This window comes from Acetobacter orleanensis (assembly GCF_001581005.1).
In the GTDB taxonomy this organism is placed as follows: domain Bacteria; phylum Pseudomonadota; class Alphaproteobacteria; order Acetobacterales; family Acetobacteraceae; genus Acetobacter; species Acetobacter orleanensis.
In genome coordinates, this window is record NZ_LHZV01000066.1 from 115344 (window position 1) to 172519 (window position 57176).

General features: G+C 56.7%; 52 protein-coding genes and 3 tRNA genes (2 of these 55 cut by a window edge). 34 read left to right on the forward strand and 21 right to left on the reverse strand.

Annotated elements, in window-relative coordinates:
• Positions 1-312, reverse strand: the start of a protein-coding gene (mnmE, locus tag AD949_RS11470) for a tRNA uridine-5-carboxymethylaminomethyl(34) synthesis GTPase MnmE (RefSeq protein WP_048834801.1). Its footprint begins 1032 nt before the window's first position; only the first 312 of its 1344 coding nucleotides appear in the window; it begins with the start codon at positions 310-312; its stop codon lies off the left edge, out of view.
• 202 nt (positions 313-514) lie between these two features.
• Here mnmE and AD949_RS11475 point away from each other — a divergent pair, with 202 nt between their 5' ends.
• Positions 515-982 carry a methylated-DNA--[protein]-cysteine S-methyltransferase gene (locus AD949_RS11475; protein WP_048834802.1) on the forward strand — a complete coding sequence of 156 codons (468 nt, stop codon included), beginning with the start codon at positions 515-517 and terminating at the stop codon, positions 980-982.
• A gap of 63 nt (positions 983-1045) precedes the next feature.
• Here the strand turns inward: AD949_RS11475 and AD949_RS11480 are convergent, their stop codons facing one another.
• From AD949_RS11480 to AD949_RS11500, 5 genes are all read right to left on the reverse strand, one after another.
• A complete protein-coding gene (locus AD949_RS11480) occupies positions 1046-3046 on the reverse strand; it encodes a M1 family metallopeptidase (RefSeq protein ID WP_244463278.1) in 2001 nt (666 codons plus the stop codon).
• A gap of 215 nt (positions 3047-3261) precedes the next feature.
• On the reverse strand, positions 3262-3951 hold the full coding sequence (locus AD949_RS11485) for a hypothetical protein (protein ID WP_052944506.1): 690 nt from the start codon (positions 3949-3951) through the stop codon (positions 3262-3264).
• A gap of 333 nt (positions 3952-4284) precedes the next feature.
• A tRNA-Pro gene (locus AD949_RS11490) sits at positions 4285-4361 on the reverse strand.
• An 80-nt stretch (positions 4362-4441) separates the two neighbouring features.
• Positions 4442-5026, reverse strand: coding sequence for an LOG family protein (locus AD949_RS11495; protein ID WP_048834804.1), 585 nt, complete (start codon positions 5024-5026; stop codon positions 4442-4444).
• Between the two features lie 87 nt (positions 5027-5113).
• A complete protein-coding gene (locus AD949_RS11500) occupies positions 5114-6319 on the reverse strand; it encodes an MFS transporter (protein WP_048834805.1) in 1206 nt (401 codons plus the stop codon).
• A gap of 69 nt (positions 6320-6388) precedes the next feature.
• On the opposite strand from AD949_RS11500, the gene AD949_RS11505 reads away from it, so the two are divergent.
• Positions 6389-6964: an NUDIX domain-containing protein gene (locus AD949_RS11505; RefSeq protein ID WP_048834806.1), complete on the forward strand. Its 576-nt coding sequence runs from the start codon at positions 6389-6391 to the stop codon at positions 6962-6964.
• 224 nt (positions 6965-7188) lie between these two features.
• Here AD949_RS11505 and hemJ read toward each other — a convergent pair whose 3' ends face one another.
• From hemJ to hemE, 3 genes are read right to left on the reverse strand one after another with little or no spacing between them, the layout of a single operon-like run.
• Entirely contained in the window at positions 7189-7641 is a 453-nt protein-coding gene (gene hemJ, locus AD949_RS11510) for a protoporphyrinogen oxidase HemJ (RefSeq protein WP_048834807.1), read from the reverse strand.
• 2 nt (positions 7642-7643) lie between these two features.
• On the reverse strand, positions 7644-8339 hold the full coding sequence (locus tag AD949_RS11515) for an HAD family hydrolase (protein ID WP_048834808.1): 696 nt from the start codon (positions 8337-8339) through the stop codon (positions 7644-7646).
• Positions 8336-9418, reverse strand: a complete 1083-nt coding sequence (gene hemE, locus AD949_RS11520; RefSeq protein ID WP_048834809.1) for a uroporphyrinogen decarboxylase — start codon at positions 9416-9418, stop codon at positions 8336-8338. Before hemE ends, AD949_RS11515 begins: the two co-directional genes overlap by 4 nt.
• A gap of 368 nt (positions 9419-9786) precedes the next feature.
• On the opposite strand from hemE, the gene AD949_RS11525 reads away from it, so the two are divergent.
• The 5 genes from AD949_RS11525 (at position 9787) to AD949_RS11545 (ending at position 13662) form a co-directional block, all read left to right on the forward strand.
• Entirely contained in the window at positions 9787-10419 is a 633-nt protein-coding gene (locus tag AD949_RS11525; RefSeq protein WP_048834810.1) for a Maf family protein, read from the forward strand.
• Positions 10420-10501: 82 nt separating this feature from the next.
• Positions 10502-10577 (forward strand) — tRNA-Ala (locus AD949_RS11530).
• 148 nt (positions 10578-10725) lie between these two features.
• Positions 10726-10929 carry a hypothetical protein gene (locus tag AD949_RS11535; RefSeq protein ID WP_048834811.1) on the forward strand — a complete coding sequence of 68 codons (204 nt, stop codon included), beginning with the start codon at positions 10726-10728 and terminating at the stop codon, positions 10927-10929.
• 21 nt (positions 10930-10950) lie between these two features.
• Positions 10951-12192 (forward strand): multidrug effflux MFS transporter, encoded by a 1242-nt coding sequence (locus AD949_RS11540; RefSeq protein WP_048834812.1) that lies wholly within the window; start codon positions 10951-10953, stop codon positions 12190-12192.
• 27 nt (positions 12193-12219) lie between these two features.
• Positions 12220-13662, forward strand: coding sequence for an amidohydrolase family protein (locus AD949_RS11545; RefSeq protein WP_082064578.1), 1443 nt, complete (start codon positions 12220-12222; stop codon positions 13660-13662).
• Positions 13663-13669: 7 nt separating this feature from the next.
• On the opposite strand, the gene AD949_RS11550 is transcribed toward AD949_RS11545, so the two are convergent.
• The 4 genes from AD949_RS11550 to AD949_RS11565 all read right to left on the reverse strand — a co-directional run bounded on the left by AD949_RS11550 (position 13670) and on the right by AD949_RS11565 (position 15992).
• Positions 13670-14071, reverse strand: a complete 402-nt coding sequence (locus tag AD949_RS11550; protein ID WP_244463274.1) for a hypothetical protein — start codon at positions 14069-14071, stop codon at positions 13670-13672.
• 31 nt (positions 14072-14102) lie between these two features.
• On the reverse strand, positions 14103-14297 hold the full coding sequence (locus AD949_RS11555; protein ID WP_048834873.1) for a Trm112 family protein: 195 nt from the start codon (positions 14295-14297) through the stop codon (positions 14103-14105).
• A gap of 22 nt (positions 14298-14319) precedes the next feature.
• Positions 14320-14958: an LON peptidase substrate-binding domain-containing protein gene (locus tag AD949_RS11560; protein ID WP_096430381.1), complete on the reverse strand. Its 639-nt coding sequence runs from the start codon at positions 14956-14958 to the stop codon at positions 14320-14322.
• Positions 14959-15032: 74 nt separating this feature from the next.
• Positions 15033-15992 carry a thioredoxin family protein gene (locus tag AD949_RS11565; RefSeq protein ID WP_048834874.1) on the reverse strand — a complete coding sequence of 320 codons (960 nt, stop codon included), beginning with the start codon at positions 15990-15992 and terminating at the stop codon, positions 15033-15035.
• Between the two features lie 226 nt (positions 15993-16218).
• Here AD949_RS11565 and uvrA point away from each other — a divergent pair, with 226 nt between their 5' ends.
• The 3 genes from uvrA to AD949_RS11580 all read left to right on the forward strand — a co-directional run bounded on the left by uvrA (position 16219) and on the right by AD949_RS11580 (position 21398).
• Positions 16219-19110 (forward strand): excinuclease ABC subunit UvrA, encoded by a 2892-nt coding sequence (gene uvrA, locus AD949_RS11570; RefSeq protein WP_048834815.1) that lies wholly within the window; start codon positions 16219-16221, stop codon positions 19108-19110.
• Between the two features lie 3 nt (positions 19111-19113).
• Complete coding sequence (locus tag AD949_RS11575; protein ID WP_371277369.1) at positions 19114-19974, forward strand: creatininase family protein; 861 nt, start codon at positions 19114-19116, stop codon at positions 19972-19974.
• Positions 19975-20123: 149 nt separating this feature from the next.
• Positions 20124-21398: a YVTN family beta-propeller repeat protein gene (locus tag AD949_RS11580; protein WP_048834876.1), complete on the forward strand. Its 1275-nt coding sequence runs from the start codon at positions 20124-20126 to the stop codon at positions 21396-21398.
• 191 nt (positions 21399-21589) lie between these two features.
• On the opposite strand, the gene aldA is transcribed toward AD949_RS11580, so the two are convergent.
• On the reverse strand, positions 21590-23050 hold the full coding sequence (gene aldA, locus AD949_RS11585; RefSeq protein ID WP_048834816.1) for an aldehyde dehydrogenase: 1461 nt from the start codon (positions 23048-23050) through the stop codon (positions 21590-21592).
• Positions 23051-23221: 171 nt separating this feature from the next.
• On the opposite strand from aldA, the gene AD949_RS11590 reads away from it, so the two are divergent.
• From AD949_RS11590 to rimI, 7 genes are all read left to right on the forward strand, one after another.
• On the forward strand, positions 23222-24091 hold the full coding sequence (locus AD949_RS11590; RefSeq protein ID WP_048834817.1) for a LysR family transcriptional regulator: 870 nt from the start codon (positions 23222-23224) through the stop codon (positions 24089-24091).
• A 125-nt stretch (positions 24092-24216) separates the two neighbouring features.
• A complete protein-coding gene (locus tag AD949_RS11595) occupies positions 24217-26250 on the forward strand; it encodes a M61 family metallopeptidase (RefSeq protein WP_456303487.1) in 2034 nt (677 codons plus the stop codon).
• Entirely contained in the window at positions 26141-27565 is a 1425-nt protein-coding gene (locus tag AD949_RS11600) for a DUF2075 domain-containing protein (protein ID WP_082064579.1), read from the forward strand. Before AD949_RS11595 ends, AD949_RS11600 begins: the two co-directional genes overlap by 110 nt.
• 228 nt (positions 27566-27793) lie before the next feature.
• Positions 27794-28357: a NifU family protein gene (locus tag AD949_RS11605; RefSeq protein WP_048834819.1), complete on the forward strand. Its 564-nt coding sequence runs from the start codon at positions 27794-27796 to the stop codon at positions 28355-28357.
• A 161-nt stretch (positions 28358-28518) separates the two neighbouring features.
• On the forward strand, positions 28519-29100 hold the full coding sequence (locus AD949_RS11610; protein ID WP_048834820.1) for a malonic semialdehyde reductase: 582 nt from the start codon (positions 28519-28521) through the stop codon (positions 29098-29100).
• Positions 29101-29102: 2 nt separating this feature from the next.
• On the forward strand, positions 29103-29795 hold the full coding sequence (gene tsaB, locus AD949_RS11615; RefSeq protein WP_048834821.1) for a tRNA (adenosine(37)-N6)-threonylcarbamoyltransferase complex dimerization subunit type 1 TsaB: 693 nt from the start codon (positions 29103-29105) through the stop codon (positions 29793-29795).
• Entirely contained in the window at positions 29792-30259 is a 468-nt protein-coding gene (gene rimI, locus AD949_RS11620) for a ribosomal protein S18-alanine N-acetyltransferase (protein WP_244463275.1), read from the forward strand. The genes tsaB and rimI overlap by 4 nt, the downstream gene beginning before the upstream one ends.
• A gap of 110 nt (positions 30260-30369) precedes the next feature.
• Here rimI and purD read toward each other — a convergent pair whose 3' ends face one another.
• The gene (purD, locus tag AD949_RS11625; RefSeq protein WP_048834822.1) at positions 30370-31638 is read right to left on the reverse strand and encodes a phosphoribosylamine--glycine ligase; all 1269 of its coding nucleotides are present in this window, start codon (positions 31636-31638) and stop codon (positions 30370-30372) included.
• A 66-nt stretch (positions 31639-31704) separates the two neighbouring features.
• Between purD and xseA the strand changes: the two genes are divergently transcribed.
• From xseA to AD949_RS11655, 6 genes are all read left to right on the forward strand, one after another.
• A complete protein-coding gene (xseA, locus tag AD949_RS11630; protein WP_048834823.1) occupies positions 31705-33165 on the forward strand; it encodes an exodeoxyribonuclease VII large subunit in 1461 nt (486 codons plus the stop codon).
• A 144-nt stretch (positions 33166-33309) separates the two neighbouring features.
• Positions 33310-33669, forward strand: coding sequence for a hypothetical protein (locus tag AD949_RS11635; protein WP_048834824.1), 360 nt, complete (start codon positions 33310-33312; stop codon positions 33667-33669).
• 100 nt (positions 33670-33769) lie between these two features.
• Positions 33770-33854 (forward strand) — tRNA-Leu (locus AD949_RS11640).
• 34 nt (positions 33855-33888) lie between these two features.
• A complete protein-coding gene (locus AD949_RS11645; protein ID WP_048834825.1) occupies positions 33889-35076 on the forward strand; it encodes a phosphoserine transaminase in 1188 nt (395 codons plus the stop codon).
• Between the two features lie 183 nt (positions 35077-35259).
• Positions 35260-37182 carry a CocE/NonD family hydrolase gene (locus AD949_RS11650; protein ID WP_174766762.1) on the forward strand — a complete coding sequence of 641 codons (1923 nt, stop codon included), beginning with the start codon at positions 35260-35262 and terminating at the stop codon, positions 37180-37182.
• An 87-nt stretch (positions 37183-37269) separates the two neighbouring features.
• On the forward strand, positions 37270-38088 hold the full coding sequence (locus tag AD949_RS11655; protein WP_048834826.1) for a creatininase family protein: 819 nt from the start codon (positions 37270-37272) through the stop codon (positions 38086-38088).
• Positions 38089-38372: 284 nt separating this feature from the next.
• On the opposite strand, the gene AD949_RS11660 is transcribed toward AD949_RS11655, so the two are convergent.
• The 3 genes from AD949_RS11660 to zwf form a co-directional block, all read right to left on the reverse strand.
• A complete protein-coding gene (locus AD949_RS11660; protein ID WP_048834827.1) occupies positions 38373-39764 on the reverse strand; it encodes an NAD-dependent succinate-semialdehyde dehydrogenase in 1392 nt (463 codons plus the stop codon).
• A gap of 42 nt (positions 39765-39806) precedes the next feature.
• Positions 39807-40835 carry an alcohol dehydrogenase AdhP gene (gene adhP, locus AD949_RS11665; RefSeq protein WP_048834828.1) on the reverse strand — a complete coding sequence of 343 codons (1029 nt, stop codon included), beginning with the start codon at positions 40833-40835 and terminating at the stop codon, positions 39807-39809.
• A gap of 198 nt (positions 40836-41033) precedes the next feature.
• Complete coding sequence (gene zwf, locus AD949_RS11670) at positions 41034-42587, reverse strand: glucose-6-phosphate dehydrogenase (RefSeq protein WP_048834829.1); 1554 nt, start codon at positions 42585-42587, stop codon at positions 41034-41036.
• A 115-nt stretch (positions 42588-42702) separates the two neighbouring features.
• Here zwf and AD949_RS11675 point away from each other — a divergent pair, with 115 nt between their 5' ends.
• From AD949_RS11675 to AD949_RS11715, 9 genes are all read left to right on the forward strand, one after another.
• Positions 42703-43725, forward strand: a complete 1023-nt coding sequence (locus AD949_RS11675) for an aspartate-semialdehyde dehydrogenase (RefSeq protein WP_048834830.1) — start codon at positions 42703-42705, stop codon at positions 43723-43725.
• A gap of 140 nt (positions 43726-43865) precedes the next feature.
• Complete coding sequence (gene sdhC / locus AD949_RS11680) at positions 43866-44339, forward strand: succinate dehydrogenase, cytochrome b556 subunit (RefSeq protein WP_048834831.1); 474 nt, start codon at positions 43866-43868, stop codon at positions 44337-44339.
• Position 44340: 1 nt separating this feature from the next.
• Positions 44341-44754 carry a succinate dehydrogenase, hydrophobic membrane anchor protein gene (gene sdhD, locus AD949_RS11685; RefSeq protein WP_048834832.1) on the forward strand — a complete coding sequence of 138 codons (414 nt, stop codon included), beginning with the start codon at positions 44341-44343 and terminating at the stop codon, positions 44752-44754.
• A gap of 98 nt (positions 44755-44852) precedes the next feature.
• Complete coding sequence (gene sdhA, locus AD949_RS11690; protein WP_048834833.1) at positions 44853-46664, forward strand: succinate dehydrogenase flavoprotein subunit; 1812 nt, start codon at positions 44853-44855, stop codon at positions 46662-46664.
• A 36-nt stretch (positions 46665-46700) separates the two neighbouring features.
• A complete protein-coding gene (locus AD949_RS11695) occupies positions 46701-47483 on the forward strand; it encodes a succinate dehydrogenase iron-sulfur subunit (protein WP_048834834.1) in 783 nt (260 codons plus the stop codon).
• A 227-nt stretch (positions 47484-47710) separates the two neighbouring features.
• Positions 47711-49222, forward strand: coding sequence for a hypothetical protein (locus tag AD949_RS11700; RefSeq protein WP_048834835.1), 1512 nt, complete (start codon positions 47711-47713; stop codon positions 49220-49222).
• A 51-nt stretch (positions 49223-49273) separates the two neighbouring features.
• Positions 49274-49726, forward strand: a complete 453-nt coding sequence (locus tag AD949_RS11705; RefSeq protein ID WP_244463276.1) for a GNAT family N-acetyltransferase — start codon at positions 49274-49276, stop codon at positions 49724-49726.
• A 142-nt stretch (positions 49727-49868) separates the two neighbouring features.
• Positions 49869-50531 (forward strand): fused DSP-PTPase phosphatase/NAD kinase-like protein, encoded by a 663-nt coding sequence (locus AD949_RS11710; protein WP_048834880.1) that lies wholly within the window; start codon positions 49869-49871, stop codon positions 50529-50531.
• Between the two features lie 22 nt (positions 50532-50553).
• Positions 50554-51483 carry a DMT family transporter gene (locus AD949_RS11715; RefSeq protein ID WP_082064580.1) on the forward strand — a complete coding sequence of 310 codons (930 nt, stop codon included), beginning with the start codon at positions 50554-50556 and terminating at the stop codon, positions 51481-51483.
• 69 nt (positions 51484-51552) lie between these two features.
• Here AD949_RS11715 and AD949_RS11720 read toward each other — a convergent pair whose 3' ends face one another.
• From AD949_RS11720 to AD949_RS11730, 3 genes are read right to left on the reverse strand one after another with little or no spacing between them, the layout of a single operon-like run.
• Positions 51553-52776 (reverse strand): phosphoglycerate kinase, encoded by a 1224-nt coding sequence (locus AD949_RS11720; protein WP_048834836.1) that lies wholly within the window; start codon positions 52774-52776, stop codon positions 51553-51555.
• A complete protein-coding gene (gene gap, locus AD949_RS11725) occupies positions 52776-53798 on the reverse strand; it encodes a type I glyceraldehyde-3-phosphate dehydrogenase (RefSeq protein ID WP_048834837.1) in 1023 nt (340 codons plus the stop codon). The genes AD949_RS11720 and gap overlap by 1 nt, the downstream gene beginning before the upstream one ends.
• Before the next feature lie 29 nt (positions 53799-53827).
• Complete coding sequence (locus tag AD949_RS11730) at positions 53828-55855, reverse strand: transketolase-like TK C-terminal-containing protein (protein WP_048834838.1); 2028 nt, start codon at positions 55853-55855, stop codon at positions 53828-53830.
• 190 nt (positions 55856-56045) lie between these two features.
• Between AD949_RS11730 and AD949_RS11735 the strand changes: the two genes are divergently transcribed.
• Both AD949_RS11735 and hemA read left to right on the forward strand, forming a co-directional pair.
• Positions 56046-56522 (forward strand): hypothetical protein, encoded by a 477-nt coding sequence (locus tag AD949_RS11735; protein WP_048834839.1) that lies wholly within the window; start codon positions 56046-56048, stop codon positions 56520-56522.
• Positions 56523-56629: 107 nt separating this feature from the next.
• A protein-coding gene (hemA, locus tag AD949_RS11740) for a 5-aminolevulinate synthase (protein ID WP_048834840.1) crosses the window boundary here: on the forward strand, positions 56630-57176 show its 5' end (the start). It continues 716 nt past the right edge of the window; 547 of the gene's 1263 nt are visible here — the first part of the coding sequence; it begins with the start codon at positions 56630-56632; its stop codon lies off the right edge, out of view.

Genomic DNA, 57176 nt, shown 5'->3' on the forward strand with positions numbered 1-57176 from the left:
AGCCTTGATAACGGCTGGGCCAGCATGCAGATGCAGTTCAAACCCGTCCTCCCCCGTGTAGCTGCGGGGGCCGGGGAACCAGAGCACTAGAGCTTCATCCAGCAGAGTGTTCTGTGTTGCGGCCTCCTGCCACACACGCCGGAGTGCTGCATGGCGGGCCTTGGGAAGCTTACCGATCAGCTTTTTCAGCAGAGCTTCACTCCCCGCCCCACTCACTCGCAGAACCGCAATGGCTGCGCGGCCAAGGCCCGTGGATAAGGCAAAAATTGTTTCGTCACCCTGATACGCCACGGTGGTTGTCCCTTCCTGCATGATCCCTGAAAAAGTGGGGGCTGTTTTGAAGTCTGGCTTTATCCGGGCTTTCTAAAACAGAACGCCCTACAGACGTAAGCTAAAATCACATCAAGGTCTTACCGCCTGATGTGTCTCAGAGGCCTTTTCTTAACATGACAAGCCTCAGGCTGCCGCGCATACTGCGGCCTTATACAGACCAACATCATGATGGACAAAGACCATGCCCCAGCTTTCTCTCCATTCCCCCATCGGGCCGCTGACCCTGACAGAAGAAGACGGCAAGATCATCTCGCTGGACTGGGGTTGGGGGCGTGACCAGACAGAAACACCCATGCTCTGTGCCGCACGGGACTGGCTGGATACATGGTTTGATGACCCAAAAGCCGCAGGCGTCTTCCCGTTCCCACTGGAGCCGATGTTCGGCACAGACTACCAGAAGCGGGTCTGGACGGCTTTATGTGCCATCCCGGTTGGCACCGTAAAAACCTATCTGGCACTGGCGCAGGAAGTTGGGGGAAGTGCACGGTCTGTCGGGCAGGCCGTAGGCCGGAACCCCATCCCCATTCTGATCCCTTGCCATCGTGTCGTGGCACAAAGCGGGTTGGGGGGATATTCCGGCGATGGTGGTGTGGATGATAAACGTTGGCTGCTCACTCTGGAAGGAGCACCCATTCCGTCACGCGGCTGAAAAGCCGGGGCCGGATATGTGCGACCGGATGCCCCTGCTGTCCTACGTCTCTGTCTTGTTCTGTCAGGGTGCCGGGGCACCCTGCAAAGGGGAAGATACGGCGGCTGACGTTCCCTGTGTGTGCGCCCCGGCCAGCTTAACCGTAAAGCTGTTATCTGCCCGGTTCAGATCCGGGATCATATGATCTGGATCCAGCACCGCAGACCGGATGGCCTGTTTGCCCGGTATCTGGAGCGTGACTGTATTACGCTGATACCAAGTTTCTGTCGGAATAGTGAGACGGGCGGAACTCCCGTCCATCCACGTAATGGCCAGCACCACAGGCAAGGGCAGCCAGCCCCTGTTTTCTACCTGCACCCGCGCTCCCTGCACCGGGTTGCCATTCACGTAGGAAACGGATTTCAAGCTGTAGTCCGGCCCCCAATTGTTGAAATACCAGCCCCGCCAGAACCATGAGAGGTCCTCGCCCGATTCACTCTCCATGACACGGAAAAAGTCTGATGGTGTGGGGTGACGGAACGCCCAGAGCGCAATGTAGTGCTGGAAAGCCCGGTCAAACCGCGCTGCCCCCAGAATCTGCTCCCGCAGTAATTGCAGCCCGTAAGCGCCCTTAAAATACGTCACGCTATGCCGGTATTTTTCGGAGACCAGATCCGCCGGTGTCATCAGCACCGGAGCCGACTTATCTTTCAGAACAGGGACAATATCGTCCGCCGGATGCCCGGTCTGCGGCGCAAATTCCACATCATGCTTGGGCGCAAATTCCCCGTGGTTGAAGTGGTCAGAGGCATAGACATCAATGAAGGTGTTGAAGCCTTCATCCATAAAGGCGTTACGGCGTTCATTGGAGCCCACAATCATCGGGAACCAGCCATGGCCGAGTTCATGTGTTGTCACCCAGAACAGTTCTGCGCCCGCATCCTTTTTGCCATCAAACACAATGCCCGGATATTCCATGGCGGCACCATGCCCGCCGACATTTACGGCGTTCGGCCACGGGTAGGGAAACCATTTGCCCGAAAAATATTCAATCGCGTGCTTCACATACTCTGTTGAGCGATCCCATTTTGTCGCACCAACAGCCTCTGCCGGGTAGACCGACATGGCCAGACGCGGGGCCGGGTTTTTAGTATCACTCCCCTCAAGCGGTGGCAGATCCAGCCGTGCTGCATCCCACTGCAGCGTGGGTGAGGCTACAAACGCAACGTCACGCGTGTTGGCCATATGGAATTTCCAAGTCTGCGTCTCGGTCTGCGGCTGATGGATAATGGCCTGCACATCCTCCGCCGTGCGAATCTGAACGCGGGTTTCACTGCTCGCTGCCTGCGCTAGACGATCTCTTTCCTGTGTGCTCAGCACAGTATCAGGGTTTGTCAGCACACCGCTTCCAGCCACCAGAAACCCTTTTGGTACGGTGACGCTGTAATCAAAATCTCCGTAATCCAGATAAAATTCCTGCCCAAGATAGGGGGCGGTATCCCAACCGCGCTGGTCATCATACACCGCCATGCGGGGGTAAAACTGGGCGATTTCATACATCTCGCCATCCCGGTTCTGGCTGAACGCCGTGCGACCACCCCACTCACCGGGAACGGTATAATGCCATGAAATTTTGAGGGTAAGATGCCCGCCCTTCCCCGCCAGAACCTGCGGCAAGGCGAGTTGCATACGAGTGTCTGAAACAACCGGCGTTAGCGGAATGTCCTTACCGTCCACGTTCAGCGCGACAGCTTCGATAGTCACCCCGTCTGAATGATCCTGATGCCGCTGCGGCGCGGCATACGCCCCGCGTGAACCTTCCTGATAGATATTCTGGTCAAGCTGAAGCCAAAGTGTGGAAAGAGTATCCGGGCTGTTATTGGTGTAGGTCAGTGTTTCACTGCCGCTCAGGCTATGTGTGGCCGGGTCAATCTGCACATGGATGTCGTAATCCGCCCTATTTTTCCAAGCCATCGGGCCGGGTGCCCCATTGCCTGAATGATAGGCGTTAACAGGCTGCGGATAGCTCAGCGGGGCGAATATCTGGAATGGGTCCGGCTCAGCAGCCCATGCGGCTGAGACCATGCTCCCCGCCAGCAGAGCGGCCAGTAATCCCCCCCTGATAGGAGGAAGCAATTTTAAAACCCACGCTTTTTCTGAACGACCAGACACCATGACCCCACTTTTCTCACGAAGCATTTTCTACCTGAAAGACTAAATTAAAATGATACCGAAATAAAAGAAAGGCCGCACGGGATGAACAACATCCCACTGCGGCCTTTCTGGCAGATAAAAACGGATCAGCGCTTATCACAGCTTTCCGTCAAAGAATTGAAGAAGCGCCCTGCGCTGCAATGCACCACGTCGGAACGCTGCTGTGTGGCCGGAACTGGAGCCTGCGGAGCATTTTCATAATAGGTGGGTTGCGCGACGTCAGACGGATAGCCTCCCTGTGCCACAGGAGCTTCCGCAGGCTGCGCGTAGTAGGACGGAGGGGCATACATGGTTTGCGGAGCCATGGTTTCCGGCGGCATAGAGGGAGGAGGTGGTGCCACAATGATCGTCTGCTGAGGCTGATAACTCTCTTCCGCGGAAGACGCGACCACAGAGCCCAATGCCAGTCCGGCAACGGAGCCATAGGCAAACGGTGCGCCCCAACCCCAACCGCCGCCCCAGTAGGGATTACCCCAGCCGCCATACCCCCAGCCATAGCGGGGATATCCCCAGCCATAACCACGATAGCCGGGATACCCCCAACCAGCACGGTAATAGCCTCCGGGCCGCCACCCCCAGCGTGGTCCACCACCCCAGTAGGGACGGCCGCCCCAGCCGCCGCGCCCCCAACCCGCATGATAGTAGCCTCCCGGCCCACCCCAACCGAACCCGGCGTGGAATCCACCACCATGATGCGCCAACGCTGCGGGAGACAGAGCGCAGCCCAGCAGCAAGCACGCTGCCAACCGCCCATACTGACGTGACGTGCGTTTCATTTTCTGTCCCCTCGTTATGGCACGCGTGTCTGGCCTGTTTTGTGCAGACACGTCTTTCCATGATTAAAGAAGTGGGAAATCGTTTAACGAATGTCCAGATCAAGGAAGCCAGAGGGTCTCTGGACTTCTACTCTATTTGACACAGATAACAGCTTTCCCACCATCTAAAGCAGGATAATGGACGCCTGATACGGCAATCTGATGGCTGAATACGGCTGAGTGCGTCAGGCTGCCGTGCATAAAATGCAAAAAATGCCTCTGCATTTTTGCCATAATTTATCCGCCAGCAAGGCTGACGGGTCGTAGAATTTGGGGATTTTTACGGGAAAGATCTGGTCGGAGTGAGAGGATTCGAACCTCCGGCCCCTGCGTCCCGAACACAGTGCTCTACCAGGCTGAGCTACACTCCGATGACCGTGAGCGGGCTATACGCCTCTCCGGTCATCTTAGCAAGAGCCGAAACGCAGAGAAGTGCACTTCTCTGGCTGCTTTACAGTTGTTCAACAGGCACGCGGCCCGATTTTTCAGCATTCTGGGAATAAAGCAGAGCGGTTTCCACGTCAGGCACAGCCTGAATCATGGCGCGAGCAGTTGCCGCCGCAAAGCCCTGCTCCACGGCAACATCCAACGCGGCAAGAAGCGCGTCTGCCCAGTTTTCAACATTGATCAGGATAATCGGTTTATGGTGTCGCCCCAGTTGCTTCCATGTCAGAATTTCCATCATTTCATCAAAAGTGCCAAAACCGCCGGGAAGAATCCAGAATGCATCCGCCCGTGAAAACATGATCTGCTTCCGGGTATGCATGGAATCCGTCACAATCAGTTCCGCGACGCCTTCGTGCATTTTCTCCCGGCTTTCCAGAAAATCGGGAATAACACCTGTTACCACTCCGCCCGCACACAGTGTGGCATCCGCCACAACGCCCATCAGCCCATGCGCCCCACCGCCATACACCAGACGAATGCCAGCCTTTGCCAATGTCTGGCCCGTAAGCTGCGCAGCCTGCTTGTAAAGCGGGCTTGTGCCAAAGCGAGAGCCGCAGAAAACGGCAACGGCGTTCAGGGTTGAGGGCATGCGATCCTTTTCCTTCTTTTTGAGTAACTCAAAACCATACCGTGTTCTGGCGTCTTCTGCAGGCTGGAAAAACTTTACGAGCCCGTCTCAAAGCCCAAGGTGCGTTCGCCGTTTGAGAATAACGCATAGCCCAACCCCGACAAGACTGACACACGCGGCAGCCTGAAAAACCGCGCCGTAGCCCCAGAGAGGGATCATCAACCCCAGCAGAGGGCCGGAAATACCGATGGCAATATCCAGACAGACCGAGAAAGCCCCAATAGCGGCCCCTTTACTCTCTGGCCCTATCTGCGCCACAGCACCCACACCAAGGGCCGGAAACACCAAGGAGAACCCTGCCCCGGTCAAAGCGGCCCCGGCATCCGCCCACAACGCGCTATGCCCAAAAGCCAAGACAAGCAGGCCCAACGCCTCCACAAACAGCGAGACACCGGCGACAGCGTTTCCACCCCGCTTTGCTATCTGTCTGGTAAAGGCAAAGCGTGTCAGCACAAATGTCAGTCCGAACAACGCCAGCGCAAAGGCTGCTCCACTCCAGTTCTGGTCTGAGAAATACAGAGCCAGCATAGCGGAAATAGCCCCAAACCCAACGGACCCGGCGGCGAGAGCTAAGCCATAAGGCAGCACACGCCCCAAAACTGTGAAAAACGAAGGCTGTTTGCCTGCCTCCAGCGGCGGCACAGCAGGCTGACGCATGGCCAGCGGAATACCAATGCCCATCAGCACAGCAGAGAGCAGTCCAACCCCTGCAAATCCATGAAGAACAGGCGCTGAAACACTATGATAAATCAGGGTCGCTATAGGGGCGCCCAGCGCAATACCGCCATAGGAACACACGCCGTTCCATGAAATGACCTGAGCCGTCCGGCTGACGCCTGCCCGGCGGATATTCCAGACAATAACCGCCGTTGCCACCCAGCTTTCAGCAAAGCCCAACGCAATTCGGCCCGAGAGCACAAACAGCAGGGAAACAAGAGGCAAAGAGGTCAACACGCCAGCCGTGGCTAGGAGCAGGCCTGAGAGAACCCCAGTGCTCAGGCCCATCAGCACCACGCGTTTTGGGCCACCTGTATCAATGCGTTTGCCTGCGCCAATTCGTGACGCAAAAGTTGCCAGATACTGCACCGAGACCGCAAACCCGGCCATGGCTGAACTGAAACCCAACTTTTCTCGCACAAACAGCGGCACGACAGCCATCTGTAGGCCAATGTCTATGTAACAAAATAACGTAAAAACCACGACAGCCAGAATAACAAACGTCATCGAGGGTGTGCGGACAGCCTCTTCCGACATGAAACATTCCTCAGAAATTAGTGCTATAAGAGCGTTTAAGACCCCATTTTCAGACGAAAGACCCGTTCCATGACGAAGCCTCTTCCTGACGCTGGCGGATATGTCACGCTTTCTTCCCGTATTGCCTATGAAAACCCATGGACCCGCGTAAGGGAAGACATCATTCGCCGCCCCAACGGAAAAGACGGGCTCTATGGCGTTGTGGAGCGCGGTCAATTTGTTGTTATCCTGCCACTGGGAGAGACAGCAGACGGTCAACGCACCGTAACACTGGTCAACCAGTATCGCTATCCCATCGGCCAACGCCTGTGGGAATTGCCTATGGGAATGTGGGAAGATCGGCCTGATGCCAAACCGGATAGTCTGGCAGCCGGAGAACTACAGGAAGAAACCGGGCTGATTGCCAAAACCCTGCATCATGCTGGCATTGTGTATCAGGGAGCAGGCTTCACCACTCAAAAAGGGCACGTCTACCTCGCTACCGGCCTGACACAAGGGCCATGTGCGCGGGAAGAAACAGAGCAGGATATGACCTGCCATACGCTTTTACTGGACGATGTTGAAGAGATGATCCGTAAAAACGAGATCACCTGCATGGTCACTCTTTCTGCCTTCGGCCTGCTGCGGAGTCAGAGATTGATTTAAAAAACACATACCTGTGCAGGGTTTTGCAGGACTTTATTTATTCGCTTACATATTATTTTGAAAATTTCTTTTGTAGAATGGTTTTTTATAAAAATATAAAATATTCGGCGTCAGGACTGTAAGTTTCATCCTGCCTTTCTAAAAATCGCTACGGCCTGACTCTGCTTACGCATGCAGAAAAATTCTACCTTTTGAAAACAGAGACAGGCCGTATTTGCTATTATTCAAAATGGTCGAACAATGACCATAATAACAATAATCATCATCAAAACTGTCGGCACTTCATTCGCTATCCGATAAAACCGTTCCGAATGAGAATTGCGGTCTTCTGAAAACTCTCGCCGCCAACGGGCACAAAATCCATGAAATGCAAACATACCGACTAGCGCAGTCAATTTGCAGTGCCACCAGCCAGCATGCCAGTCTACACTGCCCGGTGTGAGCACCAGCAGCACCCCAAACAGCAGGCTGGCACACATCGCCGGATTGATAATAGCGCGCAACAACCGACGCTCCATGATTTTGAAGCGCTCACTCTCTTCTGACCCGATACGCACCTGACAGTGATAGACGAACAGGCGTGGCAGGTAGAAAAGCCCAGCCATCCACGCCATGACAGACATGACATGAAATGCCAGAATCCAGCGTACCCAAGGCAGAAGCGCGTCAATGGTCATGGTTATTTACCCTGATTATGCAAAGCTTTTTGCAGAAGTGGTACAAACTCTGAAAGATGATGAATACGAACAAGGTTCGGCCATTCCGGCACAGGCTCAGCCCCCGGACGGAGCAGCACACACATCATGCCTGCATCCACAGCAGCACGCGCGCCCGTATTGCTATCTTCCAGAACCACGCAGTTTGCAGGATCAACCCCTTCCTGTGCTGCGGCATGCAGATACACATCGGGACGCGGTTTGGGTATGCCCATATCCCGCGCCGAATGAATGCGATCTGTAAAATAATGCGTCATATCCGTTGCTATGAATTTTGCATCCATTTCTTCCGTAGAGGAATTAGACCCAACACGCACCGGCAAACCCAGTTTTTTAACGCCTTCCAGCATGGCATGTACGCCATCAATGGGTTCCACGCCTTGCTTCATGGCCTCAACAAAACGCTTCTGGACACGATCAGCCCAGTCAGACCCAAGAGATTTTCCGGTTTTCTTTTCAATATCTTTCTGAATTTCCGGCAACGCCATGCCGGAGAATTCTTCAACCGCTTTGTCAGGCGGAATAGTCAGGCCAGCAGCGCGGGCTTCTTCTGCGCTAATCCGGCAACAGGTCTGCTCACTATCAACCAGAACACCATCACAGTCGAAAATAACAAGTTTCAGTTGGCCTTCAGGAGACAGTGCTAAAGCCTGTGTCACAACTCGCTCTCCCGCACTGTTTTGACCAGATCCGCCACATGCTCAACCGGCGTTTGCGGCAGAACACCATGCCCAAGGTTGAAGACATGCGCGCGGCCACGGCCTGCGTTCCGCACCGCAAGGGCTTCACGCCGCATGGCCTCACCACCAGCCAAAACCGCAACAGGATCAAGATTTCCCTGAAGGGCAACATGCTCCGGCACCAACGTGCGCACTGTGGCAAGATCAGCCCCGGTATCAAGAGCCAGTACATCCACGCCAGTTTCACGGGCGTATTCTGCAACCATTACGCCACCAAGCCGAGGGAACCCGATAACACGCACGGAGGGGTGACGGGCTTTGATGGTCTGCACGATCTGGCGAGTGGGCGCGATAACATGCTTGCGGAATTCAGAAGGCGATAACAGGCCTGCCCAGGAATCAAACAGCATGACAGCCTCAGCACCGGCTTCAATCTGGGCGCAGAGATAGGTTGCTGTCTGTTCTGTCAGAAGCGCCATCAGGCGATCAAACAAAGCAGGTTCTGAAAACGCCATGGTCCGGGTCGTGGCAAATTCACGCGAGCCGCCGCCTTCCACCATGTAGCAGGCAACAGTGAAGGGAGAGCCGGTAAAGCCGAGGAGCGTTGTCGCTCCGCCTTTAGCCGCACCTATATCGTCTGGTCCATCAAGAATGCGTCTCAGGCGGGACAATGTTTCCAGAACAGGAGCCGTTACCTCTGCAATGCGTTCCGGGTCGAGTTTTGCCACATCAGCTTCACTGCGAATGGCACCCAGAACAGGGCCGGTGCCTTCTACAAACTCAAGAGACTGTCCCATTGCCCATGGCAGAATGAGAATGTCGGAAAACAGGATGGCGCCATCCATGCCAAAGCGACGGATAGGCTGCAAAGTCAGCTCTGTCGCAATATCTGGTGTCATGCAGCGTGTCAGAAAATCGGCTCTGGCGCGCATGGCCCGGAATTCGGGCAGGAAACGTCCTGCCTGCCGCATCAGCCACATTGGCGGTGGCCAGACAGCCTCACCGTTCAATGTTCTGAGCAGGCGTTTGGAGGGGGGGATATCTGTCTTGCTGGTCATGGCCTGAAGTCCTGCACGTCTTTGTCCAACCTGTCCACGGTCCTAAAATATAAAATAAAAGAATAGAAATGGATTTAGAGGTTAAAGGGTACTGTGGATGACGGGGTACCCACCATTCCAAAAATGTACCCCATCTTTCCCACACTGTGTACAGATTACAGACCGTTGGAAATGCTAAGGTTTTCAGAGTTATCCAGAGTGTACCCAAATGGGGCTGTGTACAACTCACCGGTTCATGACTCTTGTGAGTTGTGCACGGTACTCGGTACGGGCTTGTCACGATCACCGTACAATCCACATGTACCCCGGTACTCAGGAGAGTACTCACAGCCCCCTTATTGCTTAGTACCTGAAAGAGACTCGCTTCGGTGCCAGATTTAGTACTCAAACCGACTCCAATACAGGACTCGCGCCATAAACTGGTGCTGGCGAGTGGTTCTGCCATTCGGCGCACCTTGCTGGAAAATGCCGGTCTGGCATTTTCCGTCATGTCTTCCTCCGTGGATGAAGAGCCTCTCAAACAGGCCGGATGGGCAGAGGGGGCCACACCGCAGACCGTTGCCCTCCGTCTGGCGGAAGCCAAGGCGCTTTCCCTCACCTGTGAAGATGCTTTTATAATCGGCGCGGACCAGATGCTGTCCTGTAACGGGAACTGGTATGACAAACCGGCTGACCTGAAAGCTGCCCGCCAGCAACTCCTGTCTTTGAGAGGGCAGACCCATACCCTGCATACGGCTGTGGTGGTGTGCCGAAACGGGCAGGTTTTATGGCAGCATGTTTCCGAGCCTCACCTTACCATGCGTCTGTTTTCAGAGGCTTTTCTGGATGCCTATCTAGCGGCGGAAGGAGAAGAGTGTCTGCACTCTGTTGGCGCATACCGGATTGAAGGTCCGGGCCTGCATCTTTTCGCCCGTATGGAGGGGGATCAGACAGCCATCCTCGGCCTCCCCCTTTTACCGTTGCTGGAAGGGCTGAGAGAGATGGGGGTGCTGTTTTCGTAAAATAGGGACTTGTCAGCAGTAGTCTCGTCTTGTATCAGGCGTGCACAAGCAAGCCACTTACGTGGCCTGACTGGAACAGTGTGGGGCCATAGCTCAGTTGGGAGAGCGCCTGAATGGCATTCAGGAGGTCGTCGGTTCGATCCCGATTGGCTCCACCAGTTCCTCATCATCCCTAAAAATTTATATGTCTAGAATTTGCTTCAGTCCAGAATGTCTGAGCATTCTTGTTCCTGTGCGGTTTGCTCAATAAGCCGGGCTATGTCGTTAGCCAGACTTAATGCGGCACCGTAGCAGCAGGAGTAAAGCATGGCAGAAGAGAATTGGACTGAAGAAAGCCCAGAAGACGCGGAAGCAGATGCACGGGCAGACCAGATTTTTCAGCAAACCGGCATTGCTGAGCCTGCCGAGCCTAAAGGCAGTTTTCTGCTAACGGTTGTTCTGCCCGTTCTGATAGCAGGAGTGTTGCTGATTGCTGGCCTCTGGACGTTCTCTAGCTGGTTGGGAATTTAACTGGCTGGGATTTTACAGACGATGCCGCGTTTTTCACCTGCCCCATTCGTGCCGGGAACCGGCTTTACACTCTGGCTGATTGTGCTGCTTGGTCTGGTCACAGCTATCGGGCCGGTGGCGACGGATATGTATCTTCCGGCCTTCCCACAATTGGAGCAGGATCTCGGTGGCGGGAAGGGCTCTGCTCAGTTCACGCTCGCAGCTTGGTTTTTGGGGTTAGCGCTGGGGCAGTTTTCTCAGGGACCGCTGTCTGACAGGTTTGGTCGGCGTGTGCCGCTTATGCTCGGTCTGCTGGTGTTTGCCGTAGCTTCGGCTGGTTGTGCGGTGGTGCAGGATTATTCCTTGTTCTGTGTCTGCCGGTTTGTTGCTGCCGTTGGCGGGTCTGCCAGCGCCGTAATTCCGCGCGCGATTGTGCGCGATGTGGCCACAGGCAAAAAAGGGGCCAAACTGATGGCGCAGTTGACGCTGGTTTTTGGCGTCATGCCGGTTTTGGCCCCCAGTCTGGGCAGTCTGGTCCTGCAATTTGGCAACTGGCGGTGGATCTTCTGGATTGGCGCGTTCTATGCGCTGGCCGCTATTGTTGGCCTGTTTCTTTCCCTGCCCGATACGTTGCAACCGGGACGCCGAGTTGCGTTTTCACCCATCAGGATTTTTGCCCGTTACATCATGATCAGTCAGGAGCCGGTTTTTATCTCCAATGCTCTGATTGCCACGTTTTCAACCTTTGTGATGTTTGCCTATCTGGGCAGCGCCCCGGTGCTGTTTGAGCAGGTGCTACATTTCACTCCCGGTCAGTTTGGTGCCTTTTTCGGGGTGAATGCCGCAGCTTTCATTCTCGGCACACAGATCAATGGTCGGCTGGTGCATCGGGTGGCCATGCCGGTCCTGCTGGAAGTGGGGGTGCTGTGGGCACTGATAGCCGGAGGGTTGTTTACGGTGCTGGCTTTAACAGGCGTTGCCGGAGAACATCACGCTCTTCTAACCTGTGTGTTGATTTCCAGCATTACCGGAGCACTGGGTTTTATCGGCCCGAATGCGACTGTGATGTCTTTCCATCATCATGGCCAGCATGCGGGCAGTGCATCGGCTTTATTGGGAACCATGCAGTTCGGCATTGGTTCATTGAGTAGTGTTCTGGTGGGTCTGCTGCCCGGTGGCAGCGCCATACCAACAGCCATTGGTATGATGGTTGGTATTCTTGGAATGGCCGGTGCGGACCTCATGCGGCGGTGTGCTCCCGAAATCAGCGCCGAAGAGGACTAAGCACCGTCTGACATAAAAGGACGGGTTATGACGTGTCATTCAGAAAAGAAACGGGCAGTGCGGGGCGTATCCCGCCTGCTGCTGGCTGGTGTTGCCGGTGGTGTGATTAATGGTGTGGTCGGTCTGGGGAGTATCGGAGGGCAGGCGTATGCGCAGGCTCCTTCTCCCATTCTGCTGGAGCATGTGCGTCTCTTTGACGGCACCAGTAAGGTTGAGCAGGAAGATATGGCCGTTCTGGTGCAGGGCACACGGATTGTTTCCGTGGGGCAGACGGGGCACCTGACCGCGCCAAAAGATGTGAAGCGGATTAACCTGTCCGGCAAAACGCTTATCCCCGGCCTGATTACCGACCACAGCCATGTGGGTCTGGTGTCCGGCACCTCCGTCGGGGCTGAGAATTTTACAGTGCCCGTCATAAAAACGGCCTTGGACCAGTATGAACGCTATGGGGTGACGACGGTTACGGCCTTGGGCCTGACAAAATCCCCCCTGTTTGATGACCTCCGGCGCGCCCAGCATGCGGCCGGGGCAACGGGGGCTGACCTGTTCGGGGTGGATCAGGGTATTGGCGTGCCCGGTGGTATGCCGCCAGAGGGCATGGTCAAGGTTGGGAAAGATCAGATCTTCCGCCCGGCAACAGTGGATGAGGCACAGCAGGCCGTACGCACCATGGCCAGCGAACATACGGACCTTGTGAAGATCTGGGTGGATGATTTCCGCAATGGTGTGTCCAGCCAGAAACCTCTGCCTGTTATGCAGTCCGAAATCTGGCAGGCGGTTATCAAGGAAGCGCATAATCAGCATCTGCGGGTGGCCGCGCATATTCATGATCTGGATTACGGCAAACGGCTTGTCGGGGCTGGGGCGGATATTATCGCCCATGGTGTGCGGGATGAGCCGGTTGATGCGGCCTTTATCACCGCCATGAAAGACCGGGGCGTGTGGTATATCCCCACGATCAGTCTGGACGAGGCAACTTATCTGTTTGCCGAACAGCCGGAGATTCTGAATGATCCGGTTCTGAAAGCCGGACTGAATGCGGACTTGCAGAAACAGTTTTCCGACCCCGCATGGCGGCAGAAAATAGCCAGTTCACCTCTGGCGCGGGCGTCTCACGCCGCTGTGGCGATGAACCAGAAAAATCTGCTCACCCTGTATCGGGCTGGCGTGAAAATTGGGTTTGGCACGGATTCCGGTGCGGCACCGGTGCGTATTCCCGGTTTTGCGGAACATAGGGAGTTACATCTGCTGGTGGAGGCCGGGCTGACCCCCCTTCAGGCGCTGACACTGGCCACCAGTCAGGCAGCGGCGTTGCTCAACCTGCCTGATCGCGGCGTGATTGCACCGGGCAAGCGGGCTGATTTTGTGGTGTTGGAGGCTGACCCTGCGGAGAATATTGCTGCTGTGGACCAGATTGCTGCCGTCTGGCGCGGGGGTGCGCGGGTTGCCGGTCCTCTGGTGCCACGTTGAGTGGTGTTTAGTGCGGCTGCGGGGCTGACTGCTGCGGTTGTTCCCGCTTGCCGTAAATGGCCTGTGTTTCCGGAATGACGCTGTGGCCGTCCCCTGCTTCCAGCGGGCCGGTTGCGGCGTCGGACGGGGCCAGAGGTTCGTACCGGTCTTTCGGCTGGTTTTTATCCGGATTCTGGCCGTTATTGCGAGCCATGTCCTCACGCCGTTCCTGTTCCTGAGCCGCCCGGGCTTCCGCCGGAGCGGCTTCCGGCAGGAAGCGGCCCGGTCGTTCTGGCGGAACGTCGATATTATCGCCCTCAATCTCCACATGGCACCCGGCCAGTAAAGGAGCGGCCAGCACCAACGCTCCCAACTCCAGCATCAGGCGTGGAGCAGGTCTGCTTCGGAACGGAGGGGAGCGGCGTTTCACGGAAGGGCGTTACCCGGGCCTTGCTGAGCGATCAGCCTTCGAGGGAACGGGCTTCTTCCGGCAGCATGACAGGAATGCCATCGCGGATGGGGAAGGCCAGTCTGGCCTGTGCGCTGATCAGTTCATTGGTCGTGGCATCGTAGGTCAGCGGGCCTTTGGTCACCGGGCAGACAAGAACGGAGAGGAGCCGCGGGTCGAGCGGAGGAGAAATTTCAGCACCAGACATGAGCATCACCCATAAAAAATATTCAGGAAGGCGGACCTTCCTCTTCAGGACCAGACAGGTCTAGCAGCATTTGCAACACACGCACACGGTCTGTCAGGCTGCCAGCATCAAGCAATGCCTGTTTTTCCGCCGGAGGAAAAGGACAGATCATGGGGAGTGTGACCAGCAGCGTATCATCCTCCATATGTTCAATAATCGACCAGCGGGCTGACAGGCCCTTCTGGCGGAAATAACGGCGGAGTGACTCCAGCAGTTTTTCCCGGTCGAATGGTTCTGACGGAATTTCACTCAGGTCCCCCACAAAAGAGGACACATCAATCCGGGCCTGCCGGTAGCCTCTGTGCAGACCCGTCTCCCGCAGGATCCGGAATCTGGCGACACCGCTCAGGGTGATGGCAAATGTGCCATCCGCCCGTTCCGTAAAGGAGGTTATCCGGCCCAGACACCCAATGCTGTAGAGAGGCGGGGCTTTCTCCACCTCTTCTTCATCTTCCTCCCCCCACAAAGGCTGGATCATGCCGATGAGCCTTTGGGACGCCAGAGCATCTTCCACGAGGGCCACGTAGCGGGGCTCAAACACGTTCAGCGGCAGTTTGCCACGTGGGAGCAGCAACACACCGCTGAGCGGGAACAGGCCAATTTCCGCAGGGATATCGGCCATTGTGAGGTCTGAAACTCTGGGAACGAGACGCAGAGCTTCATCGTCAGGCAGGAAGGATGCCAAGAGAAACCGTTTCAGGAAAACAGGAGAGAAGATAGCCGGCGGCGGGCGGCGAGTGTCGCCGGGTCATCTTGTCCCCATGCTTCAAAAAAGCGGAAAAGCTGGTGTTTGGCCGCACCCTCGTTCCAGTTCTGGTCCGCCCGGATAATGGATAGAAGTTCGTCTGCCGCTTCTTCTCGCTTCCCGGCCACGTTCAGGCCAGTCGCCAGTTCGCACCGGGCGGCGTAGTCATCCGGGTTGGCGGCAAGGCGGGCGCGGACCTCTTCCATTTCCTGCGCGGCTTTGCGGCCTTCCTTCTTGAGTTCCAGCGCAGCCCGTGCGCCCGCCACTTCCGGAGCGTCCTTGATTTTTTCAGGTACGTCCGCAAGGGCGGCGTCTGCTGCTTCTTCGTCATCCAGAGCCAGCATCGCACGGATCAGGCCGCCCCATGCTTTCGGGTTTTCAGGCTCTTCGCCCAGAACGGCGGAGAACAGTTCCGCTGCGTGGGCGGGCTGGTTGGTTTCCATGGCGACCGTTGCTTCCTGCAACAGTTCCGTTGCGGGCATCGTGCCGCCACCCGCAGCCTTCAGCACGCCTTCCACAAATTTTTTGATCTCGCTTTCCGGCAGCGCGCCCTGAAACAGGTCCAGAATCTGGCCTTTCCAGAAAACAGCCACCATCGGAATGGATTGCAGCGGCAGGCCAATCTGCGTGAGCTGGGCCGCAAGAGCGCGGTTGGCTTCAATATCGACTTTAACAAGGCGGACCTTGCCCTTTGCCGCCGTCACAACCTTTTCCAGCACCGGCGTCAGTTGTTTACACGGGCCACACCAGTCCGCCCAGAAATCCACCAGAATGGGAATGGACCGGCTGGCTTCAATCACATCCTGCATGAAGGTGGCTTGTGTGCCATCCGTAATCAGAGGCGTTTCAGCCTGCGGGCCGTTTGCCTGTCCCGGGGTAAGGGGGCTGGGCTGGCCAATAATATGGTCCATACTGGTGTCATCCTTGCTCAAAACGGAGGGGGACGGCGTGGGGTCCACCCGGCGGCACAAACCGCATTATCTTTCTAAATGGTCAATCCCCTGCCCCGGTGCAATGGGAATTGGCGCAAGAGGCACCATATCTGCATGGAATGAGGTGTCGGGCGGCCATTCCCTGATTGCATGAAGGGCGGCAAAGGCGGCATACAGGACAAAACAGGAACGGCAGCGGTATTTTATGGACAATCCATCTTTTCCCAGTGCTCAGAAACTCAGTGTGCGTGGGGCACGGGCGCATAACCTCAAAAATGTTGATATCGACATTCCACGGGATTGTCTGACGGTGGTGACCGGGCTTTCCGGGTCCGGCAAGTCCTCTCTGGCGTTTGATACGATCTATGCTGAAGGCCAGCGCCGCTACGTGGAAAGCCTGTCCGCCTACGCCCGCCAGTTTCTGGAACTGATGGGCAAGCCGGATGTGGATTCCATAGAAGGGCTTTCCCCCGCCATTTCCATCGAGCAGAAAACAACGTCCAAAAACCCGCGCTCCACCGTGGGTACCGTGACGGAAATTTATGACTATATGCGTCTGCTCTGGGCGCGGGCGGGTGTGCCCTATTCTCCCGCCACGGGCCTGCCGATTGAAGCCCAGACCGTCAGCCAGATGGTGGACCGTGTCATGGCGCTGCCGGAAGGCACCCGCCTGCTGCTGCTCTCCCCCGTTATCCGTGACCGCAAGGGGGAATACCGCAAGGAACTGGCGGAGTTGCAGCGCAAGGGCTTTACCCGCGTAAAGGTGGATGGCGAGCTTTACGAAATTGCGGACGTCCCTGCCCTGAACCGCAAGCTGCGCCATACGGTGGAAGTGGTGGTGGACCGTGTGGTGGTGAAAGAAGGGATTGAAACCCGTCTGGCGGATAGTTTTGAAACCGCTTTGAGCCTGTCCGACGGCATTGCCTACACGGAGGAGGTAATCAAGGACAAAAATGCCGAACCCGAACGGCTGGTCTTTTCTTCCCGCTTCTCCTGCCCTGTCAGCGGTTTTACGCTGGAAGAAATTGAACCACGCCTCTTTTCCTTCAACGCCCCGCAGGGGGCCTGTCCGTCCTGTGACGGGTTGGGGTCTGAAACCTTTTTCAATCCTGCCCTTGTTGTGCCGGATGTCTCAAAATCCTTGCAAAAAGGGGCGATTGCGCCCTGGAAAGATGCAAAATCTCCTCTGCTGGAACAGACATTGACCAGCTTAGCGGCGCATTTTGGCATCAGCATGGACACCCCATGGAAAGACCTGCCTGAATCGGCTCAGGACGGTATTCTGAACGGTGTTGATGAAAACATCGATTTTACCTATCAGGATGGCCGCAAGAGCTATACGGTCAGCAAACCGTTTGAAGGGGTTCTGGCCAGCCTCGCCCGGCGTCTGGCCAGCACGGACAGTATGTGGGTGCGGGAGGAACTGTCCCGCTATCAGTCTGAAAAACCGTGCCATGTCTGCCATGGTGCGCGCCTGAGGCCGGAGGCTCTGTCCGTCCATGTTGCCAATAAAACCATCGCTCAGGCCTGTGACCTGCCAATTGGTAAGGCGCTGGCGTGGTTTGAGACAGTCATGCCAACCCTAACCCCGCAAAAAGCTGAAATTGCCCGACGTATTCTGCGTGAAATTCAGGAACGCCTGACCTTTCTGGATGATGTCGGGCTGGACTATCTGACCCTCTCCCGTAGTTCCGCCACCCTGTCCGGTGGGGAAAGCCAGCGGATCCGGCTGGCCAGCCAGATAGGCTCGGGCCTGACCGGCGTGCTGTATGTGCTGGATGAACCCTCCATCGGCCTGCATCAGCGTGATAATGAACGCCTGCTTGGAACGCTTGAGCGTTTGAAAAAGCTTGGAAATACGCTGATTGTTGTCGAACATGATGAAGACGCCATCAGAAGTGCGGACTGGCTTGTGGATATGGGGCCGGGCGCTGGCGTCAATGGCGGTACAGTCATTGCGGCGGGCACGCCGGAGCAGGTTGCCAAAGTGCCGGAGAGTCTGACAGGCGCGTATCTGTCCGGCCGTAAAAGCATCCCGGTGCCGGAACATAGGCGTCCGTATGACAAGAAAAAAGTCCTGACGGTGGAAGGCGCTACCGGACATAACCTGAAAAATGTCACGGCGCATTTCCCTCTGGGAACATTTACCTGTGTGACAGGGGTTTCCGGCAGTGGAAAATCCACGCTGGTCATTGATACGCTCTATAAAGCTCTGTCCCGCCAGTTGATGGGGTCTTCCCAGTCTCCAGAGGCTTATAAGGAGATTAAAGGGATAGAGCTGCTCGATAAGATTATTGATATTGATCAGTCTCCTATTGGTCGCACACCCCGTTCCAACCCGGCAACCTATACCGACCTGTTTACGCCTATCCGGGACTGGTTTGCAGAACTGCCGGAAAGTAAGGCGCGCGGGTACAAGCCGGGTCGGTTCTCCTTTAACGTGAAGGGTGGGCGGTGCGAGGCGTGTCAGGGTGATGGCGTTCTCAAGATCGAGATGCATTTCCTGCCAGATGTGTTCGTGACCTGTGATACCTGCAAAGGTACGCGCTATAACCGTGAGACGCTGGACATCAAATTCCGTGGCAAATCCATTGCGGATGTGTTGGCCATGAGCGTGGATGAAGCCCTGCCCTATTTCTCGGCGCAGACCCGTATCCGGGACAGGCTGGCCATTTTGCAAAAAGTCGGTCTTGGCTATGTCGCCCTTGGCCAGCAGGCGACCACGCTTTCCGGTGGGGAAGCGCAGCGCGTGAAGCTGTCCAAGGAACTGGCGCGTCGGGCCACAGGCCGCACCGTATATATTCTGGATGAACCAACAACTGGCCTCCATACAGAAGACGTCAGAAAGCTTCTGGAAGTTCTGCATGTGCTGGTGGATCAGGGCAATACGGTTATTGTCATTGAGCATAATCTGGAAGTAATCAAAACGGCGGACTGGATTGTGGATGTCGGGCCGGAAGGCGGGGATGGTGGTGGCCGTATTGTTATAGAAGGCACACCGGAAGATGTTGCGGCCTGCCCGGAAAGCTATACGGGCCAGTTTCTTGCGCCACTGCTTAAATCCACCCCTGCAAAAACCAGAAAAAAGAAGAAATAAGCTGTGTTGTTCAAAAAGAAGAAAAATAGGATTGTTGGGTCCGTTTTGTCCTGCCTTGTGCTGGGAGCCTCTGTGCTGTCTTCGTCCGCTTTTGCACAGAGCGTGGCGGGAGGACAATCTGGCAGCGCTGTCAGTTCCGTTCTGTTTGCAAAGCACACATGGACAGAAATTCAGTCCGGTGTGGCGGCGGGGGTGACGACCATCATCATCCCTGTTGGGGGTACGGAACAGAGTGGCCCCTACATTGCTGTGGGCAAACATAATGAACGCGCTGCTTATCTTGCGGAAAAGATTGCGGAAAAAACCGGAAAAACACTGGTAGCACCCGTTATTGCCTATGTGCCGGAGGGCAGCACGTCTCCACGGTCTTCCCATATGCGGTTTCCCGGCACGATTACGGTGCCACCAGATGTTTTTGAAAAACTTCTTGTGTCCGCCGGGGAGAGTTTTCAGGTGCAGGGCTTCCGGCTGATCGTTTTTATCGGGGATCATGGCGGGTATCAGAAATATCTTGAAAAAGCCGCGGCATTACTCAACCAGACATGGCACGGGACAGGCGCGCGGGCCCTGTATGTCAGTGGTTTTTATACCGTGATCGCCCATCAATACGCAGACTGGCTGAAACAGCAGGGCTACGGGAAAGATGTAGGGCAGCATGCGGACATCAGCGACACCTCGCTGATGTTGGCGGTTGACCCCTCTATGGTCCGGCAGGATGCGCTCCACCATGCGGGAGCGCCTTCTCCGCAGGAAGGGATTTATGGTGGAGATCCACGCCGAGCTTCGGCCCCCCTCGGGCAGGCTGGCCTTACCATGCAGATTAACGCTGCCGTGCAGGCTATTCAGGCTGCACGGGGATTCTGAGAGCGGAGTAGTTAAAGAACTTCTGTAAGAATAAATCTCAAGAACAAAGCTCCGTTGTGAGAATTCTGAAAATAGACGCTTAATCACGCATATGCTAAAGCGTTGTCGCGTGATGATGACAGCACAAGAAAGGGATGGGCTGTAATATTATGGTAGTAAAAAGACATCTGGCAGCCGCTACGGCTGTGTTTGTCGCTTTAGGCGCGGGGGCCAGTTTGGCCGTTGCGCAGGAAGCCAGTCAGTCCCCTGTGCAGACAACAGGGCCGTCTGCTACCCCGCAGCCTGCACCGGCGCCTGCCTTGCAGGGTTCCCCGACCCAGCCAGCGGTTCCTGCTGTTGCGCCCACAATCCAGACCATTCCGGGCATGCCGCCGGTCATCAATCCGGCCAACCTGTATAGTGAGACCACGCCCGAGCATATCGCGCCGGAGGTGGCAAAGGATCTGGCCCGTGTTTACGTGCCAAACCTGCGCTCTAATGATGTGTCGGTTATTGATCCTGCAACGTCAAAAGTGGTGGACCGTTTCCCCGTTGGGAAAAGCCCGCAGCATGTGGTGCCGTCTTGGGACCTGCGGACTCTGTGGGTCACTAACAATGCCGAAGGCACCACCAACGGCAGCCTGACTCCCATTGACCCCCGCACAGGCAAACCCGGTCAGGCCATTGCGGTGGATGACCCCTACAATATGTATTTCACGCCGGATGGCAAATCCGCCATTGTGGTGGCAGAAGCCCGCAAGCGGCTGGATTTCCGTGACCCGCATACCATGGCGCTCCAGCAGTCCGTGGAAACGCCGGACTGCAAGGGCGTGAACCATGCGGATTTCTCCATCGATGGCCGCTACGCCATTTTCACCTGTGAGTTTGGTGGGCATCTGGTCAAGGTTGATACCGTCAACAAGACCGTGCTGGGCTACCTGAAGCTGTCCAGTGGTGGCATGCCGCAGGATATTCTGGTCTCCCCGAATGGGAAGACGTTCTACGTGGCCGACATGATGGCGGATGGCGTGTTCCTTGTGGATGGTGATAGCTTCAAGGAAATCGGTTTTATCCCGACAGGGATAGGCACACATGGTCTGTATCCCAGCCGGGATGGCACGAAAATGTATGTCGCCAACCGTGGGTCTCACAAAATCCATGGGAAGCCGCACAGCAAGGCGGGTGGTGTTACGGTGATTGATTTTGCCACTAACAAGATTGTGGCAAACTGGCCTATTCCTGAAGGCGGCAGCCCGGACATGGGCAACGTGAGCGCGGACGGCAAAACCCTTTGGCTCTCTGGCCGTTTTGATGATGTTGTTTATCAGATCAACACGGAAAATGGTTCCATGCAGAAAATCCCGGTCGGGGCTGAGCCACACGGCCTGACAGTCTGGCCGCAGCCGGGCCGCTATTCTATCGGTCATACAGGTATTTTGCGCTAACACGGCGCAACGCGCGCATACGTGTGAAAACCAGAAAAAACCCCTTCCTTTTTGTTAAGGAAGGGGTTTTTTCTGGGGCTATTTTTCAGGGCACAAGGTCTGAAAAACAGACTGCCTGCAAAGGGTAAAGAAACATTGAGCAGAGACGCCTGATTTTTTCAGGTCTGTCTCCACTCTGTTCCGTTAAGGCCTCAGGCGTTCAGGTAAATTGTCTTGGTCTGCACGTAGGCTTCAAGACCGTATTTTCCATCTTCACCGCCAAGGCCACTGTCTTTGTAACCGTGATGGAAACCCTGCGGGGCTTCACCACCTTCACGATTGACATAGACTTCCCCGAAATTCAGGTCGGAGCTGATGCGCATGATCTTTTTGAGATCCTGCGTAAAGACATAGGCAGACAGACCATACCGGCAGTCATTCGCCTGACGCAGAGCATCCTCAAAGTCCTTCACTTTGGTCAGCAGCATGACGGGGCCGAAAACCTCGTTCTGCACAATATCCATGCCTTCCTTCACATTGGTCAGCAAAGTTGGTGCGTAGAAGTAGCCTTTATCATAAATACCACCTTTCAGACGCTCCCCACCCGTTTGCAGTTTGGCTCCCTGAGAGACGGCTTTTTCCACCATGGCATGAACTTTTTCCAGTTCTTGCTTACTCACTTTCGGCCCCATATCCGTTTCGGCATCAAGGGGGTTACCAACTTTGAGTTGGGCAATTTTCTTTGTCACCAGATCAGCAAATTTGTCATAAACCGCTTCATGAATATAGGTGCGCTCATTGCTGGTGCATACCTGTCCACCATTGGTGAAGCGGGCCAGAACGGCGGCTGTGGCGGCTTTTTCCAGATCTGCATCCTCCATCACGATAAACGGTGCTTTACCGCCTAACTCCAGCCGGACTTCCTTGAGCGTATCCGCAGCGGCCGCCATGATTTTCTTGCCGGTGGCGGTGCTGCCCGTCATGGTGATCAGCCGAACATCGGGGTGTTCCACCAACGGGGTGCCAACGCCTTTGCCGTCACCCGGTACCACATTCAGGACACCTACCGGGAAAATACCGGCTTCTTCCGCCAAACGCGTGGCTTCCAGAGCGGCCAGAGGTGCGAGTTCATGCGGTTTGATAACAATGGTGTTGCCTGCCGCCAGTGCGGGTCCAACTTTACGGGCGAACAGGGCCAGCGGGAAGTTCCAAGCAGAAATGCCGCCAATCACACCGTGCGGAATTTTTTCAATCAGGATTTTTTCTCCCGGACGGCTACCCGGAATAATATCCCCTTCCAGCCGACGGGTATTTTCCGCTGCAAAGCGAAGCAGTCCTGCCGCAAAGGCGACTTCCGTTTTGGCTTCTTTAAGTGGTTTGCCCATCTCGCTGGTAATCAGGTGAGCAAGGCGGTCAGCATTTTTATCAATCAGAGTCTTAAAGGCGTAGAGCGCATCGGCCCGTTCTTCCGCTGTTTTGCGGCTCCACGCCGGAAACGCTTTTGATGCCGCCGCGACGGCAGTTTTAACATCCTGTTCCGCGCCATTGGCGACGACGGCTATGAGTTCTCCCGTTGCCGGATTGTGAATGTCCAGCGTTTGGCCCCCGCTGGGTTTTGTCCAAGCGCCATTGATAAACAGATTATAGTGCGGTGTTGTCTGCGAAGAAGACATTGAAAATCACCTTTTTAAAGCAGGAGGAAACAGCGGATAATCAGACAATCTCGTTTCCGGAGTTACTGATCAAAACGTCTGTGCTGTTGATAGTTCCCACCTTCTCATAAGTCTTCATGCAATGAAAAGTGATTATAAAAGAGTAAAATGCTCATTTAAAGTGATCATAATATGTACACGCCAAAACTCTCTCACCTCCGGTTTTTCTGCGCCATTGTGGAAGCAGGCTCTCTTGCTGCTGCGGCGCGGCGTATGCATTGTGTGGCGTCCAACCTCACGATGCGGCTGAAGGAACTGGAGGCTGACCTCGGGCAGGACCTGTTTGTGCGGGAGCGCAAAAAGCTTCTCATTACCCCCGCAGGACGACTGTTTTATAAGGAAGCGAAAGATATTGTCAGCCGTGCGGACCGCCTGCCGCAATTATGGGCCCAAACCCTGCCGCGCGGCATTTTGAATATCGGGGCGCTAGATGTCGCGTTTTTGAGGCTGCTCCCCCAGTGTGTGCCCCGGTTTATCCGTGATTACCCCGGTATCCAGCTAAATATTCTGCAAAAACCCAGTTTTAGTCTTGAACGGATGCTGGTGAGTGATGAGATTGATCTGGCGCTGACAGACGGGCCGGTTGAAAATACGCTGCTGGAAGGTACTTTTGCGTTTTCCGAGACCCTGCATCTTGTTGTGCCCGAGCATGTCCGAAAAATCACGCCGGATGTGATAGAACATTCCGATATCTACCTCTTTGACAAAGACTGCTTTTACAGGCGCTGTGCTGAAAACTGGCTGGAAAGTAAAAATTATCATCCTCGTTCCATTGTTACACTGGAATCTTATGCCCTGATTATGGCGTGTCTGAAAACAGGGGCAGGTCTGTCTTTCATGCCAGAAAGTGTCCTCAGGCAGTTCCGGAAAGAAGGGGAAAACCTTAGAACATTCAGGCTGGATGGGCTTGGGCCGACGGATGTGTATTTTGTGTGGAGAAAACACGCGAAAAGCCAGATTATCGAAACATTTATTGAAATGGCGCGGGCGATTGAACAATAGGCTCTCAATGCCTTTTAGACCTCGACAGAGTTCTGCCAGAGTGCTTCATAATCGTAACGAAATAATGCGCGCCGCCCGCTGCCGTCTGGCTCTTGGGTGTGCTGCATCTGGTGGGAGATTTGGGTATGTCATTACGGAACCGTTTTTTATCCAGCGTCGGGCTGACAGTCCCGCGTCTTGCCGTGATGGGGCTGGCACTGGTGAGCCTGTCTCAGCAAGGGCAGGCCGCGCAGCCTGAGGTTTCTGTCCAGCCCCAGCCGCAGCCTCTGCCGCTCCCTCCTGCTGTGCCCACGCCGCAGGATGTGCCTTTTGGTAGCACGCTCTCTCTGGCTGTTGATGGTACGGACCTCGCGCGCCATATTCTCAGCATGAAGGAGACAATCCCTCTTCCTGCGCGTATCGCGCAGAAGGGTGGGGATTTTGTGCTCCTCTATCCCATGTGGCTACCCGGAAACCACTCTCCCAGCGGCACGATTGATCAGTTGGGCGGACTGATCGTGAAGGCGGATGGCAAGATCATCCCGTGGCTGCGTGATACGGTAACAGTCAGTGCCTTCCATGTTGACGTGCCCAAGGGCACCAAAGAGCTGGACGTGTCGTACCAGTTGCTCACGCCGGTTTCTTCAAAAGAGGGCCGTGTTGTCATGACGGATACTATGGAGAACGTGCAGTGGGCTGACGTTTCTCTCTATCCGGCCGGATATTTCACACGGCAGATTATGGTGCATCCAAGCGTGACCTTTCCGGCAGGCTGGTCCTACGGAACTGCTCTGCGGTCTGACGGCACAGGGGCAGCCAGCAAGGTCTCCTTCCAGCCGGTTTCTTTTAACACGTTGGTTGATTCGCCAATTTTCGCGGGAAAATATTTCCGCAAATTTGATCTGACACAGGATGACAAGGTCTCCGTCACGTTGAATGTCATGGCGGATCATCCGGAAGATCTGGCCGCGACGGATGCACAGATACAGGCGCACAAAAATCTTGTGAAACAGGCAAACCTGCTGTTTGGATCACATCATTACGCGCATTATGACTTCCTTCTTGCGCTAACAAACAAGCTGGGCGGTATTGGGCTGGAACATCATCAGTCCAGTGAAAACAGTGGCCCCAGAGGCTATTTTACGCATTGGGATAAAACCTTCGGGATGCGCGATTTGCTGGCCCATGAATTTACACATTCATGGAATGGCAAATACCGCCGGCCAGATGGGCTGTGGGCGCCGGATTTCAACACACCGCAGCGCGGTACGGGCCTGTGGGTGTATGAAGGCCAGACACAATACTGGGGTTATATTCTGGCGGCTCGTGCCGGGCTGATGACCGTGCCGCAGGTAAAGGATGCGCTGGCTCAGGTAGCTGCAACCTATGACAACCGGCAGGGCCGACAGTGGCGCCCGCTGATTGACACAACCAATGATCCGATTATCGCCCAGCGTGCTCCACAGTCATGGAGAAGTTGGCAGCGGAGTGAGGATTACTATTCAGAAGGCCAACTGATCTGGCTGGATGCGGATACGCTTATCCGCAAATTTTCCGGCAACACAAAAAGCCTGAACGATTTTGCGAAAGCGTTTTTCGGCACAAATAACGGCAGTATCGTGACCAGCACCTATAGTTTTGATGATGTGGTGAAAACACTGAACGCCGTGCAGCCGTATGACTGGGCAAAATTCCTGCGTGAGCGGCTCTATAACACCAGCACACATGCGCCGCTGGACGGGTTTACGCGTGGGGGCACCAATGTTGTTTATACTGAAAAGCCGTCAGACTACGTAAAATCCTATTCTGATTTACGGCATGTTTCTGACTTCCTGTTCTCTCTGGGTCTGGCGGTAAGCAAGAAAGGCTCAGTAAGTGAGGTACTGTGGGGGAGCCCCGCTTGGCAGGCCGGGATCACGCGTGATCAGGATCTTCTGGCTGTAAATGGAGAATCCTATGAGCCTGATATGCTTCAGGACGTGATTACCAGTGCCAAAAATAAGGATGCTGCTCCCATAGAACTGCTGTTGCGGGATGGTGAGCACTATCATACGGTGTCTGTCACCTATCATGGCGGCTTGCGGTATCCGCATCTTGAAGGGAATACGCAGCTTCTGGATACCATGCTGGCACCGCTTGGTGACCAGAAGGATACCGCCAGATCCGGCGCAGGAAAATAAGAGACTATTTGATAGTCTGGAGAGTTTTTTACAAATTTCTTCAGGCTATCAGCAAGGAGGGCGCGTGAAAGAGACTGGTTTATCCGATCATTATGAAAATGATGCCGCGGAGAAATTATCCCCTGAAAAGCGCCTTTCACCAGAACAGCAGAACCTGAAAAACGCTATCAAGGCGTTTTGTATTACGCATCAGCAGGATACTCATGCGGTTTTTGTAATTGAAGGGGATGCTGGAACCGGGAAAAGCATCGTTATCAATTCTATTTTTAACGAAATACAGGCGCTTTCTCGTGGAGCTGATAAAAACAGTCCTTTCTGGAAGACAGACAACTCTCTTGTCGTGAACCATCCAGAAATGATGAAATTGTATAAAAACATTTCTGAATCTTATCCGGCTTTGAAAAAGAAGGATTTTGAGCGCCCCACTACGTTTATAAATAGAATGCATAAAGTCGGGAAAACGGCAGATATTCTCTTTGTAGATGAAGCACATCTTCTTTTGATAAAAAGCGACAAATACAACAGATTTGAGCAAAACAATCATCTAGAAGAACTCATAAAGCTCTCTAGAATTACAGTTCTGGTTTTTGATGAAAAGCAGGTTTTGAAATTCAAGAGTTGCTGGAGCAAGAGTCTTTTAAACTCTTTGTTGAAAGACATTCCGTGTCAGACGTATCACCTCAGAACGCAGTTCCGGATGCAGGCGGGGCAGGATGTGCTCGACTGGATTGAGGGGTTTTGTCATAAAACAATTCTCCCCATGCCGCATAAACAGGCGTTTGATTTCCGGTTTTTTGCAGATGCGCAGGATCTTTATGACGCAATCCAAAAGGAAAATAGCCGCCACGGCCTTTCCCGCATGGTCGCGACCTATGATTATCCTTATCGGCTGGATGGGCAGGACCATTTTATCCATGAAGGGCGTTTTACCCTCCGGTGGGATCGGTCCAAGCCGGATGAAAAGCTGCCATGGGCTGAGCGGCCTGATACGATCGATGAAGTTGGGTCTGTCTATACCGTGCAGGGATTTGACCTGAATTATGTCGGGCTGATTTTAGGCCCCTCCGTGCTGTATGACCCGGTGACAGATGGCATCCGTATCGACACAAATCTGTATGAAGACGGCGCTGCCTTTGCCGGGCGAGACGGGATTCAGGACCCGGATGGCACCAAAGAACGCATTATGCTGAATGCGATCAATGTGCTGATGACACGTGCGGTGCACGGCTTGTTTATTTACGCGAGCGATCCGGCTTTGCGGGAAAGACTCATGCAAGCGCAGACCAGCAGCACTCAGGCGCGTGAAAGCGTCTGATCAGAACGATTTTCCGGGTATGCATGGCTGCCCGGCTCGCCGGGAGCAAGGCTGCTCTGCAAGGGCTTCTTTAAAGAATATTGGCCTGTTTTCCTGCAGGGCACAGAAAAAACCGCGGGCGTTCGACCAAAACAGAGTGTTTTCTTGCAATACAGGACTTGTCCTGTCCGCATTGTGGTGCCACCTGTTTCACACAGACACGTAGCAGACGATCAGGATCAGGTTGCCATGTTTATTGAAACTGAAGACACCCCTAACCCCGCCACGCTGAAGTTCCTTCCCGGCCGCACCGTGATGGGCGACGCCGGAACGGCTGATTTTATTGATGCGGATGCCGTGCAGGGCCGCTCCCCGCTGGCAGAAGCGCTGTTTGCTCTGCCCGGCGTCTCCCGCGTGTTTATGGGGTATGACTTTGTCTCCGTGACCAAGTCCGATCAGGAAGATTGGGCCGAGTTGCGTCCGCTGGTGCTGACAGCCCTGATGGACCATTTCGTATCCGGCGCGCCGGTTGTGGCGGAAGGCGTTGGGATTACGGAAGAAGCCATTGCGCCGGAAGATATGGAGATCGTCACCCAGATCAAGGAACTGCTGGACACGCGCGTTCGCCCCGCAGTGGCGGGGGATGGCGGGGACATTGTCTTCCGTGGCTACAAGGATGGCATTGTGCGCCTGACCATGCAGGGGGCTTGTTCTGGTTGCCCCTCTTCCCGCGCAACGCTGAAGCATGGTGTTGAAAACATGCTGCGGCATTACGTGCCGGAAGTTGTCTCCGTGGAGCAGGTTGAAGGGTAAGGTCGTCCTTCAGTCTCTTCCCGTCTCAGAACCTGTGACCTAAAAGAGGTATAAACAGCCTGCTCCCGCGCAGACACGGGGGAGCGGATGTTCTGACATGGACAACATGAAGGCCCGTAGCGGAAACCCCGCATACGCGGGGGAGCAGAGGCGGAACTAATATGCTGGATAATAGCGGGCTGGATCTTCTTTTCCAAAAGGCGCGCACGCCTCGGCGTTGGATGGCCCGGCCGGTGGAGCCCGCGTTGTTGCGCCGCCTGTATAGTCTGGTGAGCCTCGGCCCCACTTCCGGCAATTGTAGCCCCGCCCGGTTTGTTTTTATTACGGCTTCGGAAGGCCGGGAGCGCCTGCGCCCGGCGCTTTCCGCAGGCAATGTGAACCGCGTGATGGGCGCGCCGGTTATTGCCATTGTGGCGTATGATCCCCTGTTTTTTGATGAACTGCCGCGTCTTGCCCCCAATGAGGAACTTCGCTCGTGGTTTGCGGCGGATGTCGGGCTGGCGGAAGAAACCGCTTTCCGGAATGGTACGCTGGAAGGGGCCTATATGATTACGGCCGCCCGTGCTCTCGGGTTGGATGCGCTGCCTATTTCCGGGTTTGACCAGAGCATGGTGGAAGATAGTTTTCTGGCCGAAGAGGGCTGGCGCGCAAATTTCCTGCTCTGCCTTGGCTATGGGGATATCGAACACCTTCCCCCCCGCGCGCCGCGACTGGGGTTTGATGAAGCGTGCCGCCTGCTGTGAGGATGCCTGAACGGATTCTGGTGCTGGACGGCAGCCCGGCTGGAGACGCCGCCTGTGGTCTGGCGGCCTGCCTGACTCCTGCTTCTGATGGTGGGTTGACCCTTCTCGCGCACGCAAGTGCTGCGGGAAAGCAGGCGGCGGAAAATATCAGCCTTCTGGCGGCAGAAGCCCTGCAACAGGCTGGTTGGGGGGCAGGTTATTCTGTGCAGCCCGATTTGGTAGCCGTCGTGACGGGCCCCGGCTCCTTTACCGGCCTGCGCGCCTCCTGCGCCATGGCGGCAGGGTATGCCATTGGGGCGGGTTGCCCGCTGGTGGGGGTTACTCGTGGGGAAGCACTGCGTTCGGACCTTGAGGCAGAATGTGCTCGGCATGGGGAACTGGCAGGCTGGCTTCTGGTAACCGCAGCGCGGCGCGGCCGTGTGTTTGTGGAACGGGCCGACGGCGTGCAGGCGGTCGCACTGGCAGACTGGTCTCCTCTGCCCGGTCGGTGGTTGGTGGCGGGAGATGCTGCGGCTACCCTCCCGGTGGAGGGCGCTGTTATTTCTGGCCTGACACAGCCAACTGCCATCCAGATTGCGGCGGCAGCCGTTGCAAGGCTGACAGGCAAGCTCGCGCCGCGGGATGCCCTGCCGTTATATGTTGACCCACCAGAAGCCAAGCTTCCGGCGGCTGGTTTACGGTCTGCGCCGGTTTGAGCCAGACAGTTTTCGAGCCTGTGGAGATTGTTGAAGCGACTTTGGCCCACGGCGCAGTGCTGGCAGCCCTGCACGCACACAGTTTTTCAGCGGAGGATGTGTGGGACGAAGAAGCCTTGAAGCAGCTTCTTCCCATGCCGGGCGTCGTGACGGCCCTTGCGCTGCGGGATGACCAGCCCGCAGGTTTTCTCATGATCCGCTGCGTGGCGGACGAAGCTGAAATCCTGACCCTCTGTGTTGCCACAGCATACCGCCAGCAAGGCATTGCGCGGCAGCTTTTGACATGGGGTGTGATGGAAGCGCAGGACAGGGGCGCGGACCATATGTTTCTGGAAGTCTCTGTAAAAAACACTGCTGCGCAGGCGCTTTATGCAGGCACTGGATTTGTGCAGGCTGGAAAGAGGCGCGCTTATTACCCGGATGGATCAGATGCGCTGGTGCTGATGCATAGTTGGGGCGGGTAAGCCGGAACGCATCTGTTCTGGTGGAAGTTCAGACTCTGTTTGCGTGTGTGGGCCTGAAAAAAATCGTGTGACGCTCATAAAAACTGGAGCGTCACACATATCGAAAAGCCTTAAAGTGCGCGAGCCCCAATGTCGGTGCGCCATGCTGCGCCATCCCACGAGATAGCTTTCACGCCTGCATAGGCACGGTCCCGCGCCTGCTGCACATTGTCTCCAAGAGCGCAGACAGACAGAACGCGGCCCCCGGTCACAACCAGCTCTCCGGCAGTGTTTTCTTTAGTGCCAGCCTGAAACACGCGCACACCTTCGAGTGCTTCAGCATCAGCGATGCCGGAAATAACAGCGCCGGTTTCAGGCTGTGCGGGATAGCCGCGTGCGGCCATGACGACGCTGATGGCGGCCTGATCGGAGAAGGTGACGGGGGTTGTGTCCAGCCTGTCTTCCGCAAGGGCCGCCAGTGCGGGCAGCAGGTCGGAGGTCAGGCGGAGCAGAAGCGCCTGTGCTTCCGGGTCCCCAAAGCGGACATTATATTCAATGAGTTGCGGGCCGGTTTCCGTCAGCATCAGGCCAGCGAAAATCACGCCCCGGAAAGGGGTGCCCCGGCGGACCATTTCTTTCAGCATGGGGCGCACAAGCAGATCCAGCGCGGCTTCCTGCGCGGCACGGTCAAACCCGCGCGGCGGAGAGACCGCGCCCATGCCGCCGGTGTTGGGGCCGGTATCGCCATCGCCAATGCGCTTATGGTCGTGTGCGGCACCAATCAGCATGGCTGTCTCGCCCGAGCAGAAGGCGAAGAGAGAGACTTCCTCCCCCACCAGACAGTCTTCAATCACCACGCTACGGCCAGCCTCGCCCATGCTGCCCTGCGTCATCATCTCTCGCACGGCGTCCTGCGCTTCCGCAACGGTTTGCGCCACAACCACGCCTTTGCCCGCAGCCAGCCCATCGGCTTTCACCACAATCGGCGCGCCGCGTTCCGCGATATAGGTAATGGCGGCCTCTGCACTGGTAAAGCGTTCACCCCGGGCGGTGGGTACGCCCGCAGCATAGCAGACTTCCTTGCTGAAACTCTTACTGCCTTCCAGACGGGCCGCAGCCTGCGTGGGGCCTGCGCAGGCCAGACCGGCTACGGCACAGGCATCCGCCAGACCGGCGACCAGCGGGGCTTCCGGGCCGGGAACAATCAGGTCAATCTGCTGTTCTTTGGCAAAAGCGACCAGAGCGGGTACGTCGCTCGCGCCAATGGCCACATTGGTGCCAAGCTCCGCCGTGCCGGGGTTGCCGGGGGCAATGAACAAAGCCGTCAGTTTGGGGGACCGCGCCAGTGTTGCAGCCAGTGCATGTTCTCGGCCGCCGGACCCAACCAGAAGTACCCGCATATTTTTCTCTCTCACTCTGTCAGCTCTGCTCTTTCAGGGTGAGCGTCTGTAGCATAGGTTGGGCGAATGATCGAAGGGCTTGCACCAGAGGCATCTTCCGGCGGGAATGTGCCGGAATATAGTGTCTCCGAAATTTCCGGGGCTATCAGGCGTACGCTTGAGGGCACGTTTGGCCGTGTGCGGGTGCGCGGAGAAATTACCGAATTTAAACGCTACCCCTCCGGGCACCTCTATTTTTCGCTGAAAGATGAGCGTGGCAAGATTTCCGGCGTGGTCTGGCGCGGGTCAGTCTCCCGCCTTGGGCTGGCGCCGGAAAACGGGCTGGAAATTATCGCTACGGGCAAAATTTCCGCTTACGGCGAACGCTCCAGCTACCAGCTTGTGGTGGAGCGGATGGAGTATGCGGGAGAAGGCGCGCTGCTGGCCCGCATTGAACGCCTGCGCCTGAAGCTGGCGGAAGAGGGGGTGTTTGACGCAGAGCGCAAACGCCCCCTTCCCTTGCTGCCGCGTGTGATCGGGGTGGTGACATCCGCACAGGGGGCTGTGCTGCATGATATCTGCACGACCCTCAGCCGCCGCTTTCCCCGCCCGGTGCTGGTGTGGCCGGTGGCGGTGCAGGGTGAAGGCTCAGCCGCCCAGATTACGGCTGCTATTAACGGGTTTTCCGCGCTGGATGGTCATGGCGGGGTGCCGCGCCCGGATGTGCTGATTGTGGCGCGGGGTGGCGGGTCTCTGGAAGACCTGATGGCGTTTAATGATGAAGCCGTGGTGCGGGCCGCTGCGGCCTGTAGCATCCCGCTGATTTCCGCCGTGGGGCATGAGACAGATACCACGCTGATCGATTTTGCATCAGACCGCCGCGCCCCAACGCCCACGGCGGCAGCGGAACTGGCCGTGCCCGTGCGCACGGACCTGCTGGCGGAACTGGGGCATCGGGGCGCGCGGGCGCTGGGGGCGTTGTCCCGCATGATGCAGACAGCCCGCCTGCGGCTGGACCGGGCTGCGGCGGCTTTGCCCGATCTGCCCGGCCTGCTGGGCACGGCGCGTATGATGCTGGATGACCGGGGCCGTAGACTGGATGTGGCCCTGCCCGGCTTTGTGCAGGGGCGGCGGGCCGCACTGGTAGGGGTGGAGCGGCATATGCCCGCAGTGGCAACGCTGCTGTCTGCCCGTAATACCCGGCTGGCTCTGCTTGGCAGCGCCTTGCAGACAGGTCTGCGGCAGGCGTTCCAGAGGCAGGAAGCCCGTCTGGTGCGGTTGCGGATTTCCCCTGCCCCGCTGGCGGCGCTGGTGCGGGAGCGACGTGCCGCGCTGGCAGGCGTGGGAGGGCAGCTGGAAGCTGTTTCTCCGCAGGCGGTGCTGGCGCGGGGCTACGCTCTGGTTACTGCCGGAGGGCAACCCGTGACATCCGCCCGTGGGCTGAAAGTGGGGGAGGATGTTGTGCTGACATTTGGTGATGGCCAGCGTGATGCCGTGATCACCCGGAAAAAGCCTGCCAAAACGGAACAGACAACTCTGGAACTTTAGGAAAGAAGACAGAGGAACTGTAAGAGAAGACAGGCGGCCCAGTTGAGCTTGAATTCCGATCCTGTCTATGGTGTCAGACAGTGCAGAACGCACAGTAAAGAAACGGGGGCTGTGAGGCCCAACCTGCTTTTGGGGAATGTCCACATGTCCATACGTTTTCTTCCCGCAGTCGGATGCTGTCTTGCTCTAGGGCTGCTGGCCGGGTGTGCAGCACAGCCCGCAGTGCAGCCCTCAGCACAACAGAAAATCCCACTTCAGACCTTTCCGCAAAATATGGCTATCCAGCAGGGAAACCCTGCCGATGAAAGCAAACTGACGAATGACCCCTCCGCTCCGGCCAACACGCCCTTGTGCGGCGTGGCGGCGCGGGAAAGTCAGGCCATGGCGGCGCAGAATTATCCCGAACCGCTGACAAGCGGGAACAGTTGCGTGCAGAATGCCTGCTTCAATACCCAGAGCGGCACGTATATTGCCGCGGATGGCACGCAGCGCGTCTGCCGGTAAGGTCCGGTCAGCCCATGTCCCGCTGCGTGGGGCATAGGGGGCTTGATCAGAGGATGTGGCCTTTCCTGCCAGCCATTTTGCTGATAGGGAGAGCCCTGCCGCGAGAGTGACGGAATCGGTAGACGTAGTCGGCTCAAAATCGACCGCCGCAAGGCATAGGGGTTCGAGTCCCCTCTCTCGCACCATATTTGTCTCACTTCCTTTAAACCGGACAGGGTGATGACCTCCACACAATCCGCAAATTTCTCCCGTCCGGCTTCTCGCCCCGTGAACCCGTGTTTTTCCTCCGGCCCCTGCGCCAAACGGCCGGGATGGACCGTGTCCGCGCTGGATAATGCGTTTACAGGCCGTTCTCACCGCTCTGCGGAGGGGCGGGCGAGACTGGCGGAAGTGATTGACCGCTCCGCAGCCCTTCTAGGTGTTCCAGAAGGCTGGCGCGTGGGCATTGTTCCGGCTTCCGACACGGGCGCTGTGGAAATGGCGCTGTGGTCCCTGTTGGGCGCACGCCCGGTGGATGTGCTGGCGTTTGAAAGTTTTTCCTCCTTATGGGCGCAGGACATTGTCTCCCAGCTTCAGCTTGAAAATGCCCGTGTTCTGAAAGCCGAGTATGGGCAGTTGCCTGACCTCACGCAGGTGGACTGGACGCACGACGTGGTTCTGGCATGGAATGGCACCACGTCCGGCGTGTGCTTGCCCTCTGCCGATTTTATTCCGGCCCAGCATGACGGATTGGTGATCTGTGATGCGACCTCCGCCGCCTTTGCGATGGACCTGCCATGGGACCGGCTGGATGTGGTGACATGGTCTTGGCAGAAAGCTCTGGGCGGTGAGGCCGCGCACGGAATGCTCGCCCTGTCCCCCCGCGCGGTGGCACGGCTGGAGAGTTTTGAAGCTCCGCGTCCGCTACCGAAAATTTTCCGTCTGACGAGCAAAGGCAAGTTGATTGAAGGAATATTCCGTGGGGATACCATCAACACGCCGTCCATGCTGTGCGTGGAAGATGCGCTGGACAGCCTGAAATGGGCTGAGTCGATTGGCGGGTTGCCCGGCCTTAAAGCGCGCAGTCAGGCAAATCTGGCGGAAGTGACGGCGTGGGAAGCCAGAACGGACTGGGTGGAGTTTCTTGCCCGGAATGATGCCGAGCGGTCATCCACCGCCATCTGTCTGCGCATCGTAGCCCCGTGGTTTTTAGCACTGGAACGGTCCGAGCAGATGAAGGCTGTCAAACAGATGGTCGCGCTGCTGGATGAGGAAGGCGTTGCGTTTGACATCGCTAGCTATCGGGATGCGCCACCGGGATTGCGGATCTGGGGTGGGGCGACGGTTGAGGCCTCGGACATCCGCGCCCTTCTGCCTTGGCTGGACTGGGCGTTTGCGCAGATTACACCGCTAACCTGTTTCGCCTGAGTCACGTTTTCTCTCAAAACAGGGTGGACGAACCGCCAGAACCAACGCATCGTCTCGGTCTCGGCTTACACAGCAAAGACCAGACAGAAGTGCAGGATGATGGTGCGATATCAGACTAGTTCAGAACAGAAAACCGGCTGGAAAAAAAGAAGTCTTTGGGCCGGTGTCGCCCTGTCCGGGGTGATGCTGGCGGCAGGTCTTCCGTCAGCACGGGCCGCGGCACCAGCGGCTGAGGCAGCCGCCCCGGCGCATGATCCGCTGAGTGTGCAAACAGGGAGCGATATTCCTGCAAGTGTTCACGCGCCTATTGACCAGCAGCGCGACTATATCAAGCGGGAAGTCATGGTCCCCATGCGGGACGGTGTGAAGCTTTATACCGTTATTGTTATTCCAAAAAATGCTCGCAATGCTCCCATCCTTTTAACGCGAACACCTTATAATGCAGGCCGCCGTACCGACCGTGTGTCCAACGCCCTGACCATGCGGGAAGCACTGCCGCAAGGGGATGACGTTTTTGTGGAGGGCGGGTATATCCGCGTATTTCAGGATATTCGCGGGAAATACGGTTCTCAGGGTGATTATGTGATGACGCGCCCCCCGCGCGGCCCACTGAACCCCACCAAAACGGATGAAACGACTGATGCGTGGGATACGGTAGACTGGCTGGTGCATAACGTGCCGGAGTCCAACGGGCGCGTTGGCATGACCGGCTCTTCCTATGAGGGCTTTACGGTTGTCATGGCGCTTCTGGACCCTCACCCGGCACTGAAGGTAGCCGCGCCGGAAAGCCCGATGGTGGATGGCTGGATGGGGGATGACTGGTTCCATTACGGCGCTTTTCGTCAGGGGTCGTTCGACTACTTTACCGGCCAGATGACGGCGCGCCGGTCAGGCGACAGTATCCCACGCAAAAATGCTGATGATTACACGAATTTCCTGAAAGCAGGCTCCGCCGGAAGCTTTGCTACACAGGCGGGGCTGGACCAGTACCCCTTCTGGCAGCGGGTGCATGCGCATCCTTCTTATGATGCATTCTGGCAGGCGCAGGCGCTGGATAAACTGCTGGTGCAACGCAAGCCAACTGTCCCGATGTTGTGGGAACAGGGCTTGTGGGATCAGGAGGATATGTGGGGCGCCATTCACGCATGGCAGGCGCTGAAAGACGCAGACGTTAAAGCCCCGAACACGTTGGTCATGGGGCCGTGGCGGCATAGTGGTGTAAACTATAATGGGTCCACCCTTGGTCCGCTGGAGTTTGAAGGGGATACCGCGCACCAGTATCGGCGGGATGTGTTCAGACCGTTCTTTGATGAATATCTGAAACCCGGCAGCCCGACCGTACGCCTACCGGACGCGATTATTTACAATACTGGTAACCAGAAGTGGGATTATTACCGCTCATGGCCATCGGTGTGTGAAAGCAACTGCACCGGCGGTCTGACCCCGCTTTATCTGGCAGACGGGCATGGGCTGAGCTTTACCCACCCGGCAACGGAGGGTGCGGATAATTATGTGTCTGACCCTGCGCATCCTATCCCGTTCCTCGCCCGGCCGTTTGCGTTTGAGCAGGGCGACCGCTGGAAACCGTGGCTGGTGCAGGACCAGCGGGAAGCAGAATCTCGCCCGGATGTGCTGACGTATGAAACGGAGGTTCTGGATGAACCCGTGCATGTAAGCGGTGTGCCAGTCGCAGACCTTTTTGCCGCTACTACAGGGACGGACTCGGACTGGGTGGTGAAGCTGATTGACGTTCAGCCCGCCATGACGCCGGATGATCCTAAAATGGGGGGATATGAACTCCCCATTTCCATGGATATTTTCCGCGGCCGCTACCGGAAAGATTTTGCAAAACCGGAAGCACTCCAGCCGAATACGACGTTGCATTATCACTTTACTCTGCCTGCCGTGAACCATGTGTTTGCAAAAGGGCATCGGATTATGGTGCAGATCCAGTCCTCATGGTTCCCGCTCTATGACAGAAACCCGCAGAAGTTTGTGCCGAATATTTTTGACGCCAAACCTGCGGATTATACGCAGGCAACCCAAAGCATCCATCACGGTGGCGCAGACGCAACATCTATCCTGCTGCCTGTTGTAAAGCAGTAAAAACACAGCCCTCTTTAAAGAGCTGTTCAGGCAGAAGAATTTTTTGACAGAAAATTCTTCTTCCTTATTTTTTGAAAGAACGCAGATATGGCTCAAACCAAATTTCACATGGCGCACCTGACCGCATCTGAAATGCGGGAGGCTGTGGCCCGATCTCCTGTTATTCTTTTACCGCTCGGCAGTTTTGAAGATCAGGGGCCCCATATGCCCATGGGGGATTATCTGCTGGCGGATGCCATGGCCGAGAAAATTGCCAGACAAGCTGCCGCTGCGGGGTATGAGACCTACATCGCGCCAGTTCTGCCGTTTGGTGGGACAGATTATTTTGGATATATGCCGGGTGGTATCGCCTTATCCCAAACAACAGTGCAGGCGGTTTTGCAGGACATGCTGCACAGTCTGCTCCGGCATGGTCTGACACGCCTGATTATTCTGAATGGACATGGCGGAAACTGCACCATGATTCATGATGTGACACGGAGTATTTTACTCCGGGAGGATGTTGTAATTCCAAGTTTTTACTTGTGGCGCGTTGCAGCGGGGTTTTTACCCGAGCTTATTGGGGCTGATGTAGCCGCGCGGTCAGGCGGGCATGGGGCTAATCCGCTAACAAGTATCGGGATGCATCTGTTGCCTGATCTGGTGCGGGAAGATCGTATTCCACAAACACATACGGATAAATCGGCATGGGGACTTAAAGTTTCAGATTTTGGAACGCTTGATCTGGATGGAGCACTTATTTCCGTTCCGTTTGAGGGAGATAGAACCGCGTCTGATGGCGTTGCGCGGGGAGACCCACGCCTCTGTTCTGCTGAAACAGGCGCGGGTCTGACCAAGAAACTGGTGGAAACCGGCGTTCGGCTGGTAGCGCATATGGTGCAGCAGGGCCAGAAAAAAGCTATATAGAAACAATCATGATATAGAATTGAAAAGAAAGAATGCTGGTTCGATGTTCTGAGATTGTTTCACATATCAGAGTTTAGGCTGGCAGAGCATATGTGTTTGGCTGAGTCGGTGAATGTTACGGTCGCTATGTCGTGACATCTGCATAAAAAGAGAGCGTATGGATGCCCATTCTTATGCAGACAATATAGAAGGTTTATAAATGTAATTGTCAAAACAGATTTTTATAAAAAAGGCGACAGAAAAATCTCTGTCGCCTTTTTTGTGTCGTTTAAGAAGATAGAAACTCAGGCTGGCGCATCAATCGGCACGACATTGATGAGCTTTTTATTGATAAACTCTTCAATGCCCATCATGGCCAATTCCCGCCCATAGCCGGAGCGTTTAACGCCACCAAAGGGTAGATCCGGCTTGGTCCATGTCGGGTGGTTGATATAGACCATGCCGGTGTAAATCTGTTTGGCAATTTCTACACCGCGCTTTGTGTCCTGCGTAAAGACGGAACCGCCCAGCCCATATGGCGTATCATTGGCCAGATCAATGGCTTCCTGTTCATTTTTCACGGTGAAGAACAGCGCCACAGGGCCAAAAAATTCCTGATAGAAAGACGGGTTATCACGTGTGACGTTGGTCAGGATTGTTGTCTGGACAAACGCGCCCTGCTGAGGGGGCTTGGGGCCGACACGATGGGCTTTTGCACCATGTTTTACAGCGTTTTCAACCTGCTGATTGAGCTGGTCCGCTGCGGACTGGGAGGACATGGGCGGCACACCGGTAGCGTCATCAGACGGGTCACCCGGTATGAGTTTGCCTAGTTCTTCACTAAATCGTTTGAAAAACTGGTCTGCAAGGCTTTCCTGCACAATAATGCGCTTGGACGCGACACAGCACTGGCCACCATTGTTCATCCGGCCCCAGACTGCCCATTTGACGGATTTTTCAAGGTCCGCGTCATCCAGAACAATAAAGGCATCACTGCCGCCCAGTTCCATGGTGGTTTTTTTCAGGTTCTTGCCTGCCTGCGCGGCAACGGAAGCCCCTGCTCCTTCACTCCCTGTCAGGGCAATGCCCTGAATGCGAGGGTCATCAATCAGTTTTTCGAGCTGCTGACGTGTGGCGAACAGGTTTGTGTAAAGACCTGCTGGAGCCCCCGCATCATGGAACAGCTTTTCAAAAGCTGCGGCACACTGAGGTACAATAGAGGCGTGTTTGACCACAACCACATTCCCCGCCATCAGATGGGGGCCAGCAACGCGGGCTAACTGGTAATAGGGGAAATTCCATGGCTCAATGGCTAGAAGGACACCAAGGGGCTGGTTGACGACCATGGCGTCATCCCCACGCTCGCTGCCACCGGGAATTTTCTGGGGTGCTAGAAATTCTTCGGCATTTTTAGCATAGTACTCAAGAATGTCAGCGGAAAGAGCGACTTCCCCCAGTGCTTCCCGCTTGAGTTTTCCCATTTCCAGCGTGAGCAGCTTTGCGTACTCTTCGCTTTGTGCCCGCAGGATGCTGGCGGCTTTGTGTAGAATGCTGGCACGGTCCGCAAAGGACTTTCCGCGCCAGCTTTTGTAGGTTTTCTCTGCCTGTGAGAGCAGAGACTCCAGTTCAGCATCTTTCAGGTCAGGAAAAGTGGCGATCGTCTCGTTGGTGTACGGATTAACGGTTTTATAAGCCATAGTCATGAACCTTTCCGAATACCTCAGAAAAGTTAGGAAAAGTCAGGCCCGAAAGTCGATCACAATCCGGCCTTCAACCTTACCTTCCTCAAGGCGTTCAAAAATAGAGTTTATATTCTCCAGCCGGTCTGTCTGCGTGACGGATTTCACTTTCCCATCTGCAAAGAAGGAGAGAGCCTCAATCATATCAAGACGCGTCCCGACAATGGATCCGCGGATGGTGGTGCCATTCATCACCATATCGAAGATCGAGATAGGAAAATCACCCGGTGGCAGCCCATTCAGAACAAGCGTTCCCCCGGCTCGGACATACCCCATGGCCTGCGAAAAAGCCTTGGTGGACACGGCAGTAATCAGGCCGCCATGCACGCCGCCAACTTCCTTCTGCATAAAAGCCGCCGGGTCTGTCTCTTTAGCGTTAACGGTCAGCGCTGCGCCGAGGTTCCGGGCTGTCGCAAGTTTTTCATCATCAATATCGACGGCCACCACATTCAGCCCCATAGCCACGCCATATTGCACCGCCATTTGGCCAAGGCCGCCCACTCCGGAAATAGCAACCCAGTTTCCCGGCTTGGTATCGGTCATTTTTAGACCTTTATAGACTGTCAGCCCCGCGCACAGCACCGGGGCGACCTGCACAGGGTCTACGCCTTTGGGGAGAAGTGCGACGTAATTGGGGTCTGCCACCACATATTCCGCAAAGCAGCCATTAACGGAGTAACCGGTATCTTCCTGTTTTGCGCAGAGGGTTTCCCAACCGCCGAGGCAGTGTTCGCAGTGCCCACAGGCGGAATACAGCCACGGTACGCCAACGGTATCCCCTTCCTTAACATGCGTGACGGTGCTCCCAGCTTTGACAACAGTGCCAACCCCTTCATGACCGGGGATAAACGGCAGGGTCGGCTTTTTCGGCCAGTCGCCCTCAGCGGCGTGCAGGTCTGTATGGCACACGCCGCAAGCAATCATTTTCACCAGAATCTGGTCGGGGCGGATAGCGGGGATATCCAGCTCCTCAATCGTCAGTGGTTTGCCAAAAGCATGCACTACTGCGGCTTTCATTTTGCCCGACATGATTTCAATCCCTTTTTATTGTCGTTGCTGGAAGAAAACTCCAGAGACCCCCGTCTTTGTTAATGCGGGGTGCGCCTCTGTTATCAGGAATCTCTTCTCCTCACTAGGCAGACTGTGGCGTAAAGCCGCATTGATATGGGTCAAAAAACTCCTGTCAGGCAGGCTTTTCTGGACAGAGTTCTGGCATAGAGTCTGGCCTCAGCGGTCTTTTTTAAGCTGGCCAAAGGGTGCCCAACAGCGCCCATCCCGTGCCAGAAGAGCATCTGCTCCGGCTGGACCTGTGCTGCCCGCCTCGTAAAACTCTGGGGGTGAGCCCGCTTTGTTCCATGCCTCCAGAACCGGATTGACCGCTCTCCAGCCAGCCTCAATATTATCAGCCCGCTGGAAGAGCGTGGCGTTTCCTTGCAAGCAATCATAAAGCAGGGTTTCATATCCCACATTCGGGATGGCCCCGAAGGCACTCTGGTAGCGGAACGCGGCGACCACTTCTTCCACCACGGTTTCCGGGCCGGGGTGTTTGGCATTGAAGTGTAGGTCGGCACCTTTCTCCGGTCGGATATTATAGACAAACCGGTTGGGGGTTTGCTGTGTGCCGTCCGCCGTGTGGAACAGCGGGTGCGGCGTCTGTTTGAACTGCACCACAATTTCCGTCACGTTGGAATTCAGGGCTTTGCCGGTGCGCAGATAAAAGGGCACCCCGGCCCAGCGCCATGTATCAATTTCGATTTTCAGGGCAGCGTAGGTCTCGGTTGTGCTGTCGGGAGAAACCCCGGGGCTGTCGCGATAGGCGGCTATTTTACGTCCCGCCACGTTGCCCGCCGCATACTGGCCGCGCACGGCATTTTCCGGGCTGATGGGGCGGATGGCGTCAAACACCTGCTGTTTGGCATTACGGATGGCTTCTGCCTTCAGAGAAGAGGGCGGCTCCATGGCAACCAGCGCGAGCAACTGGAACAGGTGGTTGGGCACCATGTCCCGCAGCGCTCCGGTAGCATCATAAAACACGCCGCGTCCTTCAACAGAGAGTGTTTCAGCCGCGGTAATCTGGATGTGGTCAATATAGTCGCGCCGCCAGAGCGGGTCGAACAGCAGATTGCTGAAGCGAAGTGCCAGCAGATTCTGCACGGTTTCCTTCCCGAGGAAATGGTCCACGCGGTAAATCTGCGTCTCTTTCAAAAAAGACAGGAGATGTGCGTTGAGCGTTTGGGCAGAGTGTAGGTCGGTCCCGAATGGTTTTTCCACCACCAGACGCCGGAAACGGTCAGGCGCTTCCTCCATCAGTCCCGCCTTCGCCAGACTTTGTGCCGCCGGGCCAAAAAAGCGTGGCTGTGTGGCGAGGTAGAAAACGGCGTTACGCTCGCCGATTTCAGGGGCGAGCGTTCGGAGAGCCTCAACCGAGGTGAAGTCCAGCGCATGGTAGCTCATGCGGGAGGTAAGCCATGACCATGCCTCTTCGTTCAGGCTGATCGTATAGAATTCCGCGTGTTTATCCTGCGTGAAACTTTCCATTTTGGCGCGCAGGGACGCAATCCAGCTTTTGGTGCTTTGCTTTTCAAGGCTGATGCCGAGGATTCTGAAATCATCCGGCAGGAATCCATTGCAGGCCAGATCATACAGCGCAGGCACCAGCAGCCGGTGAGCGAGGTCTCCCGCCGCGCCGAGGATCACCAGCGTTCCGGCCGGAGCCGGATGAATGGCCGCAGGTGCCACAAGGGAGGCGGTTGTGCGGGAAGAGTGGGGAGATGAACTCATGTTTCTTTGATCCTTGCGTGAGGGAAGGGCACGCTCTGCAATTTCTTTTTTGCCCGGTTTGGTCTAGATTTCTTGCCCGGTCAGGCTTTGGCGGGAATGAGTAAAGGGAAGAGTTATGGGGTATCGGGTTGCAGTTGTGGGCGCCACCGGAGCAGTCGGGCGTGAAATTTTAAAGACACTGGCCGAGCGGGAGTTCCCCGTTGACGATATTGTAGCACTGGCATCACCACGCTCCGCCGGGCGGGAGCTGTCGTTTGGGGACCGTGTGCTTAAGGTCCAGAACCTTGAAACATTTGATTTCAAGGGCTGGGATGTCGGGCTGTTTTCCCCCGGTGGGGCCGTGTCCGCCAAATATGCGCCGATTGCTGCCAAAGCGGGGTGCGTGGTGATTGATAACACATCCCATTTCCGGATGGACCCGGATGTGCCGCTGGTGGTGCCGGAAGTGAACCCGGATGCGCTCAAGCGGATGAAGCGCAATATTATTGCTAACCCGAACTGCTCTACTATTCAGATGGTTGTGGCTCTCAAGCCGCTGCATGACCTGTTCACGCTCAAACGTGTTGTGGTGTCCACCTATCAGGCGGTTTCCGGGGCCGGGAAAGACGGAATGGACGAACTGTTTTCCCAGACGCGCGGCAGCTTTGTGACTGACCCGCCGAAGATCGAACAGTTTCAGAAGCAGATTGCCTTTAACTGCATTCCGCAAATTGATCGCTTCATGGAAGATGGCGCGACCAAGGAAGAGTGGAAAATGGCCGTGGAGACGAGAAAAATTCTCGATCCTGACGTTTCCGTGATTGCAACCTGTGTTCGGGTGCCGGTGTTTATCGGTCATTCCGAAGCTGTTGTGGCGGAATTTGCCGAGCCTGTGGATCTGGCCCGTGCGCGGGAAGCCCTGCGTGAGGCGGAGGGGGTGATTCTGCGCGATGAGCGCGAAGATGGCGGCTATGTGACTCCAATTGAGTGCGTTGGAGAAGATGCAAGCTATGTCTCACGTCTTCGTGTCGACCCGACTGTGCCCAACGGTCTCGCTTTCTGGTGTGTGTCCGATAATCTGCGGAAAGGTGCGGCTCTGAACGCGGTTCAGATTGCCGAGACGATGATTGCCCTAGACCTCCTGCCCAGACACGGCTGAGTGAGGTCGCCCCGGCTCGCGGGCTCGTGTTGGCTGGTTGAATTGACCGGTCCGCAGGTTGGGGCGTAGGACAAATTTCGATGCAGAAACGCCGGTCTGAGCCGGTGTAAGGGATAGACGGACAGGATACGAGGCTGACAATGCAGGATATCCGCAAGGCCCTATACGTAGGGACCCGAAGTGACGGCAGACTCATTGAGCGGCCTATGTCGCCGCATCTGCAAATTTACCGCTATCGCTTGTCCATGGTTCTTTCGATTTCGAACCGCTTGACGGGCGTTGCCGCAACCGGCGGTGCTGCTCTGGGCGTGTTCTGGCTGGCTGCTGCCGCCAAGGGACCAAAAGCGTTCGCCACAGCACGCAAAGTGACAGGGAACCCGGTCGGCCAGCTGCTGCTGGTGGGGTGGCTGGCGTCCGTTGTGTATCACACGGTGGGCGGCATCCGGCACCTGATCTGGGATTCCGGTAAACGGTATGACAAGGAACAACTCAACAAGGATGGCCCGGTTGCCGTTGGTGTAACCGCCGGTGTCAGCACTGTGCTGGCTGCGGGCCTTCTGGGCGTTGCCGCTAAACGGGCGCGCGCTCTGGCCAAAGCAGGGAAGGCATCCTGATATGACTGATTCCGCTCCTCATATCGAGGTCATGCGCTCACAGCTGGGCCGTGCCCGTGGGCTTGGGGCCGGTGGGTCCGGCACCGCGCACTGGTGGGCCGAGCGTGTGTCTGCGGCGTCTCTGCTGCCGCTTTCAACATGGTTTATCGTCCAGATGTTCCGCCTTGGCGGCGCAGACCACGCGGCCGTTGTAAAATGGGGCGGCAAGCCGGTGAACGCCACCATGCTGACCGCGCTTATCATCACGACATTCTACCATGCGCAGCTTGGCCTGCAGGTGATTGTGGATGACTACGTTCACGGCAAGGCGCATCTGCCAACCCGTATTCTGGTCAAGCTCTTCACCTCCCTGCTGGGGCTGCTGGGCGTTGTTGCCGTGATCAAATTTGTGGCTGCCGGTAATCGGCGGTCCTGATCAGTTCTGAACCCGGTGCCGCCTGCTTGCGCCGCATGTCGCGGCGGCACGAAACCTGAAGATATGACAGGCCGAACGCACATGGGAGCGCCGTCACGATGAATGCCAATACCTCTCCGTCCCGGGGAGCTTACCGGATTGTCGACCACGCTTATGATGTCGTGGTTGTAGGAGCAGGCGGTTCCGGCCTGCGTGCCACGCTGGGCATGGGGGCTGCTGGCCTCAAAACGGCCTGCGTGACCAAGGTTTTCCCGACACGAAGCCACACGGTGGCCGCTCAGGGCGGTATCGGGGCTTCTCTGGGGAACATGGCCGAGGATAACTGGCGCTGGCATATGTATGACACCGTAAAAGGGTCAGACTGGCTGGGCGATCAGGACGCCATTGAATTTATGTGCCGCGAGGCTGTGCCCGCCGTGCAGGAACTGGAACATTTTGGTGTGCCGTTCTCCCGCACGGAAGATGGCAAGATCTACCAGCGCCCCTTTGGCGGCCATATGAGCGATTACGGCAAGGCCCCGGTGCCGCGTGCCTGCGCCGCCGCGGACCGTACGGGCCATGCTATTCTGCACACGCTGTATCAGCAGTGCCTGAAGCATAACGTTGAATTCTTTGTTGAATACTTCGCCATTGATCTGATCATGGATGAAGACGGCGCATGCCGTGGCGTGATGGCATGGTGTCAGGATGACGGCACGATCCATCGCTTCAACGCCAAGATGGTTGTGCTGGCAACGGGTGGTTATGGCCGCGCCTATCAGTCCTGCACGTCTGCCCATACCTGCACGGGGGATGGCAACGCCATGGCCATGCGGGCGGGTGTGCCCACACAGGATATGGAGTTTGTGCAGTTCCACCCGACGGGTATTTACCCGGCTGGCTGTTTGCTGACAGAAGGCTGCCGTGGTGAAGGTGGCTATCTGACCAACTCCGAAGGCGAACGCTTTATGGAGCGTTATGCACCGACGGCAAAAGATCTTGCCTCGCGTGACGTGGTGTCCCGCGCCATGACGATCGAGATCAAGGAAGGCCGTGGCTGCGGGCCGAAGAAAGACCATATCATGATGCATCTTGAGCATCTTGGGTCTGACCTTCTGCACCAACGTCTGCCGGGTATTCTGGAAACGGCGCGGATTTTTGCCGGTGTGGACGTAACAAAAGAGCCGGTGCCGGTTCTGCCAACGGTTCATTACAATATGGGTGGTATTCCCACCAATATTCATGGGGAAGTCGTTCGTCCGACCGAGAAAGATCCGGATGCGGTTGTTCCCGGCCTGATGGCTGTGGGTGAAGCGGCCTGCGTGTCCGTGCATGGCGCGAACCGTCTGGGCACGAACTCCCTGCTGGATCTGATTGTGTTTGGGCGCGCTGCTTCCAAACGCGCTGCGGAAATTGTCAAACCGAGCGATTTCATCAAGCCGCTCCCGCCGGGTGCTGGAGATGCGGCGCTCGACCGTCTGGACAAGCTGCGTTACGCCAAAGGCAACACCAAAGTCTCCGTCATGCGGGACCGTTTGCAGCGTGATATGCAGGCCCATGCGGCAGTTTTCCGGACTGAGGAAAGTCTACAGGAAGGCGTTGATAAAATTCACAAGATCTGGGCTGATCTTGGGGATATCTCCGTCGCTGACTCGTCCCTGATCTGGAACAGTGACCTGATGGAAGCGCTGGAGTTTGAAAATCTTCTGGCCAATGCAACGGTTACGCTGGAAAGCGGGCTGGCCCGGCATGAAAGCCGCGGCGCGCATGCGCGGGATGATTTCCCCAAACGTGATGACAAGGAGTGGATGAAGCACTCCGTTTCCTGGCTGGATGAAAAAGGCAGCGTGACGCTGACTTACCGTCCGGTACATATGAAGACCCTGACGGATGACGTGCAGGTCTTCCCACCCAAAGAGCGCGTTTACTGAGCCGACGGGTAGAACGGGCGAAAAAGGGAGGCGAACATGGTCGAACTCAGACTGCCGCGCAACAGCGAGATCGGGACAGGCAAAACCTATCCCGCGCCAGCCGGTGCAAAAAACGTCAAAACGTTCAGGGTTTATCGCTGGACGCCGGATGATGACAGAAATCCGGTTGTGGATTCCTATGAAGTGGATCTGGACACCATCGGGCCAATGGTGCTGGACGCCATTATCCACATCAAGAACGATGTGGACCCGACACTGACATTCCGCAGGTCCTGCCGTGAAGGGATTTGCGGCTCCTGCGCGATGAATATTGATGGTGAAAACACGCTGGCGTGTCTTAAGCCGATCAAGGATATTCCGGGAGATGTGCGCATCTACCCGCTGCCGCATATGCCGATTGTCAAGGATCTGGTGTCCAACCTTGATGGCGCTTATGCGCAGCTACGGTCCATCAGCCCGTGGTTGCAGTCAGACAGTGCCCCGCCGCCGGATGCCGAGCGTAAGCAGAGCATTGAAGAGCGCGCCAAGCTGGATGGCATGTGGGAATGTATCCTGTGCTTCTGCTGCACAACGTCCTGCCCGTCTTACTGGTGGAACGGGGATAAATATCTGGGCCCGGCTGTGCTGTTGGCCGCGTATCGCTGGATTGCGGATAGCCGTGACGAGCACACCGGAGAGCGGCTGGATGCGCTGGATGATACCTTCAAGCTTTATGCCTGCCGTACCATTATGAACTGCACCCAGACCTGTCCGAAAGGGCTTAATCCTGCCAAGGCGATCGGCCGGATTAAAGAACTTCAGATTGAACGGAAAGCCTGAAATTCAGGCTCTCTGTGGCCCACGTGGCCTTGTGAGTATCAGAAAAACCCGATGCACCATGCTGGTGCGTCGGGTTTTCTGTTTTCAGACTTAAAAACCTCTTAAAAAGAACACTTATGACAAATGTTGAAAATTCGGATAACTTGACTATTCGAATTCATATCGAAACAAAAATTTAATAATTGGGACTATTTTATATAATAGTCGCGCAAGACAAGGAAACGAGCGTGCCAGAAAGAGATAGCAGAACCAGTCTGTTTTTCTCGGATATCATGCCCCGGACAATGGCTCCGGGCCTTATTACAGGGTTGAAATATTTTCTGCTCGGCGTTGTTGTGCTGTATGTGCTGAGTTACTGCATTATTCCGTTTTCGGATGGTGATCCGGCTTGTTATGTACTGCTTGGGCGCGGCCTGTTCCGGGATTATGTTCTGCCGTACAGCTATGCGTTTGATCATAAACCCTTGGGCGTCTATCTGTTTTATGGCCTGTGGGACAGGCTGACGCCCATTGCGGTCGGGAAATTTACGCTTTTGGCGCTGCTGCTCAGCGCGGTGTTTGTTTCGATTGGTCGGGTGTTCGGGTCTTTCAGCCGCCGACTTGCCTTTGTTATCCTGATTATCTGCGGCGCGATTTTTGACCTGTTATCCGGAAATACGGAACTTGTTCTGGTTGTGAGCGAAGCGCTGATTCTGGCGCTGATGCTCAAGGGAACGGAGACAGGAAAAATAGTCCCGTTTTTTGTAGCGGGCCTGATTGCGGCTCTGGTTATCAATGTGAATTATTTGGCCGTAGTGTGTCTTCTGGGGCCTGTGGCGCTGCTTCTCTTCTCCCCCGGATGGTTCCGGCTTTCCCGGTGCGTGGTGGTCGTTTTTGGGGGAATAGTCGGTCTGGTCGCATTGTTCTCGCCTTACCTGATTGTCGGGCACGGGGCTTTGCAGGCCTATTTTTCCATGCAGAGAAATTTTCTGCATAATTATGGCGGCGTCTTGTCCGACCGGTTGCTGAATGTGTTTTGGATGACGTTCTATCTGGGGCTCACCCTGCCAATTCTGCTGGCATGGCTCAGGCGTTTTCCTTTTCATCTGGCTGACGCGGAATCCCGCAAAACCATGATCCTGCCAGTGTGGTTTGCCTCATCCTTCCCTGCAACGCTGCTGTCGGGGCATCCGTATCAGCATTATTTCATTCTGTGTTTTGCTCCAGCCACGCTCATGCTGGCCATTCTGTTCCGTGAACGGGCCTTTCCCTCTCGCCTTGCGCTCATGCCGCTCTGGGTCTCCGCCCTGTTTTTCATGGGCACGGAGATCAGAAGGAATGTGAATATCTCAATCTATACGTCGCGCGTGGATTATGCGCGGATTGCCCGGGAGGTCGGTCAGGCACGCGTTCTGAATATCAGGGCGTTTCACGCGGTTTTTTATCAGTCTGATCTTAGGCCGTTTGATGTGTATCTGTTCGACAATCATATCGATATCCTCTTCCGGCAGGACGCATGGAAGCGCTATATGCAGGACTTGGAGCAACGGCCTGCCTACGTGGTCACGCCTTATATCGGCTGCGAAAGGCACGAGGTTGAAGCCCCGGTTTGCCAGTGGCTGCATGACCATTACACTCTGATCTATACGGCCAATGTCCGGCACCATAACAGGAACAGCCCGAACAAATTTTCCCTCTCACTCTACAAACTTCAGGGCTTACCTGAACAGCCAGCGGTGGTGCCTCCGGCTGGTCTGTGAACCGATTATTTCGGTTTGCTTTGCGCACGGAGCCTCCGGCATAACAGGCGCATGATGATGCTTCGTGACGCCTGCCCGGCGGATATCCCTCGGATTACCAGCATTTATAACCATGCCGTTGCGCAGACGACGGCCATCTGGAATGACACGGTGGTGGATGAGGCCAACCGTCTGGCATGGCTGCTGGAACGCCAGCAGGCAGGCTATCCTGTTCTGGTGGCCGTGACGGCGGGCGATGAGGTGGCGGGCTATGCCACCTTTGGTCCATGGCGGGCGTGGGATGGATACCGGCATACGGTGGAACATTCTGTTTATGTGCATCCACTGGCGCAGCGGCAGGGAGTTGGTCTGGCTTTGATGACCGCGCTTATTGAGCGCGCCCGCGTGCAGGGCAAGCATGTGATGGTAGCCGGGATTGATGCCGCTAATAGTGGCTCGGTCGCGTTACACAGACAACTCGGGTTTGAAGCGACAGGTGTGATGAAAGAGGTTGGCTGGACCTGACGTTTTTTTGCCTGAAGCTGGATGATCGCCCCTGCCCCTGCCCCTGCCCCTGCCCCTGATGGTCAGCTTTGTCTGAAAAGATTGACGCTGAGGAAGCAGGGTGAGACACCAGACCTTTCTATGGAACGGAGCAGCGCAGTTCGTGTTTGACGGCCATCTTTCCTCCTTTGCCGGTCGTACGCAGGCATGGACAGACAGTTTATTTGTGGATCACGCCATTTTCCGGCTGGTCTGGACAAATTTCCACGCTGTCGTGCCGGGTAAGGTCTATCGCTGTAATCATCCAACACCCGCTCGCCTGAAATGGGCCATGCGGCGGTTTAACCTGCGTACGCTGGTTAATCTGCGCGGCCACCGGAAATGTGGGTCCGATGCCTTATCCCGCAACGCTGCGGCCCGGCTTGGGCTGGCCCATGTGGACATGGCGTTTGAAAGCCGGGGTGCCCCGCACCGGGACCGTATCCTGCGTTTTGCGGGCCTGTATCAGCAGATTGCCTTCCCAATGCTCATGCACTGCAAATCCGGAGCGGACCGCGCAGGGCTGGCCTCCGGGCTGGTGATTATGTTTGAAGGCGGCACGGCGGAGCGCGCGCTGAAAGAATTGTCTTGGCGGTTTGGGCATTTCCGCCAATCTCGCACAGGCATTCTGGATGCATTTTTCCTGCGCTATCAGGCTGAAGCTGAAGGGCGGATTCCGTTTCTGGACTGGGTGCGGGATGAGTATGATGAAGCCGCGTTAAAGCGTGACTTTGTCGCCGGAAAAATAGCCTCTTTCATGACAGATCAGGTTTTGCGCCGAGAGTAGAGGAACCGGAGAGTAAGAGATTATGGATGCGCATTCTGCTCCGGCCTCGCCGGGTCACGCCTTGGGTGCATCCCACCCGCCGGTGCCGGTGTTTGTCGCAGCGTTGGCAATTTTATCGTGGGCCAGCGCGTATCCGGTTGTGCGTCTGGCGTTGCAGTTTTTGCCCCCTATTCCGCTGGCTGCCGCGCGTTATGCGCTGGCGGCTGTCCTTGCGTTGATATGGGTTGGCGTAACCCGGCCCCTTTTGCCGCGTGTGCAGGACCTCCCGCGCTTTGTGGTGTGCGGAGCGATAGGAATTTCCCTTTATAATATCCTCTTCAATGTGGGGGAGCAGACGGTCTCCGCTGGTGCGGCAAGTTTGCTGATCAGCTTTTCGCCCTTGATTTCAGCCCTGCTTGCTGTGGGGATAATGGGCGAGAGGCTGTCTATCTGGGGCTGGGTTGGTTCGCTCATCAGTTTTTGCGGTGTTGTGCTGGTGGCGCAGCATCAGCCGGGCGGACTGACGTTTGGCGCGGGTGCCGTGGATGTGCTGGGGGCCGCGTTTGCCGCGGCACTTTATAATACCGTGCAGAAGAAGCTTGTTTTCACCTATGGCGCTTTGGCAACAACCGCATATGTGCTGATTATTGGCGCGCTGTTGCTCACACCATGGCTTCCGCAGGCCATCAGTAGTTTGCGGGCGGCCCCGGTGACTGGCTGGCTTCTGGTTGCGCAGCTTGCGGTGTTTCCGGCCATTCTGGGCTATGCGGCTTGGGCGTATGTTGTTGGCAGGATTGGCGTTGCCCGTTCCTCCGGTTTTATCTATCTGCTTGCCCCTACAACCTTGGTGTTGGCGTTGCTGATAGCGGGAGAAGTTCCGGACCTGCGCACCATGGCTGGCGGTGCCATTATTCTAGCAGGCGTTGCGCTGATGAATACGTTGGGGCGCGTGAAAACCAGAGCGCGCGTATAAAAAACGCCGGGAAGCTGAGCCCCCGGCGTTTTTTGTCTTTCTAAAACCACCCTGAAAAACAGGACGGTTTTAGATGGGAATGGTCCGCTCCAGCGTGGTGCTGAGTGCGGTCAGGCCCGGCAAAATCTTGCCTTCCAGCCATTCCAGAAACGCACCGCCTGCGGTGGAAACATAGGTCATGTCATCCAGCACACCGGCATGGCGCAGGGCGGAAACAGTGTCCCCCCCTCCGGCAATGGTTTTCAGGCTGCCAGCTTTGGTCAGACGTGCTGCTTCCTGCGCGACGGCATTAGTGCCTTCATCAAACGGCGGCAGTTCGAACACGCCCAGAGGGCCGTTCCAAACCAGCGTTTTCAGGCCAGCCAGCTTGGCTTTCAGCAGTTTGACCGTTTCCGGCCCGACATCCAGCGCCATCCAGCCGTCCGGGATTTCCGTCACGGGGGCGAGTAGCGTGGGGGCGCCAGCCATGAAATCCTCGGAGAGGACAACATCTACCGGCAGAACCAGATCGCAGTTCTTTTCCTGCGCCTTGGCGATAATCTGCCGGGCGGTGTCCAGCATGTCCTCTTCCTTGAGGGACTTGCCGACGTTGTAGCCTTTGGCTGCGAGGAACGTGTTGGCCATCGCCCCGCCCACAACCAGAACATCCACGCGTTCCAGCATGTTTTCCAGCAGCGCGAGTTTGGTGGACACTTTCGCGCCGCCGACAATCGCGCCAACCGGATGCTCGGGGTTTTCAAGGGCTGCGTCCAGCGCGGAGAGTTCCGCTTCCATTAGACGCCCGGCGTAGGACGGCAGATGTCCGGCGACGCCTGCGGTGGAGGCATGGGCACGGTGCGCTGCGGAGAACGCATCATTCACATACACATCGCCCAGCTTAGCCAGTTCGGCGGCCAGATCCGGTGCGTTGGTTTCCTCACCGGGGTAGAAGCGGGTGTTTTCCAGCAGCAGCACTTCCCCATCTTTCATGGAGCGCGCTGCGGTTTCTGCCTGCGGGCCGATGCAGTCATGCATGAAGCTGACCGGCTTGCCCAGCGCCGTGGCCAGAGCCGTGGCCATGGGTTCCAGAGACAGGCCGGGCACAACCTTGCCCTTCGGGCGGTCAAAATGGCTCAGCACGATCACGCGCCCGCCTTTGTCGGCCAGTTCCCGGATGGTGGGCACAATGCGCTCAATGCGCGTCATGTCCGAAATCTTCCCGTCCTGCATAGGGACGTTCAGATCCGCTCTCAGAAGGATGCGCTTGCCCTGCGGGTCAAGCTTATCCAGCGTGTTGAAAGGGAGAATGGCCATCAGAGGGACCCGAACAGAGCGGCTGTGTCGGACATACGGTTGGAGAAGCCCCACTCATTGTCATACCATGCGCAGATACGGACCAGTTTGCCGCCGTCAACCAGAGTGGTCTGGGTGGCGTCAAAGGTGGAAGAGGCCAGCGCGTGGTTGAAGTCGGAGCTGACCAGCGGGGCATCGGAATAATCCAGAATGCCTTTGAGCGGACCAGAGGACGCTGCGGCCTTGATGGCGGCGTTCACCTCTTCCACAGAACCCGGCACTTTTTTCGGCACGAAGTCGAGTGAGACGAGGGAGACGTTGGCTGTCGGCACGCGAATGGCGGTGCCATCCAGCTTGCCTTTCAACTGCGGCAGAACCAGACCCACGGCACGGGCGGCCCCCGTGGACGTTGGGATCATGTTCAGAGCGGCGGCGCGGGCGCGGCGCAGGTCGTTGTGCAGGGTGTCCACCGTGCGCTGGTCACCCGTGTAGGAGTGGATGGTGACCATGTAGCCGCGTTCAATACCAAAGGCGTCTTCCAGCACTTTGGCAACGGGAGCCAGACAGTTGGTGGTGCAGGAGGCGTTGGAGATCACCGTCATATCCGGTGTCAGCACGTTCTGGTTCACACCGTAAACAATGGTGGCGTCCGCATCCGTGCCCGGCGCGGAAATAATCACCTTACGGGCACCGGCGGCCAGAAGCTGACCAGCCTTTTCCTTGGAGGTGAACAGGCCCGTGCATTCCATGGCCACATCCACGCCCTGAAACGGCACTTTGGAAGGGTCACGCTCGGCGGAGACGGTAATCGGGTCCCATGTGCGGCCATGCGCTGTGATGATCAGCTTGTTGCCGTCAACCTTGACCTCAGCCGGCAGGCGGCCATGCACGCTGTCATAGCTCAGCAGGTGGGCGTTATCGGCCACGCTGCCCAGATCGTTAATGGCGACTGGCACAACATCCGTCCGCCCGCTTTCAATAATACCGCGCAGGACAAGCCGGCCAATACGTCCGAATCCGTTGATTGCAATTTTGACTGCCATGGTTTTTCCAAACTCCGTTTATTTTTATTCTATGGTCTTGTCGTTAACGGTCCCCGAACGCGGGTTCGGGGCTGGTCCGGCGTGCGCAGGGAGGCTCCCCGTTCAACACCTGAGGCAAGAAGGCGCGTTAGCACCTTTTCGCAGATCGCCTCAACAGTAATGCCAAAGCGTTCGTACAAAGCGTTGGCCGGGGCGGACGTGCCGAAATCATCCATGCCAACAAAAACTCCTTCTTCACCAAGCCACCGCTCCCAGCCAAAGCCGGAGGCGGCCTCAATCCCCACGCGCAGGCCAGCGGTACCCAGCACGGTCCTGCGGTAACTGGCGGGCTGTTCCGCAAACAGTTCCCAGCAGGGAATGGAGACAACGGTGGCCCGAATATCTTTCCGGGCAAGATGGTGCGACGCTTTGAGCGCGATGGCAACCTCCGGCCCGGAGGCAATCAGCGTGACCTGCGGCATCTCGTCCTGCTTCACCACATACCCCCCGCATGAAGGGGTGCCGAAGGCAGGGGCAGGAAGCGGGCCATGCTGGTTTTCATACGGGCAGAGCAGCAGCATGGCGGGCCCGCCCTGCCAGTTGAGGGCTGCGTCCCAGCAGGCCGTGGTCTCCCGAGCATCACACGGGCGGAAAACGGCCAGATGGGGCATAGCCCGCAGGCTGGCGAGCTGTTCCACGGGCTGCCAGCCGCCGCCGCCATCGCCCAGCGCAAGGCCGTCTCCGGTCAGCAGATACAACACTTTACGGCGCATGAGGGCGGCCATGCGCAGGGCGGAGCGCATGCGGTCCACCGTCATCATGCTGGCAGCGCAGCAGGGGAGCAGGCCTCCGTGCAAGGCAATACCATTGAGCATGCCTGCCATGCCATGATCCTGAATGCCGCAGGACTGCTCTCCTGCCAGCAGCAGTGTGTGGGCCTGCTGGGGGGCTAGCTGAGTGGTTGCCATGGTGGGTGGCAGCGTGGCGGGCTGGGGGATCGGGGTGGCCATATCTTGCCGATAGGCTGAGGATGCGGTCAGGCAGACCAATTCCGGCAGAATTTCAGACAAGGCCCGCAGCCCGGCAAGTCCGGCATCCTGTGTGGACTGCCCCTCCGAAAGGTGCATCTGCCAGTGGAAAGTCCGTTGCCAGTCTTCATCAAACAGAGTTGGGCGCTGGTTTTGCATTTCCCGCTCAAAGGCGGCGCGCTGGCGGTGGCGCGCAAAGCGGCGCAACCATGAGCGTCGGGTTGTGGCCCCGCGCCGGGCGGTGGGGCTCCATGGGCCGGTCAGTTCTTCTTCCGCTGGGAGGTGTGGGCCGGGGAGCGTATCTGTCAGGTCACAAGGCAGGTCAGGGGGCAGGCAGGCGATCAGGGTGGGTTTGCGCGCGCGCAGGGTGGCCGCAAGGGCGGAACTGATGGCCGCGGCATTCCCGGCATCAACTTTGCGCACGGTCCAGCCGGAGGCGCTGAACCGGGTGAGCGAATCGGAAAAATCCCTGTTATCCGGGCCTGCGGGAGGGGTGACGAGAACAGCTAGTCTGTCCAGTCCGAAGCGTCCGGCAAGTTGGGCGGCTTCCATAGCCACACCGGTGGCAAGGTCTGTATCCTGCGCCAGTACCCATGTGCGGTGGTTGACCAGCGAGCGCCCAAACCGGCGGGCGAGAGTCTGTTCCGCAAACGCCATGCCGACAGCCGCCGCCACACCCTGCCCTGCTGGCCCCGGAGCAACCTCCACCGCCGGGTGACGGCCATATTCAAGCGGGGTATCGGACTCCGTGGCGGAGCCGGTCAGAGTCAGCATAGCGCGCAGCAGCGGCTGCATGGTGGTGGAGGGCACCACAAATCGGTCTCGGTCCGGCCAGTTGGGGGCGCTGGGGTCAAACCGCAGAACGCGGCACCAGAGGGCTGTGACGGGCAGGCACATCCTGTTCAGCAGGGTGCGGGCATGGGGGGGCAGGTGTTCATCATTCAGCAGCAGGCGTGCCGCGCGGCTCATTCTGGCTACAGCATTTTGCTGAGCGGAGAGGTGAACCTCGGCCTGATGGGCGGTCGGGTCTGCCGAAGGGACTGGTGCCATTCGCCTGCCTTCCGTGACGGTCTTGCCTTTGCGGCAATGCTTCTTGTCGTGCCCTGCTCAATAACGGCGGACGGAGGCGAGAGCAAGTTTCGCTGGGTACCATACAGGCTTTACCTTGCGTCTGCCGCAAAGGGGCGCGAAAGAGAGGGTAAGAGTGTTTTCTGCTGTCTGAACCGGAGTTCTGCCCGTTATGCTGTCTGTTTCCCGCTTTACAGAAAAGGGACCGTTGTTTCGGGTGGCGTTTGTCGCGAGTATTGCGCTGTGCCTGAGCGGGTGCAAGCTGGTGGACCAGAAAACCTTTAATGCGCGGGCAGGTAAACCGCCCGTGCCGTATATTCCCCCGGCCCCGCCCGGCCCACCGCCCGTGCCGCCGCTGATCGAGCTTGTAGCTGGAACCTCCCCCAAGGAATGGAGCGGGCCGGTTGCGCAGATTGTGCATAAAGCACTCCTCAGCAAGCCCGATATCCTGTTTGTGGTGCAGTGTCTGGTGCCGCCGGGGAAGGACTCCGAGACCGACCAGCAGGCTCTCGTGCAGTTGGTGCAGGGTGACGGACAGGCTGTGACACAGGCCATTATTAAAGATGGGGCTTCCCCCGCGCAGGTGGAAATGGCCGCCATGCCGGATTCGACCGTGACGAACTCCGTCATCAGGGTGTATGTGAAATAACCCTGACAAGTTTATGTGAAGACCGGCTTTACGTGAAAACTGGCCAGACGGCCGACGGGCCCGTGCCGAGCCCCGACCGTTTCTGACGACGCGAGGAGAGTAGAAGCGTGGGATTAATCAAAAACGCTCGGCATCCGTTTTATGAGCATTGTCATACGGCATTGAACAGCATCCGGCAGCAGGGGCGCTACCGCACATTTACCCCGCTGGCGCGCCTTGCTGACCGCTTCCCTCTTTATGAGGAAGACCTGCCTGCCCTGCCGGAAGGGCGGGAGGTGATTGTCTGGTCCACCAATGACTATCTAGGCATGGGCGTGGTGCCGGAAGTGCAGGAGGCCGCCATTGCCGCCATCCGTGAGCATGGCGCTGGCGCCGGTGGCACCCGGAATATCGCTGGGACCAGCCCGCTGCATACCGCGTTGGAAGCGGAAATGGCGTCTCTGCACGGCAAGGAAGCCGGATTACTATTTGGCTCCGGCTATGTCTCCAATCAGGCCAGCCTTCAGACCATCCTGACCTCCATGCCCGGCTGGATCTGCTTTTCAGACCGCCTGAACCATGCCTCCATGATTGCAGGCATCAAGGGCGCGCGTGGCTCTCAGACAGTCATTTTTGAGCATAATGATCTAGCGGACCTTGAGGCAAAACTGGCCG

Coding starts and splice junctions, on each gene's coding strand:
- AD949_RS11735 (WP_048834839.1), top strand. CDS start 56,046: ATGCTGTCTGTTTCCCGCTTTACAGAAAAGGGACCGTTGTTTCGGGTG.
- AD949_RS11580 (WP_048834876.1), top strand. CDS start 20,124: ATGGTAGTAAAAAGACATCTGGCAGCCGCTACGGCTGTGTTTGTCGCT.
- AD949_RS11475 (WP_048834802.1), top strand. CDS start 515: ATGCCCCAGCTTTCTCTCCATTCCCCCATCGGGCCGCTGACCCTGACA.
- AD949_RS11565 (WP_048834874.1), bottom strand. CDS start 15,992: ATGGACCATATTATTGGCCAGCCCAGCCCCCTTACCCCGGGACAGGCA.
- AD949_RS11645 (WP_048834825.1), top strand. CDS start 33,889: ATGACCTCCACACAATCCGCAAATTTCTCCCGTCCGGCTTCTCGCCCC.
- sdhD (WP_048834832.1), top strand. CDS start 44,341: ATGACTGATTCCGCTCCTCATATCGAGGTCATGCGCTCACAGCTGGGC.
- gap (WP_048834837.1), bottom strand. CDS start 53,798: ATGGCAGTCAAAATTGCAATCAACGGATTCGGACGTATTGGCCGGCTT.
- AD949_RS11655 (WP_048834826.1), top strand. CDS start 37,270: ATGGCTCAAACCAAATTTCACATGGCGCACCTGACCGCATCTGAAATG.
- AD949_RS11650 (WP_174766762.1), top strand. CDS start 35,260: ATGCTGGCGGCAGGTCTTCCGTCAGCACGGGCCGCGGCACCAGCGGCT.
- sdhA (WP_048834833.1), top strand. CDS start 44,853: ATGAATGCCAATACCTCTCCGTCCCGGGGAGCTTACCGGATTGTCGAC.
- AD949_RS11635 (WP_048834824.1), top strand. CDS start 33,310: ATGTCCATACGTTTTCTTCCCGCAGTCGGATGCTGTCTTGCTCTAGGG.
- AD949_RS11600 (WP_082064579.1), top strand. CDS start 26,141: ATGGCGGCTTGCGGTATCCGCATCTTGAAGGGAATACGCAGCTTCTGG.
- AD949_RS11695 (WP_048834834.1), top strand. CDS start 46,701: ATGGTCGAACTCAGACTGCCGCGCAACAGCGAGATCGGGACAGGCAAA.
- purD (WP_048834822.1), bottom strand. CDS start 31,638: ATGCGGGTACTTCTGGTTGGGTCCGGCGGCCGAGAACATGCACTGGCT.
- AD949_RS11500 (WP_048834805.1), bottom strand. CDS start 6,319: ATGTCGGAAGAGGCTGTCCGCACACCCTCGATGACGTTTGTTATTCTG.
- AD949_RS11660 (WP_048834827.1), bottom strand. CDS start 39,764: ATGGCTTATAAAACCGTTAATCCGTACACCAACGAGACGATCGCCACT.
- sdhC (WP_048834831.1), top strand. CDS start 43,866: ATGCAGGATATCCGCAAGGCCCTATACGTAGGGACCCGAAGTGACGGC.
- AD949_RS11720 (WP_048834836.1), bottom strand. CDS start 52,776: ATGGCCATTCTCCCTTTCAACACGCTGGATAAGCTTGACCCGCAGGGC.
- AD949_RS11535 (WP_048834811.1), top strand. CDS start 10,726: ATGGCAGAAGAGAATTGGACTGAAGAAAGCCCAGAAGACGCGGAAGCA.
- AD949_RS11675 (WP_048834830.1), top strand. CDS start 42,703: ATGGGGTATCGGGTTGCAGTTGTGGGCGCCACCGGAGCAGTCGGGCGT.
- AD949_RS11610 (WP_048834820.1), top strand. CDS start 28,519: ATGCTGGATAATAGCGGGCTGGATCTTCTTTTCCAAAAGGCGCGCACG.
- AD949_RS11555 (WP_048834873.1), bottom strand. CDS start 14,297: ATGTCTGGTGCTGAAATTTCTCCTCCGCTCGACCCGCGGCTCCTCTCC.
- AD949_RS11705 (WP_244463276.1), top strand. CDS start 49,274: ATGATGATGCTTCGTGACGCCTGCCCGGCGGATATCCCTCGGATTACC.
- AD949_RS11730 (WP_048834838.1), bottom strand. CDS start 55,855: ATGGCACCAGTCCCTTCGGCAGACCCGACCGCCCATCAGGCCGAGGTT.
- hemJ (WP_048834807.1), bottom strand. CDS start 7,641: ATGACCATTGACGCGCTTCTGCCTTGGGTACGCTGGATTCTGGCATTT.
- tsaB (WP_048834821.1), top strand. CDS start 29,103: ATGCCTGAACGGATTCTGGTGCTGGACGGCAGCCCGGCTGGAGACGCC.
- AD949_RS11545 (WP_082064578.1), top strand. CDS start 12,220: ATGACGTGTCATTCAGAAAAGAAACGGGCAGTGCGGGGCGTATCCCGC.
- AD949_RS11495 (WP_048834804.1), bottom strand. CDS start 5,026: ATGCCCTCAACCCTGAACGCCGTTGCCGTTTTCTGCGGCTCTCGCTTT.
- AD949_RS11485 (WP_052944506.1), bottom strand. CDS start 3,951: ATGAAACGCACGTCACGTCAGTATGGGCGGTTGGCAGCGTGCTTGCTG.
- AD949_RS11540 (WP_048834812.1), top strand. CDS start 10,951: ATGCCGCGTTTTTCACCTGCCCCATTCGTGCCGGGAACCGGCTTTACA.
- AD949_RS11715 (WP_082064580.1), top strand. CDS start 50,554: ATGGATGCGCATTCTGCTCCGGCCTCGCCGGGTCACGCCTTGGGTGCA.
- AD949_RS11595 (WP_456303487.1), top strand. CDS start 24,217: ATGTCATTACGGAACCGTTTTTTATCCAGCGTCGGGCTGACAGTCCCG.
- AD949_RS11590 (WP_048834817.1), top strand. CDS start 23,222: ATGTACACGCCAAAACTCTCTCACCTCCGGTTTTTCTGCGCCATTGTG.
- AD949_RS11560 (WP_096430381.1), bottom strand. CDS start 14,958: ATGGCCGATATCCCTGCGGAAATTGGCCTGTTCCCGCTCAGCGGTGTG.
- AD949_RS11605 (WP_048834819.1), top strand. CDS start 27,794: ATGTTTATTGAAACTGAAGACACCCCTAACCCCGCCACGCTGAAGTTC.
- AD949_RS11505 (WP_048834806.1), top strand. CDS start 6,389: ATGACGAAGCCTCTTCCTGACGCTGGCGGATATGTCACGCTTTCTTCC.
- zwf (WP_048834829.1), bottom strand. CDS start 42,587: ATGAGTTCATCTCCCCACTCTTCCCGCACAACCGCCTCCCTTGTGGCA.
- xseA (WP_048834823.1), top strand. CDS start 31,705: ATGATCGAAGGGCTTGCACCAGAGGCATCTTCCGGCGGGAATGTGCCG.
- adhP (WP_048834828.1), bottom strand. CDS start 40,835: ATGTCGGGCAAAATGAAAGCCGCAGTAGTGCATGCTTTTGGCAAACCA.
- hemE (WP_048834809.1), bottom strand. CDS start 9,418: ATGACCAGCAAGACAGATATCCCCCCCTCCAAACGCCTGCTCAGAACA.
- aldA (WP_048834816.1), bottom strand. CDS start 23,050: ATGTCTTCTTCGCAGACAACACCGCACTATAATCTGTTTATCAATGGC.
- AD949_RS11480 (WP_244463278.1), bottom strand. CDS start 3,046: ATGGTCTCAGCCGCATGGGCTGCTGAGCCGGACCCATTCCAGATATTC.
- uvrA (WP_048834815.1), top strand. CDS start 16,219: ATGGACAATCCATCTTTTCCCAGTGCTCAGAAACTCAGTGTGCGTGGG.